The organism is Synechococcus sp. CCAP 1479/9 (assembly GCF_019038535.1).
Classification (GTDB): domain Bacteria; phylum Cyanobacteriota; class Cyanobacteriia; order PCC-6307; family Cyanobiaceae; genus Cyanobium.
Genome location: NZ_JAFKRK010000031.1, coordinates 1 through 54169, shown reverse-complemented (window position 1 = coordinate 54169; position 54169 = coordinate 1). Strand labels below are relative to the sequence as shown.

Annotated in this window: 58 protein-coding genes (1 of these 58 cut by a window edge); 27 read left to right on the top strand and 31 right to left on the bottom strand. The window is 71.2% G+C overall.

The features are described 5' to 3' along the window. From KUG38_RS17165 to KUG38_RS13265, 5 genes are all read left to right on the top strand, one after another. Window positions 1–239, top strand: partial view of a DUF8679 domain-containing protein gene (locus KUG38_RS17165; protein WP_216922439.1) — the end only. Its footprint begins 286 nt before the window's first position; only the last 239 of its 525 coding nucleotides appear in the window; its start codon lies beyond the left edge, outside the window; it ends in the stop codon at window positions 237–239. Window positions 240–342: 103 nt separating this feature from the next. Further along, entirely contained in the window at window positions 343–1635 is a 1293-nt protein-coding gene (locus KUG38_RS13280) for a ferredoxin:protochlorophyllide reductase (ATP-dependent) subunit N (protein WP_286196020.1), read from the top strand. Window positions 1636–1642: 7 nt separating this feature from the next. Further along, window positions 1643–3328 carry a ferredoxin:protochlorophyllide reductase (ATP-dependent) subunit B gene (locus tag KUG38_RS13275; RefSeq protein ID WP_216922437.1) on the top strand — a complete coding sequence of 562 codons (1686 nt, stop codon included), beginning with the start codon at window positions 1643–1645 and terminating at the stop codon, window positions 3326–3328. Between the two features lie 116 nt (window positions 3329–3444). Next, entirely contained in the window at window positions 3445–4350 is a 906-nt protein-coding gene (bchL, locus tag KUG38_RS13270; RefSeq protein ID WP_094586890.1) for a ferredoxin:protochlorophyllide reductase (ATP-dependent) iron-sulfur ATP-binding protein, read from the top strand. 69 nt (window positions 4351–4419) lie between these two features. Further along, window positions 4420–4971, top strand: coding sequence for a manganese efflux pump MntP (locus KUG38_RS13265; protein ID WP_216922435.1), 552 nt, complete (start codon window positions 4420–4422; stop codon window positions 4969–4971). A gap of 68 nt (window positions 4972–5039) precedes the next feature. Here KUG38_RS13265 and KUG38_RS13260 read toward each other — a convergent pair whose 3' ends face one another. From KUG38_RS13260 to psaM, 5 genes are all read right to left on the bottom strand, one after another. Further along, window positions 5040–5924, bottom strand: coding sequence for a hypothetical protein (locus tag KUG38_RS13260; protein ID WP_216922433.1), 885 nt, complete (start codon window positions 5922–5924; stop codon window positions 5040–5042). Beyond that, window positions 5921–6418 carry a hypothetical protein gene (locus tag KUG38_RS13255; protein WP_216922431.1) on the bottom strand — a complete coding sequence of 166 codons (498 nt, stop codon included), beginning with the start codon at window positions 6416–6418 and terminating at the stop codon, window positions 5921–5923. Before KUG38_RS13255 ends, KUG38_RS13260 begins: the two co-directional genes overlap by 4 nt. A 100-nt stretch (window positions 6419–6518) precedes the next feature. Continuing rightward, window positions 6519–7523 carry a protochlorophyllide reductase gene (locus KUG38_RS13250; RefSeq protein ID WP_216922429.1) on the bottom strand — a complete coding sequence of 335 codons (1005 nt, stop codon included), beginning with the start codon at window positions 7521–7523 and terminating at the stop codon, window positions 6519–6521. A gap of 35 nt (window positions 7524–7558) precedes the next feature. Next, on the bottom strand, window positions 7559–8053 hold the full coding sequence (locus KUG38_RS13245; protein ID WP_216922428.1) for a hypothetical protein: 495 nt from the start codon (window positions 8051–8053) through the stop codon (window positions 7559–7561). Between the two features lie 162 nt (window positions 8054–8215). Continuing rightward, complete coding sequence (gene psaM / locus KUG38_RS13240; RefSeq protein ID WP_043325215.1) at window positions 8216–8320, bottom strand: photosystem I reaction center subunit XII; 105 nt, start codon at window positions 8318–8320, stop codon at window positions 8216–8218. Between the two features lie 91 nt (window positions 8321–8411). On the opposite strand from psaM, the gene KUG38_RS13235 reads away from it, so the two are divergent. After that, on the top strand, window positions 8412–8897 hold the full coding sequence (locus tag KUG38_RS13235) for a CRR6 family NdhI maturation factor (RefSeq protein ID WP_216922427.1): 486 nt from the start codon (window positions 8412–8414) through the stop codon (window positions 8895–8897). Window positions 8898–9051: 154 nt separating this feature from the next. Beyond that, window positions 9052–9885, top strand: a complete 834-nt coding sequence (locus tag KUG38_RS13230; protein ID WP_216922421.1) for a lipoyl protein ligase domain-containing protein — start codon at window positions 9052–9054, stop codon at window positions 9883–9885. Here KUG38_RS13230 and KUG38_RS13225 read toward each other — a convergent pair. Continuing rightward, a complete protein-coding gene (locus tag KUG38_RS13225) occupies window positions 9839–11146 on the bottom strand; it encodes a site-2 protease family protein (protein ID WP_216922464.1) in 1308 nt (435 codons plus the stop codon). The two genes, KUG38_RS13230 and KUG38_RS13225, sit on opposite strands and share 47 nt — an antisense overlap. Before the next feature lie 76 nt (window positions 11147–11222). Between KUG38_RS13225 and KUG38_RS13220 the strand changes: the two genes are divergently transcribed. Next, window positions 11223–11882 carry a phosphoribosylanthranilate isomerase gene (locus tag KUG38_RS13220; protein WP_216922462.1) on the top strand — a complete coding sequence of 220 codons (660 nt, stop codon included), beginning with the start codon at window positions 11223–11225 and terminating at the stop codon, window positions 11880–11882. A gap of 56 nt (window positions 11883–11938) precedes the next feature. Then, on the top strand, window positions 11939–12472 hold the full coding sequence (locus tag KUG38_RS13215) for a hypothetical protein (protein WP_216922419.1): 534 nt from the start codon (window positions 11939–11941) through the stop codon (window positions 12470–12472). Between the two features lie 6 nt (window positions 12473–12478). Here the strand turns inward: KUG38_RS13215 and folE are convergent, their stop codons facing one another. From folE to KUG38_RS13185, 6 genes are all read right to left on the bottom strand, one after another. Further along, window positions 12479–13222, bottom strand: coding sequence for a GTP cyclohydrolase I (folE, locus tag KUG38_RS13210; protein ID WP_216922418.1), 744 nt, complete (start codon window positions 13220–13222; stop codon window positions 12479–12481). A gap of 8 nt (window positions 13223–13230) precedes the next feature. Then, window positions 13231–13941 carry an SDR family oxidoreductase gene (locus KUG38_RS13205; protein WP_216922416.1) on the bottom strand — a complete coding sequence of 237 codons (711 nt, stop codon included), beginning with the start codon at window positions 13939–13941 and terminating at the stop codon, window positions 13231–13233. Between the two features lie 26 nt (window positions 13942–13967). Then, entirely contained in the window at window positions 13968–14957 is a 990-nt protein-coding gene (locus KUG38_RS13200) for an acetyl-CoA carboxylase carboxyltransferase subunit alpha (protein WP_216922413.1), read from the bottom strand. Window positions 14958–14976: 19 nt separating this feature from the next. After that, complete coding sequence (locus KUG38_RS13195; protein ID WP_216922412.1) at window positions 14977–16026, bottom strand: long-chain acyl-[acyl-carrier-protein] reductase; 1050 nt, start codon at window positions 16024–16026, stop codon at window positions 14977–14979. Between the two features lie 82 nt (window positions 16027–16108). Continuing rightward, window positions 16109–16849, bottom strand: a complete 741-nt coding sequence (locus KUG38_RS13190) for an aldehyde oxygenase (deformylating) (RefSeq protein WP_216922410.1) — start codon at window positions 16847–16849, stop codon at window positions 16109–16111. Window positions 16850–16884: 35 nt separating this feature from the next. Beyond that, complete coding sequence (locus KUG38_RS13185) at window positions 16885–17691, bottom strand: creatininase family protein (RefSeq protein ID WP_216922408.1); 807 nt, start codon at window positions 17689–17691, stop codon at window positions 16885–16887. Window positions 17692–17763: 72 nt separating this feature from the next. Here KUG38_RS13185 and KUG38_RS13180 point away from each other — a divergent pair, with 72 nt between their 5' ends. From KUG38_RS13180 to KUG38_RS13170, 3 genes are read left to right on the top strand one after another with little or no spacing between them, the layout of a single operon-like run. Further along, window positions 17764–19086 carry a S1 RNA-binding domain-containing protein gene (locus tag KUG38_RS13180; RefSeq protein WP_216922406.1) on the top strand — a complete coding sequence of 441 codons (1323 nt, stop codon included), beginning with the start codon at window positions 17764–17766 and terminating at the stop codon, window positions 19084–19086. After that, a complete protein-coding gene (locus KUG38_RS13175; protein ID WP_216922404.1) occupies window positions 19083–19967 on the top strand; it encodes a Tab2/Atab2 family RNA-binding protein in 885 nt (294 codons plus the stop codon). The genes KUG38_RS13180 and KUG38_RS13175 overlap by 4 nt, the downstream gene beginning before the upstream one ends. A gap of 5 nt (window positions 19968–19972) precedes the next feature. After that, window positions 19973–20791 carry a purine nucleoside phosphorylase YfiH/LACC1 family protein gene (locus KUG38_RS13170; RefSeq protein WP_216922402.1) on the top strand — a complete coding sequence of 273 codons (819 nt, stop codon included), beginning with the start codon at window positions 19973–19975 and terminating at the stop codon, window positions 20789–20791. On the opposite strand, the gene KUG38_RS13165 is transcribed toward KUG38_RS13170, so the two are convergent. Next, complete coding sequence (locus tag KUG38_RS13165; protein ID WP_216922400.1) at window positions 20751–22433, bottom strand: NAD(P)/FAD-dependent oxidoreductase; 1683 nt, start codon at window positions 22431–22433, stop codon at window positions 20751–20753. The two genes, KUG38_RS13170 and KUG38_RS13165, sit on opposite strands and share 41 nt — an antisense overlap. A gap of 152 nt (window positions 22434–22585) precedes the next feature. Between KUG38_RS13165 and KUG38_RS13160 the strand changes: the two genes are divergently transcribed. Further along, window positions 22586–22741 carry a hypothetical protein gene (locus KUG38_RS13160; protein ID WP_216922398.1) on the top strand — a complete coding sequence of 52 codons (156 nt, stop codon included), beginning with the start codon at window positions 22586–22588 and terminating at the stop codon, window positions 22739–22741. A 22-nt stretch (window positions 22742–22763) separates the two neighbouring features. On the opposite strand, the gene ppsA is transcribed toward KUG38_RS13160, so the two are convergent. From ppsA to hemH, 6 genes are all read right to left on the bottom strand, one after another. Beyond that, window positions 22764–25214, bottom strand: a complete 2451-nt coding sequence (gene ppsA, locus KUG38_RS13155; protein WP_216922396.1) for a phosphoenolpyruvate synthase — start codon at window positions 25212–25214, stop codon at window positions 22764–22766. Between the two features lie 75 nt (window positions 25215–25289). After that, window positions 25290–25529: a GIVxVP protein gene (locus KUG38_RS13150; protein WP_216922394.1), complete on the bottom strand. Its 240-nt coding sequence runs from the start codon at window positions 25527–25529 to the stop codon at window positions 25290–25292. Next, the gene (locus KUG38_RS13145; RefSeq protein ID WP_216922393.1) at window positions 25526–25882 is read right to left on the bottom strand and encodes a hypothetical protein; all 357 of its coding nucleotides are present in this window, start codon (window positions 25880–25882) and stop codon (window positions 25526–25528) included. Before KUG38_RS13145 ends, KUG38_RS13150 begins: the two co-directional genes overlap by 4 nt. Further along, complete coding sequence (gene ilvB, locus KUG38_RS13140) at window positions 25864–27663, bottom strand: biosynthetic-type acetolactate synthase large subunit (RefSeq protein ID WP_216922460.1); 1800 nt, start codon at window positions 27661–27663, stop codon at window positions 25864–25866. The genes KUG38_RS13145 and ilvB overlap by 19 nt, the downstream gene beginning before the upstream one ends. Before the next feature lie 191 nt (window positions 27664–27854). Continuing rightward, complete coding sequence (locus KUG38_RS13135; protein WP_216922391.1) at window positions 27855–28469, bottom strand: M23 family metallopeptidase; 615 nt, start codon at window positions 28467–28469, stop codon at window positions 27855–27857. Continuing rightward, window positions 28450–29625: a ferrochelatase gene (hemH, locus tag KUG38_RS13130; protein ID WP_216922388.1), complete on the bottom strand. Its 1176-nt coding sequence runs from the start codon at window positions 29623–29625 to the stop codon at window positions 28450–28452. The genes KUG38_RS13135 and hemH overlap by 20 nt, the downstream gene beginning before the upstream one ends. Window positions 29626–29837: 212 nt before the next feature. Between hemH and KUG38_RS13125 the strand changes: the two genes are divergently transcribed. Then, a complete protein-coding gene (locus KUG38_RS13125) occupies window positions 29838–31079 on the top strand; it encodes a site-specific integrase (RefSeq protein WP_216922386.1) in 1242 nt (413 codons plus the stop codon). Next, on the top strand, window positions 31076–31780 hold the full coding sequence (gene cobO, locus KUG38_RS13120; RefSeq protein ID WP_216922384.1) for a cob(I)yrinic acid a,c-diamide adenosyltransferase: 705 nt from the start codon (window positions 31076–31078) through the stop codon (window positions 31778–31780). The genes KUG38_RS13125 and cobO overlap by 4 nt, the downstream gene beginning before the upstream one ends. 24 nt (window positions 31781–31804) lie before the next feature. Here the strand turns inward: cobO and KUG38_RS13115 are convergent, their stop codons facing one another. Next, a complete protein-coding gene (locus tag KUG38_RS13115; protein WP_216922469.1) occupies window positions 31805–32017 on the bottom strand; it encodes a hypothetical protein in 213 nt (70 codons plus the stop codon). A gap of 100 nt (window positions 32018–32117) precedes the next feature. Here KUG38_RS13115 and pyrH point away from each other — a divergent pair, with 100 nt between their 5' ends. Genes pyrH through KUG38_RS13100 form a run of 3 tightly spaced genes read left to right on the top strand, consistent with a single transcriptional unit; the run spans window position 32118 to window position 34541 of the window. Beyond that, a complete protein-coding gene (gene pyrH, locus KUG38_RS13110) occupies window positions 32118–32837 on the top strand; it encodes a UMP kinase (protein WP_015107734.1) in 720 nt (239 codons plus the stop codon). 28 nt (window positions 32838–32865) lie between these two features. Continuing rightward, a complete protein-coding gene (frr, locus tag KUG38_RS13105) occupies window positions 32866–33405 on the top strand; it encodes a ribosome recycling factor (protein ID WP_094587378.1) in 540 nt (179 codons plus the stop codon). Then, window positions 33402–34541: an NAD(P)/FAD-dependent oxidoreductase gene (locus KUG38_RS13100; protein ID WP_216922382.1), complete on the top strand. Its 1140-nt coding sequence runs from the start codon at window positions 33402–33404 to the stop codon at window positions 34539–34541. The genes frr and KUG38_RS13100 overlap by 4 nt, the downstream gene beginning before the upstream one ends. A 49-nt stretch (window positions 34542–34590) precedes the next feature. On the opposite strand, the gene KUG38_RS13095 is transcribed toward KUG38_RS13100, so the two are convergent. The 5 genes from KUG38_RS13095 to KUG38_RS13075 all read right to left on the bottom strand — a co-directional run bounded on the left by KUG38_RS13095 (window position 34591) and on the right by KUG38_RS13075 (window position 40112). Next, a complete protein-coding gene (locus KUG38_RS13095) occupies window positions 34591–34980 on the bottom strand; it encodes a Crp/Fnr family transcriptional regulator (protein WP_015107737.1) in 390 nt (129 codons plus the stop codon). 83 nt (window positions 34981–35063) lie between these two features. Beyond that, complete coding sequence (locus KUG38_RS13090; protein WP_216922380.1) at window positions 35064–36233, bottom strand: transaldolase; 1170 nt, start codon at window positions 36231–36233, stop codon at window positions 35064–35066. A gap of 97 nt (window positions 36234–36330) precedes the next feature. Further along, window positions 36331–38184 carry a peptidoglycan D,D-transpeptidase FtsI family protein gene (locus tag KUG38_RS13085; protein ID WP_216922378.1) on the bottom strand — a complete coding sequence of 618 codons (1854 nt, stop codon included), beginning with the start codon at window positions 38182–38184 and terminating at the stop codon, window positions 36331–36333. Beyond that, window positions 38184–38582 carry a hypothetical protein gene (locus tag KUG38_RS13080; RefSeq protein ID WP_286196019.1) on the bottom strand — a complete coding sequence of 133 codons (399 nt, stop codon included), beginning with the start codon at window positions 38580–38582 and terminating at the stop codon, window positions 38184–38186. The genes KUG38_RS13085 and KUG38_RS13080 overlap by 1 nt, the downstream gene beginning before the upstream one ends. 111 nt (window positions 38583–38693) lie before the next feature. Then, window positions 38694–40112: a CPBP family intramembrane glutamic endopeptidase gene (locus KUG38_RS13075; RefSeq protein ID WP_353617817.1), complete on the bottom strand. Its 1419-nt coding sequence runs from the start codon at window positions 40110–40112 to the stop codon at window positions 38694–38696. Window positions 40113–40195: 83 nt separating this feature from the next. Between KUG38_RS13075 and KUG38_RS13070 the strand changes: the two genes are divergently transcribed. Beyond that, on the top strand, window positions 40196–41521 hold the full coding sequence (locus KUG38_RS13070) for a histidine phosphatase family protein (protein ID WP_216922375.1): 1326 nt from the start codon (window positions 40196–40198) through the stop codon (window positions 41519–41521). 27 nt (window positions 41522–41548) lie between these two features. Next, on the top strand, window positions 41549–42820 hold the full coding sequence (locus KUG38_RS13065; RefSeq protein ID WP_216922373.1) for an amidohydrolase family protein: 1272 nt from the start codon (window positions 41549–41551) through the stop codon (window positions 42818–42820). On the opposite strand, the gene lepB is transcribed toward KUG38_RS13065, so the two are convergent. Then, window positions 42774–43520 carry a signal peptidase I gene (lepB, locus tag KUG38_RS13060; RefSeq protein WP_216922371.1) on the bottom strand — a complete coding sequence of 249 codons (747 nt, stop codon included), beginning with the start codon at window positions 43518–43520 and terminating at the stop codon, window positions 42774–42776. The genes KUG38_RS13065 and lepB overlap by 47 nt on opposite strands. Window positions 43521–43587: 67 nt before the next feature. Here lepB and KUG38_RS13055 point away from each other — a divergent pair, with 67 nt between their 5' ends. Continuing rightward, window positions 43588–45105, top strand: coding sequence for a hypothetical protein (locus tag KUG38_RS13055; protein WP_216922369.1), 1518 nt, complete (start codon window positions 43588–43590; stop codon window positions 45103–45105). On the opposite strand, the gene KUG38_RS13050 is transcribed toward KUG38_RS13055, so the two are convergent. Both KUG38_RS13050 and KUG38_RS13045 read right to left on the bottom strand, forming a co-directional pair. Beyond that, window positions 45102–45470, bottom strand: coding sequence for a Spx/MgsR family RNA polymerase-binding regulatory protein (locus KUG38_RS13050; protein ID WP_216922367.1), 369 nt, complete (start codon window positions 45468–45470; stop codon window positions 45102–45104). The genes KUG38_RS13055 and KUG38_RS13050 overlap by 4 nt on opposite strands. 5 nt (window positions 45471–45475) lie before the next feature. Beyond that, window positions 45476–45838 (bottom strand): 2Fe-2S iron-sulfur cluster-binding protein, encoded by a 363-nt coding sequence (locus tag KUG38_RS13045; RefSeq protein WP_094587390.1) that lies wholly within the window; start codon window positions 45836–45838, stop codon window positions 45476–45478. 132 nt (window positions 45839–45970) lie between these two features. Between KUG38_RS13045 and KUG38_RS13040 the strand changes: the two genes are divergently transcribed. Next, window positions 45971–46657 (top strand): class I SAM-dependent methyltransferase, encoded by a 687-nt coding sequence (locus KUG38_RS13040; RefSeq protein ID WP_216922365.1) that lies wholly within the window; start codon window positions 45971–45973, stop codon window positions 46655–46657. Window positions 46658–47213: 556 nt separating this feature from the next. Here KUG38_RS13040 and KUG38_RS13035 read toward each other — a convergent pair. Continuing rightward, window positions 47214–47687, bottom strand: coding sequence for a DUF8631 domain-containing protein (locus KUG38_RS13035; RefSeq protein WP_286196017.1), 474 nt, complete (start codon window positions 47685–47687; stop codon window positions 47214–47216). A gap of 168 nt (window positions 47688–47855) precedes the next feature. Between KUG38_RS13035 and KUG38_RS13030 the strand changes: the two genes are divergently transcribed. The 4 genes from KUG38_RS13030 to KUG38_RS13015 all read left to right on the top strand — a co-directional run bounded on the left by KUG38_RS13030 (window position 47856) and on the right by KUG38_RS13015 (window position 52568). After that, window positions 47856–49655, top strand: coding sequence for a proline--tRNA ligase (locus KUG38_RS13030; protein WP_216922363.1), 1800 nt, complete (start codon window positions 47856–47858; stop codon window positions 49653–49655). A gap of 25 nt (window positions 49656–49680) precedes the next feature. After that, window positions 49681–50094, top strand: coding sequence for a photosystem II protein Psb27 (psb27, locus tag KUG38_RS13025; RefSeq protein WP_094587393.1), 414 nt, complete (start codon window positions 49681–49683; stop codon window positions 50092–50094). Window positions 50095–50168: 74 nt separating this feature from the next. Next, on the top strand, window positions 50169–51482 hold the full coding sequence (locus KUG38_RS13020) for an adenylosuccinate synthase (protein ID WP_094587394.1): 1314 nt from the start codon (window positions 50169–50171) through the stop codon (window positions 51480–51482). 87 nt (window positions 51483–51569) lie between these two features. After that, a complete protein-coding gene (locus tag KUG38_RS13015) occupies window positions 51570–52568 on the top strand; it encodes an adenosine kinase (protein ID WP_216922362.1) in 999 nt (332 codons plus the stop codon). Here KUG38_RS13015 and cutA read toward each other — a convergent pair. Together cutA and KUG38_RS13005 are read right to left on the bottom strand one after the other, a co-directional pair. Next, on the bottom strand, window positions 52504–52881 hold the full coding sequence (gene cutA / locus KUG38_RS13010; RefSeq protein ID WP_216922360.1) for a divalent-cation tolerance protein CutA: 378 nt from the start codon (window positions 52879–52881) through the stop codon (window positions 52504–52506). The genes KUG38_RS13015 and cutA overlap by 65 nt on opposite strands. Window positions 52882–52902: 21 nt before the next feature. Beyond that, window positions 52903–53772, bottom strand: coding sequence for a precorrin-6A/cobalt-precorrin-6A reductase (locus KUG38_RS13005; protein ID WP_216922357.1), 870 nt, complete (start codon window positions 53770–53772; stop codon window positions 52903–52905). A gap of 32 nt (window positions 53773–53804) precedes the next feature. On the opposite strand from KUG38_RS13005, the gene KUG38_RS13000 reads away from it, so the two are divergent. After that, the coding region (locus KUG38_RS13000) for a single-stranded DNA-binding protein (protein ID WP_216922355.1) at window positions 53805–54169 on the top strand (365 nt) is incomplete at its 3' end.

Genomic DNA, 54169 nt, shown 5'->3' with positions numbered 1-54169 from the left:
TGGCGGCCCTGCGCCAGCGGCTCGAGATCACCGACCTGGCCATCCGCACCGGCGCTCCCCTCAGCACCGCCGAGGTGACCCAGCTGATGGGGGCCCGCCCGGGGGCCGCGCTGGTGGAGCGGGGCGGACTCACGGCCCGCCGCCTGGGGCGCAACGTGTGGAAACTGAGCCGCAGCGCCGATGGCGAGCGGGAGGAGCGCAGCATCGGGTTCGGTGAGGGATTCCGTCGTCGCCTGTGAGCGCGGGAATCCGCACACGATCCCGAAAAGATGTAACGCAGTCGGGCGCGGACCCCACCGTCCCCGCTAACCCATGGAGGCTCCATACCTGGCGATCCCCTCCATGGGTGTATCCGCTCCACCGGTTCAGCCTCCCACCGGCGACATCCCCGGGACCCACCCCAACGACATCCTCAAGGAGAGCGGCCAGCGGGAAGTGTTCTGCGGCCTCACCTCCATCGTCTGGCTGCACCGCCGCATGCCCGACGCCTTCTTCCTGGTGGTGGGCTCCCGTACCTGCGCCCACCTGATCCAGTCGGCGGCCGGCGTGATGATCTTCGCCGAACCCCGCTTCGGTACGGCGATCCTGGGCGAACGGGACCTGGCGGGTCTGGCGGATGCCAACGAGGAACTGGACCGGCTGGTGAAGGATCTGCTGGAGCGCCGGCCCGAGATCCGCACCCTGTTTCTGGTCGGCTCCTGCCCCAGCGAGGTGATCAAGCTCGACCTGGCCAAGGCGGCCGAACGCCTCAACACCCAGCTCCTCGGACGGGTGCGGGTGCTGAACTACTCCGGCAGCGGCATCGAGACCACCTTCACCCAGGGGGAGGACAACGCCCTGCTGGCCATGCTGCCCCTGCTGCCCAGCTCCGATGAGGAGCAGCTGCTGATCGTGGGCACCCTGGCCGATGCGGTGGAGGATCGTTTCCGGCTGATCTTCGAGCGGCTGGGCATCACCTCGGTCCGCAGCCTGCCGCCGCGGCGCTCCACCGAACTGCCCCCCGTGGGCAAGGGGACGCGGGTGCTGCTCGCCCAGCCCTTCCTGAGTGCCACCGCCCGGGCCCTTCAGCACCGGGGCGCCACCCTGCTGAGCGCCCCCTATCCCTTCGGCGTGGAGGGCAGCCGCGACTGGATGGCCGCCGCCGCCAACGCCTTCGGCGTGCCCGCCGAGCGCTTCAACGCGGTGCTCGACCCCCTGGTGGAGCGGGGGCGTCGTGCCCTGGAGCCCCACCGCCAGGTGCTGGCCGGCAAGCGGCTGTTCCTGCTGCCGGACTCCCAGATGGAGATCCCCCTGGCCCGGTTCCTGTCCCGCGAATGCGGCATGGAGCTGGTGGAGGTGGGCACCCCCTACCTCGACCGCCAGCTGATGGCCGCCGACCTGGCCCTGCTCCCCCCCGCCACCCAGCTCAGCGAGGGCCAGGACGTGGACCTGCAGCTGGAGCGGGTGCGGGCCGCCCGCCCCGACCTGGTGCTCTGCGGCCTGGGGCTGGCCAATCCCCTCGAGGCCGAGGGCATCGCCACCAAGTGGTCGATCGAGCTGGTGTTCAGCCCGATCCACGGCTGCGACCAGGCCGGTGAACTGGCCGAACTGTTTGCCCGTCCCCTGCGGCGCCGGGCCGTGCTGCAGCTCTCCTGAGACCCCCATGGAACTGACCCTCTGGACCTACGAAGGCCCCCCCCACGTGGGCGCCATGCGCATCGCCACCTCCATGGAGGGGGTGCACTACGTGCTGCATGCCCCCCAGGGCGACACCTACGCCGACCTGCTGTTCACGATGATCGAGCGGCGGGGCCTGCGGCCCCCCGTCACCTACACCACCTTCCAGGCCAGGGATCTGGGCGGTGACACCGCCGAACTGGTCCAGCGCTCGATCCGCCAGGCCGTTGAGCGCTTCCAGCCCGAAGCGCTGCTGGTGGGCGAGAGCTGCACCGCCGAGCTGATCCAGGACCAGCCCGGCGCCCTGGCCGCCGGCATGAACCTGGGGGTGCCGATGGTGAACCTGGAGCTGCCCGCCTACTCCAAGAAGGAGAACTGGGGCGCGGCCGAGACCTTCTACCAGCTGGTGCGCACCCTGCTCAAGCCCCAGCTGCCGGCTCCGGGCACCCCCAAGCCCTCCCCGTCCCGCTGGCGGGACGAAGGCCGCCGGCCCCGGGTCAACCTGCTGGGCCCCAGCCTGCTGGGCTTCCGCTGCCGCGACGACGTGCTGGAGATCACCCGGCTGCTGGCGGAGCACGGCATCGATGTGGCGGTGGTGGCGCCCCTGGGCGCCCGGCCCGCCGACCTGGAGCGCATCCCCACGGCCGATGCCAACGTCTGCCTCTACCCGGAGGTGGCAGGCCCGGTGTGCAGCTGGCTGGAGCGCAGCTTCGGCACCCCGGTGGTGCGCACCGTGCCGATCGGCATCGGCGCCACCGCCGCCTTCCTGCGGGAACTGCACAGCGTGCTTGATCTGGCGCTGCCGGCCGCGCTGCAGGAGGTGGAGGGTCAGCCGAGCGAGGCCGAGCGCCGCTCCCGGCTGCCCTGGTACTCCAAGTCGGTGGATTCCACGTACCTCACCGGCAAGCGGGTGTTCATCTTCGCTGACGCCACCCACGCCATCGCCGCCGCCCGGATCGCCTCCAAGGAGCTGGGCTTCCAGGTGGTGGGCCTGGGCAGCTACAGCCGGGAGCAGGCCCGGGAGGTGCGGGCCGCCGCCGCCGAGCTGGGCCTGGAGGCCCTGATCACCGACGACTACCTGGTGGTGGAGAAAGCCATGGCCGAAGCGGCGGCGGAGCTGGTGCTCGGTACCCAGATGGAGCGCCACAGCGCCAAGAGGCTGGGGCTGCCCTGTGCCGTGATCAGCGCCCCCTTGCATGTCCAGGACGTGCCGGCCCGCTACTCCCCCCAGATGGGATGGGAGGGGGCCAACGTGATCTTCGACTCCTGGGTGCACCCGCTGATGATGGGCCTGGAGGAGCACCTGATCGGGATGTTCCGCCACGACTTCGAGTTTGTCGACGGCCACCGCAGCCACCTCGGCGACGGCGCACCGGCGGCGGCGTCGGGCGCCGACCAGGAGGGCTCCACGGCCACGGCCACGGTCCCGACGCCAGCCCCGGCCACCACAGCCACCACAGGGCCGGCACCCGGCACCACCACCGCCGGTGCCGCCGTCCGGGAGGCCCTCGAAAGTCTCTGGACCGCCGACGGTGAAGCCGAACTCGCCAAGATTCCCTTCTTCGTGCGGGGCAAGGTGCGCAAGAACACCGAAGCCTTCGCCCGCGAACGGGGCCTGGAGAGGATCGATGCCGAAGCCCTCTACGACGCCAAGGCCCACTTCAGCCGTTGAGGGCCTCTCTGGCGATGTTTCGGTTTGCGTGATCCCCTGACAGCCGGGATCTGTTCTGAGCAGGCTGTTTCCTGACGCGTGATCCGCCGGTTCTCCGGCTTCCCCTTGTTTTTCCTATGACAACCACACTCACGTCTCCCCCGAGCACCAACCCCCGCGAAGATGGCGAGGGCAGCCTGCAGGTGCATCAGGACGCGTCGATGAACATTGAGGAGGGGGCCCTGGTGATCGCCGTCTACGGCAAGGGCGGCATCGGCAAATCCACCACCTCGTCGAATCTCTCCGCCGCCTTCTCCAAGCTGGGCAAGCGGGTGCTGCAGATCGGTTGTGACCCGAAGCACGACTCCACCTTCACCCTCACCAAGAAGATGGTGCCGACGGTGATCGATATCCTCGAGACCGTCGATTTCCACACCGAGGAACTGCGGCCCGAGGACTTCGTCTTCGAGGGCTACAACGGCGTGATGTGCGTGGAATCGGGGGGCCCCCCGGCCGGCACCGGCTGCGGTGGCTACGTGACCGGCCAGACGGTCAAGCTGCTCAAGGAGCACCACCTGCTTGAGGACACCGACGTGGTGATCTTCGATGTGCTCGGTGACGTGGTCTGCGGCGGCTTCGCGGCCCCCCTCCAGCACGCCCACTACTGCCTGATCGTCACCGCCAACGATTTCGATTCAATCTTCGCCATGAATCGGATCATGCAGGCGATCAATGCCAAGGCCAAGAACTACAAGGTGCGACTGGGTGGGGTGATTGCCAACCGGTCCGAGCAGACCGACGAGATCGACAAGTTCAACGAGCGCACCGGCCTGCGCACCATGGCCCACTTCAAGACCGTTGACGCCATCCGCAAGTCACGGCTCAAGAAGTGCACCATCTTCGAGATGGAAAGCACGCCTGAAGTGGAAGCCGTGCAGGAGGAGTACCTGAGCCTGGCCCGCAAGATGCTCACCGACGTCGAACCCCTGGAGGCCGAATCGCTCAAGGATCGGGAGATCTTCGACCTGCTCGGCTTTGATTGAGGTCGGCGCTACGGCGCCTGGGGCCCCTTTCGGATTGGGGCCTAGGGTCAGAACTGACGGGCCAGCCGCATGATCCTGGAGCTGCTGCTGTTCACGGCGGTGCTGAGTGTGGACTCCTTCTCGGCGGCCATCGCCCTGGGATTCCGCCATTTCTCCTGGCGAAGGGCCCTGTTCTTCGCCCTCAGCTCGGGCCTCTCGGAAGGCCTGGCCACGGCTATCGGCTTTCTGCTGGGCCGCATCGCCCGCAAGCTGATCATGGACTACGACCACTGGGTGGCCTTCGCGCTGCTGGTGGCGGTGGGCGGCCACATGTGCTGGTCGGCCTACCTGGAGCACCGTGATGGCAAGGGGCCGGAGGAGGAGCTCAGGGTTCATGGACCCCTCCGCATCCTGTTCGTTTCGGCCATCACCAGCATCGATTCTCTGGGGGTTGGCGTCTCCCTCGGCATCCTGAACAAGCCGATCGGGCTCTACTCCACCGCCATCGGTGCGGGTGCCTTCGTTTCCACCTACCTCGGCCTGTTTCTGGCCCGCCGGCTCTCCGGGGCGCTGGGCAGCAAGGTGGAGATGCTCGCCGGTGCGGTGCTGATCGCGCTGGGCATCAAGATGCTGTCGATCTAGGTCGATCTGGGGGCGTGGGGGTCATCCAGGGGGCGTGGGAGTCAGGCACTGCCCGACATCAGCCACCCTCAGATCTCCGCGGCGGCCCGCTCCACGAGCCGGCGCGCCACGGCCTGAACGCCCGTGTGCTGGTAGGTGTCCGTGAAGGCGTCGAGGAAGGTGGCCATCTGCTTGAAGCTCCCCTGCCAGGGGCCCAGGGTTCCCTCCAGGGCCTGAACCGCCTTCTGGCCGGTGAGACCCAGTTGGCTGCTGAAGCCTTCGGCCCAGCCCAGCCACGGCGCGATGCCCCGGCGCAGGAAGGTCAGATGGGCCCCATCACCCCGACCCGGCAGCAGTCGGGCCATGCCGGCGTAGGCGGGCAGCTGGTGCAGATCCCGCTTGTCGAGGCCTCCCAGCAGGCCATCCAGCCGCTGCAGGGCCTGGTCGCCCAGGGGCAGCAGGGCATCGAAGCAGATCAGGGCGGCCATCCTCACCCGGGCCTCGCCGGCGTAGTCGCCCAGGGCGGCGGCGAAGTCGCCGAAGCTGTCACCGGGCAGGCCATTCACCTGGGTGAAGGCCAGCATTTCGGCGGCCACCTTCAGGCTCAGATCCGCCGCCTGAAGGGAGTCGCTCGTGGGGGTGAGATCGGCGACCCGTTTCACCAGCGGCAGGGCGCCGCCGATGTTGGCCAGCAGCCTGAGGCCACCGGCGGCTTTCTGGGAGCGGTTGACGGCGTCATACAGGCTCAGGGCACGGCCATAGCCTTCGTGGCGCGCCTGGCTCAGCACGTCGGCCCGGGCCCGCACCTGGCGGATCAGCTCCGGATCGCTGCTGCCCAGCACGTCGGCGATCAGCGCGTCGGCCCGGGTGATGTTCTGCCAGCCGCCGGGCACCAGGGTGCTGAGGCCCTTGATGGCCAGCACCGTGAGGTTGCGGCGGGGCAGACGCTCGAGCCGCTCGAGAACGGAGCTCATGCGGCCCCCTGCAGAGCCGCCAGACCCTTGAGGTTGAACCGCCCGAGCAGGTCCTGACGCTGCTCCGGATCCAGTCCATCCCCCTGGCCGATCACCTTGACCTGGAAGCGGTCGGCCACCAGCAGGGCGCTGGCCTGGGCACCCTGCTCCACCAGCGGCCAGCCCTGGAGGCGGCTCTGGCTGGCTTCAAACTTGCTGCGGGCCTCCGGAGCGGTGGTGACATCGGAGATGGCGAGCAGGGCCTTCACCTCGCTGCCATGCTTGAGCCGGGCCTCGCTGAAGCCCCGCTTCTCCTGGGTGAACACCAGCTGGTCCCCGTCCTGGGGCTCGGGAAACAGTCGGTTGAAGGCCGCACCGTTCACCACCTGACTCAGGGGCACATCGGCCACCGTTCCGCCCGGCAGCCAGGAGCGGAAGGGCAGGAGCACGAAGGCACCGATGGACAGGCTGACGACCAGCAGCAGTCCCAATCCCCAGCGCAGCGTGCGGGCCATGGACTCCAGAGGGTGGTACTGGATGACTCCTAGCGGCTTCTTGCGGCCCCGTGCCCGAATCGGCAGATTCCGACGCAATGGCGCCGGCCCGGCGCTTGCCTCAGGCCAGCCCCACAAGCTGCAGGGAGAGGTCCCACATCCGCTGGGCGGTGACGGGGTTGCTCGCCTTCTCCGACAGCTCCTGGCTGAACTGCTTGCCCCCCTTCGTCTGCCGGTTTCCCCAGCTCCAGTGAACACCGGAGGTGGCGAAGTCCGGGTCGGCCACCACCTGGGCCACCCGCTCGCCCGCCAGGGCCTGGCTCACATAGCCGCCGGTGATGTTCTTCTGGAACCAGGGGAAGATCGTCTGGAAGGCCCGCGGGGTGTGGCGGAACAGGGGGGTGTCGGCCACGCAGCCCGGATAGAGGGAGGTGAACACGATGCCGGTGCTGCCGTGCAGCCGGCGGTGCAGCTCCTGGGTGGTGATCATGTTGCAGAGCTTGCTGTCCTTGTAGGCCTTGCCCGGCTTGAAGCTCTTGCCGCTGGCCATGGCGATCGGGGCCTTGAAGCCGGCGGCGAAGCCCGACAGGTCGCCGAGATCGGCGGGCGCCGGGATGGGGATCTTGCCCCCCAGCTCCTTGGAGTTGGCGGTGACGGTGCCCAGGATGACGAGGCGTCGCGAGGGATGGCTGGAGCGCTTGAGGTCGTCGAGCAGCAGGTGGATCAGCAGGAAATGGCCGAAGTGGTTGGTGGCCATCGAGATCTCGTAGCCCTGGGGCGAGCGCTCCGGATGCTTCAGCCGCGGCAGGTAGACCGCCGCGTTGCAGACGAGGGCATCGAGGGGGCGGCCGGTGGCATGGAAGGCGTCGACCAGGGCGCGCACGCTGTCGAGATCCGCCAGATCCACCTTCAGATGGGTCACCGCGGTATCGGGGATGCCCAGGGCCGCCTGGGCCCGCCGGGCCTTGTCGGTGTCCCGGCAGGCCATCACCACATGCCAGCCCCGATCCACCAAGGCCTTGGCGGCGAACAGACCGACACCGGAGGAGGCGCCGGTGATCAGGGCCGTTCCGGGAACGCTGCTGCGGGCGGGGGTGAAGGCGGTGTCACCGGAGGAGGTCACCATGGCGGGGATGGTCCGGGGGCGAAGGGGGCCCCAACCTACGGACGGGCGCCCTGGTTTCCGGATCCGGACGCGGCGGATTCAACAGTTGGAAACGGACGGTTGGACTGCCAGATCACCCGCAGGCGATTCGGGGCGATCCACTGGCTCTGCTCCCGGATCAGGCGCTGCTCCCCCTCCACCATGAACAGGGCGTCGAAGCGTTCCCTGGCCTTGACCAGCTTGGCGTTCTCCAGCTCCAGGACGGCGGCGATCTCACCCTGGCTCTCCATGCGCTGCTGGTAGGCGCCGGCGAGGCGGAACAGGCTGACGCCGGTGAGGGCGACCAGCCCCAGCTTGACGGCCAGACCGATCAGGCTGCAGACCAGCTCCTGCCGCTCGGCAGACAGGGAAAGCAGCTGGCTTTCCCGGCTGTATCCACCGGCTTCGCCGCCGGCACGGACGGGTTCGATGCCGGAGACGGCCGCCGGCGGGCCCTGGAGGCTGGGAATCGGGTGCAGTGAAAACGGGCCGACCGGGCCATCCCCGGCCACCTGCAGGGACCGGGAACGCCGTGGACGGCCCGTGGAGCTTCGTGCAGCGGGGGGCTGACGCCGGGAAGGCTGGGGCTGGGTCTGGCGCACCTGAGGGAAGGCTGCGAGCCCTCCGCTTGTAGCAGCCTGCCAGGGCCTTGCCAAGGGAGCGGCGCTGCAGCTTCAGGCTTTGTAGAGGCTGAAGCAGAGACGGACAGCCAGCACCCCGGCATGGGCCGCCACGATGAGGGCGATCAGCACTTCGGCCTGATTGATCGGAGTGACCATATCCTTGACGGTGAATGGAGTTTGACCGACCCATTCTTCGGCCATCGCGGGCTACGGTCCAGCCTCCGGCCCTGCCCTGTCACAGCTCTTGATGGCGTCCCAACCCTGCCCCGAGCCCCTGAAGGTGTCCGCCGCCCAGGTGCGCGGCCTCGACCTCTCCCCCCTGGCGGGCCTGGCGTCGCTGGCGCCGGCCGCCCTGCTGACCGAAGCCAGCGGACTGACCCTCGACTTCGACTGGCCCCGGGAGGCGGAGGACCCTCGCGAGCTTTCTGAGATCCCGGAACTGCGGCTGTGGAGCCTGCGGGCCGATGCGCTCCATCCCTGGCTGCCCCTGGTGCTCGAGCGCAGCGGCGGCCAGCTCACCCGCCATGTGGCCATGCTGCTTCCCCATGGCTTCAGCCCCACCGAGGGGATCCGCTTCGCGCCCGAGAGCCTGGAGCTCTGGATCACCCAGCGCCTGTTCCTGCTCGACCACTGGGCCGCCACCGGGGGGATCGAATGCCGCGCCAACCTCGGCCAGATGGCCGCCGTGCTCGGCTATGAGCTCGATCCCGGCTTCTGGAGTGTGATCCCCTGAGCCTCGAACCAGGGACCCAGGGCGCGGCGGCCGCTGTCCACCGCCAGCACCACGGTGATGGCGCGCAGCATCCAGGCCGGCCACCACTCCCAGGGGCAGCAGGGGCAGCAGACTCAGATCAGGGTCGGGTCCTGCGGCTGACCGGGAATCCAGCATGACAGCGCCGCCTGCCCCACCCCTGCCGCCGGAGGCGCCGATGCGCTGGATCGGCTCCACGTGCCTGGAAGGGGACTGGCAGATGGCCATCGACGCCTGGCTGCTGGACGGCCCTGCGCCGGCCTTCCGGCTTTACCGCTGGTCGAGGCCCACCCTTTCGCTGGGCTGGCACCAGCAGCGTCTGGAGCCCCACTGGTGGGACCTGCGGCGCCAGGGGCGGATCGACCTGGTGCGCCGCCCCAGCGGCGGCCGGGCCGTGCTCCATGGCGCCGACCTCACCTACGCCCTGGTGTGGCCCCGGCCGCAGGGAACCCGATCCGAGGTCTATGGCCGTGCCCTCACCTGGCTGGTGGAGGCCTTCGCCGCCATGGACCTGCCCCTGCACGGCGGCCGCCAGGCGGCCAGCCTGCAGCGCAGCAGCTGCTTCGCCACCAGCACCGTCGCCGACCTGGTCCATGGCAACGGTGCCAAGCGGGTGGGCAGCGCCCAGCTCTGGCGCGGCGGCCACCTTCTGCAGCACGGTTCGATCCAGCTGGACCCCTGCCCGGCCCTCTGGCGGGAGGTCTTCGGCGGCGATCCCCCCGAGCTCGATCCCCTGCCGCTGGCGGGGGTCGCCCTGGAGGAGCACCTGCTCCGTTCGGCGGCGCGCTGGCTGCCGTGGCCTGCCGGCCACGATCCCGGCATGGAGCAGCGGGCGTCTCCCCTGCCGCCCCTGGCCCCCCTGGGTGGGGAGGAGCTGGGCTCGATCGCGTCGCTGCTGGCCCGTTATCGGCTGAGCGAGGCCGCTAGCGGCTCACCGAGTCCGTCAGCGGCGAGACGTCCCCGGAGCTGACCATGCCGCGGGCCACCTGACCGAGGGCCATGCCGAGGGGGTAGCCGTTCTCCCGGCGGGCGACGGTGAGCAGATTGGCGGGGAGCCGCAGTCCCAGTTTCTTGAGCACCGCGTCCCCCAGTTCGGGGCGCTCGACGGTGCCGCAGGGCAGCCCCGCCGGACTGAGCACCAGCAGCCGCTGGTGGTTGCCGTCGTCCAGCTGGAGGGCGGCCTGCCAGAGCGGGGCGGATTCGGGGATCGCGGGCAGGCTGGAGAGGGGTTGGAGGTGGTCGCCCACCCGCTCCCGGTCCCAGCACTGGACCGGCAGGGATTGCAGGGGCCCGTCATTGATGACGCCCTGCCAGCGACCCCGGTCGCAGACCAGCAGCCACTCCGCCGGGCCGTTGGCCGCCTGATCGGCGGGGGGGGCAGTGCCTTCGCCGGCTTCGGCGATCGGCGGCGCCGTGCCGAGGCGCATCCGGCTCAGCTCCCGCAGGGTGGTGTCGGCCTCCAGCACCCGGAAGCGGCGCTGGGCCACATCGCGGACCTTGAGATCCTTGAGGGCCTGCTGGACGACCAGCATCTGCTTCTGGTTGCGGGCCGCCCCGAGGCCGAACCAGCCGAGCAGGATCAGCCAGGCGCCGGCGATGCCGCCCCCCCGCAGCAGCAGCACCGTCCCCATGCCGACGGCGAACAGGGACAGGAAGCGGCCGCAGGCATTGGCCACCTCCACACCGCGCCGCTGGCTGCCGGAGAACTGCCAGACCAGGGCCTTGACGATCAGTCCCCCATCCAGGGGCAGGCCGGGCAGCAGGTTGAACAGGCCCAGGATCAGGTTGAGGGCACCGAGCCGTTCCACCATCTGACCCAGCACCGGGGCCGCATGGCTGGCGGCATGGGTGGAGGCCAGCAGGCCGAACCCGAGCACCAGACTCACCGCCGGTCCCGCCGCCGCCACCATCAGGGCGCCGCGGGCGGTGGAGCATTCCCGCTCCACGCTGGCCACGCCGCCCAGCAGGAAGAGGGTGATGCTCTTCACCTTGACCCCCTGGCGCAGGGCCACCAGCGAATGGCCCAGCTCATGCAGCAACACGGAGACGAACAGGGCCAGGGCCGTGACCAGGGCCACGGCCCAGAGCGCCGCCGGGGCGAGCTGGCTGCCCAGGCTGAGGGCGTACTGCTGCTGGAAGGCGAGGGTGGCGAGCAGCAGGATGACGAACCAGCTCGGGTGGATGCGCAGGGGGATGCCGCGGATCGTCAGCAGTTGCCAGCCTTCACCCACGGGCACCGTCCGCTCGGAGATCCGGCCGTGGCCGGAGTTGTTCGTCCCATCCTAGAAAGACAGGCCAGCCGCCCCGATTCCGGTCACCACTCCGCTGCTCAAGATCTGCGGGCTCCGGGAGCCGGCCCAGGCCACCGCCATCGCGGCCCTGGGGGCCGATGCCATCGGCGTCATCGCCGTTCCCGGCTCGCCCCGCTACGTGCCGCCGGAGCAGCGGCCCGGCTTGTTCGCCGCCATGGCCGCCGGCCACCCAGCCTGCTTCGGCGTGCTGGTGGTGGCCGATCCCGCTGACGACCAGCTGGAGGAGCTGGCGGCGGGACGGGGCCATGCGGTGGTGCAGCTGCATGGTGAGGAGAGCGTCGAACGCTGCCGTGAGCTGGGCGGGAGGCTGCGGGTGCGCCTCTGGAAGGCCCTGAGGGTGCGGACGCCCGAGGACCTGGAGCGGGCGGCTGGCTATGCGGGCGTGGTGGAGGCCCTGCTGCTCGACGCCTGGTGCCCCGGCCAGCTGGGGGGGACCGGGCACAGGATCCCGATCGAATGGCTGGAGGACTTCCGCCCGCCCATGCCCTGGTGGCTGGCCGGTGGTGTGGGCCCCGGGACGGTGGCCGAGCTGCTGGACCGGCTGCAGCCCGATGGCCTCGATGCCTCCAGTGCCCTGGAGGAGCGCCCCGGCCTCAAGGACCTGGGGCGGGTCGCGGCCCTGGTGGCGGCGGTGCGTGGATCCGGCGGCGGTTGATTGGCGTTTGGCGCTGCCGGGTGCAGGATCGGTGCAGTCCGATTCCTACCCCCCACTTGGCCTTCCTCCGCCTCCCTTCCCGAGCCCGTGCCGTCCTCCCCCTGGCCCTGCTGCTGGCCGCACTGCCGGGGGCTCCCGGACTCCGGGCCCAGGACCTGGTGGGTTGCCAGCTGGTGGACGGCACGCTCCAGTGCGTCCCTGGGGTGACGGCCGATCCCCAGCAGCAGATCCAGCTGCTGCGCCAGCAGATCGCCGGCGACCAGCGGATCGAGGGGGCGGTGGAGCAGCGGATCACCGGCCTCGACCAGCTCCTGCTCCAGGGCCAGGCCATGCAGGGGGCCTTGCTCCAGGCCACGGCGGCCGCCGAAGGGCTGGCCGCCCTGCCCCCGAGCGCCTTCCACTGGTACCGGCTGTCCCCCGGACAGGTCCAGTGGCAGCTGATCCAGGGGGCCAGCGGCCCCACCTATGCCCTCACCCCCGCCGATGTGGCCTCCCAGGTGATGGTGGTGGTGGCGGTGCCGACCCCGGGGGGCAGCCAGCGCAGCGTCTCCCAGGTGGTGGGCCCGGTGGCGCCCCGTCCGGGCAACTGAGCCGGCTCAGGTGCTGAGCAGGGCCTCCTGCTGGCGCACGAGCTCGAAGAACTCCTGCTTGAGGCTCGGGTCGTGGCGGAAATCACCGCGCACGACCGAGTTGACCATGCTGGTCTGGGGCTCCTTCACCCCGCGCCATTTCATGCAGTAGTGCTGGGCCTTGACCAGGATCGCCAGTCCGAGGGGCTCGCAAAGCCGCTCGATCTCGTTGGCGAGGATGATCACCGCCTCCTCTTGGATGTGGGGCCGGGAGAAGACCCAGTCGGCGACGCGGGAGAACTTCGACAGGCCGATCACCCGCTCACCGGGCTTGATGCCGATCCAGCAGTTGCCGAGGATCGGCACCAGGTGGTGGGAACAGGCGGAACGGATGGAAATGGGCCCGACGGTGTAGATCTCATCGAGCTGCTTCACGTTGGGGAAGCTGGCGATCTTCGGCTGCTCGTGGTAACGGCCCTTGAACACCTCGTGGAGGTACATCTTGGCGACCCGCTCGGCCGTCTCCTCGGTGTTGTGGTCGTTCTCGATATCGATCACCAGGCTGCGCAGCAGGTCGCGCACCTTGCCGGCCACCTCGATCTCCAGCTGGTCGAGCTCACCCTCGCGCAGGTGGTCGGAGATGTTGTCGTTGGCCAGAAACGGGACCCCTTCCTTCTGCAGCCGTTCGCGGATCCGCAGGCTGACGGGGATGGGGGTCGTGACGGGAGCGGCCTGACGGGCGCTTAGGCCAGTGGGGAGGGTGGATGTCATAAGGGGGTTTAGAAGGCTCCGGCGGCCGGCATCAGGGTGAGGTCCTCAACCGTCTGGCTGTGGGGTTGCCGCGCAAGGTAGAGCAGGGATTCGGCGACCTGCTCGGCTGAAAGCATGGCACGTCGGTCGAAGGAACTGTGGACGGTTTCACTGTCCCAGAGGGGTGTATTCACCGCCCCCAGGGTGAGGGTGCTCACGGCGATGCCGGCGGAGCGCTCCTCCGCCTCGAGGCAGCGGCTGAAGGAGGCCAGGGCGGCCTTGCTGACGCAGTAGGCCCCCCACTCGGGAAAGGCGTTGCGGGCGGCATGGCTGCTGACGTTGATGATCCGCCCGCCACCCGCCTGGCGCAGGGCCGGCAGCACCGCCTGGGAGACCTGGAAGACGCTGGTGAGGTTGAGCTGCAGCAGCCACTGCCAGCGCTCGATCGGCATTTCCGCCAGGGGGCCGGTCCAGGCGGCACCGGCGTTGTTGATCACCACCGAAGGCACCAGACCGCGCCCGAGCAGCTCGGCCAGGGCGGGCGCCATCGCCTCCGGCCGGGTCAGGTCCAGGGCCAGGGTCTCGACGCGGCGGCCCAGCCCGCGCAGCTCGGTGGCGAGCCCGTCAAGGTCGGCCAGCGTGCGGGCCACCAGCAGCAGGTCGTAGCCCTCGGCGGCGAAACGTCGTGCGGTGGCAGCGCCGATGCCGCGGGAGGCACCGGTGATCAGGGCGACGGGCAAAGGGCGGTGGGGCAGGGAGGCAAACCCTACGGTGCGTGGGCGGGATCCGGCGCCGCCCCCTCGAGGACCTGGCCCATGCGCCGGAACTTGGCGTAGCGGGCCTCCAGCAGGGCGGATTCGCTGCAGCTCTGCAGCTCCGCGAGGTGGCTGAGCAGCGCCTGGCGGAGCGTTTCGGCGGCCTGGATCGGCGCCCAGTGGTTGCCCCCGGAGGGTTCCTTGAGCAGGGCATCGACCAGCCCGAGCTGCAGAAGATCGGCGCCGGTGATGCGCAGGGCCTCGGCGGCGGCGGGGGCCTTACCCGCATCGCGCCAGAGGATCGAGGCGCAGGCCTCGGGGCTGGCCACCGTGTAGACGCTGTGCTCGAACATCAGCAGGCGGTCGGCGACGCCGATGCCGAGGGCGCCGCCGGAGCCCCCTTCCCCGATCACCACGGCGATGATCGGCACCCGCAGCCGGAACATCTCGCGCAGGTTCACGGCGATCGCCTCCCCCTGGCCCTCCTCCTCGGCCTTGACGCCGGCGTAGGCCCCGGGGGTGTCGATGAAGCTGAGGATCGGCAGGCGGAAGCGATCGGCGTGCTCCATCAGCCGCAGCGCCTTGCGGTAGCCGCCCGGGGAGGCCATGCCGAAGTTGCGCGCCACGTTCTCCTTCATGTCGCGGCCCTTCTGGTGGCCGAGCAGCACCACGGGCTGGTCGCCGATGCGACCCACACCGCCCACGAGGGCGCGATCGTCGTTGCCGCGGCGGTCGCCGTGCAGCTCAATCCACTCGTCGGTGATGACCTGGATGTAATCGAGGGTGCTGGGCCGCTGGGGGTGGCGGGCCACCTGGATCTTCTGGGCCGGGGAGAGGGAGCTGAAGATCTCCTCCCGGCGGCGGGTGGCGAGGGTTTCCAGCTGCAGCAGCTGCTGGCTCACGTCCACCTCGGAATCACGGGCCAGCTGGCGGATCTGCTCGATCTGCTCCTCGAGCTCCACCAGCGGTTTCTCGAAGTCCAGCAGGACGCGGCGGGCCATGGGCTCTCAGGCGGGGGGATCAGGTGATGGAGAGACTGGGGATCGCCGCCGGGACGTCCAGACCCAGGGCCTGGAAACCGTGGCGAAGGGAGGCGGCGCCGATCAGGTCCATCTTCTCGAGGGAGATGTTGTTGCGGCCCCAGCTGAAGTTGGTGTGCAGGCCTTCGAACTCCAGCAGCATCGCTTCGGCGAAGCAGGCGAACATCTGGCGCTGCGGCTTGGCCATGTCAGCGGCCTCCATCATCTGCCAGCCGATGTCGGAGCCGAATTCGACGATGCCGCCCTTCAGCACGTGGATGCCGTCGCCGGCGGCCCTGGTGTCCAGGTTCTTGGGGTAGCCGCCGTCGACCATCAGGCAGGGACGGGGCAGCTGGCTGGGGTCGATGTTGCTGGCCTGGGCCAGGCTGGCGACCCAGACCACCACGTCGGCTTCGGCCAGGGCGTCCTCCAGGGGCAGGATGCGACCGCCACCGAGCTCCTGCTGGAGATCAGCGAGAGGCTGGGGCCGGCGGGCCACCAGCAGCAGCTCCTGCACGCCGGTGCGCTGGGCGAGCCAGCGGCAGACGGCGCTGCCGATGTCCCCGGTGGCGCCCACCACCGCCACCTTCGCCCGGCGCAGGTCGATGCCCAGCTTGGGGGCATTGTCCTCCACCTGACGGCAGAGGACCCAGGCGGTGTGGGTGTTGCCCGTGGTGAAGCGCGTCCAGTCGAGGGTGGTGGCCCGCACCTGCTGCTCCCTCAGCAGCTTGAAGTCCTCGAAGATGATCGAGGTGAAGCCCCCCAGGGCGGTGATGTCGATGCCGGTCTTCTGGGCCAGCTCCATGGCGTTGAGCACCTTGCGCTTGGCCGTCTTGAAGCGGCTCAGCATCTCGGGTACGAACACCGAATCGATGTAGGCCCCTTCGATGCGCTTGCCCGTGGGGCTGGTGACACTGATCCGCTCCACCAACTGGGGCGGAGCGCTGCACCACATGTCCAGATCCCCCTCCGCGTATTCCTCGAAACCGAGGCTTCGCGCCAGGTTCCGGGCCGACTCAAAGCTGGTGGAATGACCGATCAGGCCGAACATGCAGGAAGGAGAAAGCGGCGGCAGGGGCGGGGCCGGATGTCGCCGACGCTACATCCTCCCCAGGGATGGGGAAGGGGGCAGCTCAGCCCACCAGGGCCGCGGCGGCCATCCGGGCGATCTCCCTGGGGGTGAAGCCGATGTCGGTGAGGGCGTCCTGGTAGGCGATCAGGAAATCCTCGATCAGGTCTTCCTTCTCCATGTGGAGCACGGCGGCGTCGGCGGCCACCCGCTCAAGCATGCGGCGCACGTGGGGGAGGTTGTCGCGGTTGGCCTGTTCCAGTTCGGCCCGGGACTCCTCGAGATGGGCCTTGAGCCACTCCTGGCCGTAGTTGAGGTGGGTGTACTCGTCCTTGACGACCCCTTCGGTGATCTTGCGGGCGAACGGATCGGCGACAGGGATATAGATGTGGTAGGCCGAGATGGCGAAGGCTTCGATCAGCAGGGCCTGGATCAGCAGGCAGGTGACCACCTTGCCCTCCTGGAGGGCCGCCTGGAAGTTGTTGCGCAGGGGGGAGAAGAACTCCTGGGCGAAGGGCATGTCGGCGGTGACGCCGAGGTTGTTGCCGCAGGCGGTGAAGCCCTTCATGTGCTTCAGCTCCATCCGGGCCAGGCGGGCCAGTTCCTCGGCCTGGTCGGGCAGCAGGGTGCCGAGGGACATGTAGTTGTCGTGAGCTTCCTGCTCACCTTCGATGACGATCGCGTTGATGCGGCTGTAGGCGTCCTTGTAGGCGTCGGTGCTGAAGTCGGGCAGGTCGCTCCCCTCGATCGGGCCCACCGGATCCAGGGAGGAATCGACGGACGTGGTGGTTGCGAGGGTGGGCATGGGAACCACGGGGATAAGCAATCCCACGACTTTAGTCACGCTCCGCCGGATGTCGGCGGCCAGTTGCTGTGCAGCAGGGCCTCCAGCCGTCGCTCCCAGCTCTCCACCAGCCGGCCGAACAGCTCCCGGCCCAGGGCCTCGCTGGCGCCGGACGGATCCCCGATCACGCCGCTGGCACTGATCTCCTGCGTGCGCCAGGCGCTGGGGCAGGCCCCTTCCAGGCTCCAGCCGGCGGGCGGGGCCTGGCCTTCGCCGGGGCCGTCGGCGGCGGGGAGGGGCCCGGCGGTGCCCGGTTCGAGAAACAGCATCAGGCTGGTCTCGGCCAGACCGGCGTGGAGGCCGTTGCTGCGCTCCGGTTCGGGGATCAGCGCCCCGAGCCCATCGACGCCGCGCCACAGGAAGCAGGGCAGCACCGCCAGGGCGGGTTCCTGCACCCGCAGCTCCCGGGCCGCCGCCTCCAGCAGGCCGATCTGGCCGCCATGGGCGTTGAAGAGCACCAGTCGCCGGAAGCCCGCCGCCGCGACCCCCTGGCCGACGGCGCGCACCAGGTCGATCAGCAGCCCGGCCGGCAGGCTGAGGGTTCCCGGGAAGCCCAGGTGCTCCGGCGAGAAGCCGAGGCTCTGCAGCGGCAGACGCCAGATCGGCAGGTCGGGATCGAGCCGGTCCAACACCGCTGCGGCCACCCGTTCGGCGAACAGGGCATCGGTGCCGAGGGGCAGCAGCGGACCGTGCTGCTCGACGGCGCCCAGGGGCCAGAGCACCGTGCTGCCCGGACGGGCCGCCTGCTCACGCACCGTCGGCCAGCTGAGGCTGGCGAGGCGTCGCTCGGTGCGGGGGGGCATCGGCGGGGGGAGGAGCGGCCTCAGAAGGGTGATTCGTACAGTGTGGAGCCCCGTGCTTCGCTGAGGACCTCCATGGCAGGAACCGGCAACCCCGCGCCGCGTCAGCCCCGGAACCCCGCCCAGCGCCCCACGCCGCCGGCGAGGCCAGCCGGGTCGGCCCCGGCGCCGCTGCGCAAGCCTCCCCAGGTGTTGATGATCAAGAAGGAGGACGAGGCGGCGCCCGACACCCCCCTCGTCCCCACCGGCTCCGGCCCGGCCGGCGCCCCTGCGGCGGCCTCCGGTCCGGCCGCTCCCGCTCCGGTCGCCGCACCGGTGCGGCCCCCCTCGCCAGCCGCGGACGATGACGACCGCTTCGATCTGGCGGGCATTGAGGGCCTGACGATGGCCGACCTGCTCGGTCCGGCCACGGATCGGCGCGGCGGCGGTTCGGCCCGCTCGGCCGGCCGGGCCCCCGCCGCCGCCGAGGCTGCCCCTGGGGAGTCCTCCCGCCAGGCCCGCACCGTCGACGATTTCGACTTCGACGAGGAGGCCTTCCTCGCCGCCCTCGATGAGAACGCCCCGGTGGGTACCACCGGCGAGGTGGTCCAGGGGGTGGTGATCGGCATGGAGAGCGACGGCGTCTATGTGGACATCGGCGGCAAGGCCCCCGGTTTCATGCCCAAGAGCGAGTGCGGCCTGGGGGTGATCACCAACCTCAAGGAGCGCTTCCCGAAAGGGCTGCCGATCGAGGTGCTCGTCACCCGCGAGCAGAACGCCGACGGCATGGTGACGATCAGCGCCCGCGCCCTGGCCCTGCGCCAGAGCTGGGAGAAGGTCCGCCAGCTGGAGAAGGAGGGCAAGGTGGTGCAGGTCAAGGTGAACGGCTTCAACCGCGGCGGAGTCACCTGCGACCTTGAGGGTCTGCGGGGCTTCATCCCCCGCTCCCAGCTCAACGAGGGCGAGAACCACGAGGCCCTCGTCGGCCAGACCTTGGGCGTCGCCTTCCTGGAGGTCAACGCCGAGACCCGCAAGCTGGTGCTCTCGGAGAAGCGGGCTGCCACCGCCGCCCGTTTCGCCACCCTGGAAGTGGGCCAGCTCGTGGAAGGGCAGGTGGTGTCGATCAAGCCCTACGGCTTCTTCGTCGACCTGGGCGGCGTCAGCGGCCTGCTGCACCATTCCTCGATCACCGGCGGTGCCCTGAGGGATCTGCGCGAGGCGTTCCAGCAGGGGGAGCACCTCAAGGCCCTGATCACCGCCGTCGACCCCGCCCGGGGCCGCATCGCCCTCAACACCGCCCTGCTCGAAGGTCCCCCCGGCGAGCTGCTCATCGCCAAGGACACCGTGATGGCTGAGGCCGAGGACCGGGCCCACCGGGCCCGCTCGCTGCTGCGCCAGCAGGAACAGGACGCAGGATGAGCCCAGCCGTGCAGGCACCCAGCCCTGACTGGGAGCTCGACTATTACTCCAGGCCGATCCTGGAGGCCGATGGCAAGAAGCGCTGGGAGCTGCTGATCTGCTCGACGCAGGGTCTGCAGCCGGCGCCGGACCCCTTCCGCTGGTCGATGGCCTGTCCGGCCGCCAGCGTCAACTCCCAGTGGCTGCGCGGGGCGATCGAGGCGGCCCTGGCGGCGGCCGCCGAGCAGGGCTACGGCCCGCCGCGGCGGCTGCGCTGCTGGCGCGGTTCGATGCGGGCCATGGTGCAGCGGGCGGCCGAAGGGCTCGGCCTGGAGCTGGTGCCGAGCCGGCGTTGCTACGGCCTGGTCGAGTGGCTGCGGGAGCGGCAGGCCAGCGTCTACCCCCTGGAGCCCGGCTACATGGCCGGCCCCCTCGCCCCGCCACCGCAGCCGATTCCCCCCGTGGCCCTGCCCCTGCCCGAGGCGGCCCGGGGCGACAGCTGGGGCTGGGCCACCCTGCCGGCCGCCACGCTGGCCGAGGCCGGCGGCTGGGAGATCGCCTTCCCCGGCCTGGTGGCCCTGCCGTCCGACATCGATCCCGCCACCCCGGTCCCCGGGATCCGGCTGTTCAGCCGCCGGCGGGCCCTGGCGATCGCCGGCTGGCTGTCCGGCCTGGAGCCGACCCGGCTGGAGGTCAGCGCCGGCCAGCTGGTGCTGGAGGCCGGCCTCGAGGATCGCTGGATCCTGGCGCGACTGCCGGAGGAGGAGGCACGGCTGGCCCAGCAGGCCCTGGCGGAGGCCAGGGAGCGGGCCGGCGGCCTGCAGTTCATCGCCATCCAGGCCAGCGAGGAGGCCTCCAGCCTCGAGGGCTTCTGGCTGCTGCGCGACCTGCCCGAGGGCTGAAGCGCATGGCTGAGGCGCTCGAGCCCCCCTTCGATCGGCCCGATGCCGGCTTCAACGACCTCCCCGGCTGGACCTGGGTGGGCACCTATGGCGGCCACTATCTCCAGTGCGACCTGCTGGCGGCGTTCGAGCACGGCTTCTTCACCCGCCAGTGGCAGGGGCGGCCGCCGGAGGAGCTGGCTGGCGCCCTCAGTGCCGGCGTCAGCGTGCACCGCACCCGCCAGGTGCATGGCGGCACGGTGCTGGCCGCCTCCGCCGCCGACCGGGACCCCTGGCCGGAGGCCGACGGACTGCGCAGCGACCGGGGCGGCCAGAGCCTCTGGGTGTGCGGGGCCGACTGCACCCCCGTGCTGATCGCCGACCCCGCCAGCGGCCGGGTGGCGGCCTGCCATGCGGGCTGGCGCGGGGTCGCGGCCAGGATCGTGCCGGCGGCGATCGGGGCGCTGGTGGCGGACGGCGCCAGCCGGGACCGGCTTGTGGTGGCGCTCGGTCCGGCCGTGGCCGGCTTCCGCTATCAGGTGGAACGCTCCGTGACCCTGCAGGTAGCCGCCGCCATGGCGGCCGAGGGCAGCGGGCCGCCGCCGGAGGAGCGGGCCCTGGCCGATCTGGAGCGCTGCGGCGCCCTGCTGCCGGATCCCGCCCCCGGCCGGGACCGGCTGGACATCCGACGGGCCACGGCGCTGCAGCTGGAACGGCAGGGGATCGCCCCGGAGCGGATCGGCCTCTGCCCGCTCTGCACCATGGCCGAAGCGGCCCTGTTCCATTCCTGGCGCCGCGACGGGGTCAGGGCGGTGCAGTGGAGCGGTGTGGTGTCGCAAGGCTGAGGGCCACCGCTTCCGCCACCTTGATGCCGTCGATCGCCGCCGACAGGATGCCGCCGGCATGGCCGGCCCCTTCTCCGGCCGGGAAGAGCCCCGGGGTGTTGAGGCTCTCGAGCCCGGTGGGGTGGCGCTGCAGCCGCAGGGGTGAGGAGGTGCGGGTCTCGACGCCCGTCAGCAGGGCCCCGGCCATGGCATAGCCCGGAATGCGGCGGGCGAAGACCGGCAGGGCCTCCCGGATCGCGTCGAGCACATAGGCCGGCAGGCAGCCGTCCAGGCTGCCGAAGCGCAGGCCGGGCTGGTACGACCCCACCACCGCCTCCGGGGGGGACTCCCGGCTGGGTCTGTGCTCCAGGAAATCCTCCAGCCACTGGGCCGGCGCCCGGTAGTCGCCGCCGCCGGCATGGAAGGCCTGCCGCTCCCAGTGGCGCTGGAAGGCGATCCCGGCCAGGGCCTCCTCCCCCTCCTGGGCGTAGGGCGCCAGATCCTCCGGGGTGATCGGCACCACCAGGCCGCTGTTGGCATTGCGCTCCCGGCGGGAGTGCTGGCTCATGCCGTTGGTGACGACGCAGCCCTCCTCCGAGGTGGCCCCCACCACCAGGCCGCCGGGACACATGCAGAAGCTGTAGACGCTGCGGCCGGTGTTGGCTTCGGCGTTGCAGTGGTGCACCAGCTTGTACTCGGCGGGGCCCAGCCGCGGATGGCCGGCCGCCTCCCCCCAGCGGGCCCGGTCGACCAGGGCCTGGGGATGCTCGATCCGCACCCCGACCGCAAAGGGCTTCGGCTCCATGGCCACACCGAGGCGGTGCAGCATCGCGAAGGTGTCCCGGGCGCTGTGGCCCGGCGCCAGCGCCAGATGGTCGCAGGCGATGGCGGTGCCGTCGGCCAGCCGCACGCCCGCCAGGCGCCGCTCGGGTGCGTCCCCCAGCAGCAGTTCGACCACGTGCTGACCAAAACGCACCTCGCCCCCAAGGGCCTCGATCCGGGCCCGCAGCCCGCGGACCACCGTGGCCAGCTTGAAGGTGCCGATGTGGGGGTGGTGCAGGGTGAGGATCTCCGGATCGGCCCCGGCCGCCACCAGCTCCTCCAGCACCTTGCGGATGTAGGCGGGGTTCTCGCTCACCTGGCTGTAGAGCTTGCCGTCGGAGAAGGTGCCGGCTCCCCCTTCGCCGAACTGGGCATTGGAGCCCGGATCGAAGCGGCGGCGGCCCTGCCAGAAGCCGAAGGTGTCCGCGGTGCGCTCCTTCACCGCCTTGCCGCGCTCCAGCAGCAGCGGCCGCCAGCCCATCTGGGCCAGCAGCAGGGCGGCGAAGTAGCCGCAGGGTCCGGCGCCCACCACGATCGGACGCAGCTCCGCGCCGTCTCCCTGGGCCAGGGCCACGGGGCGGTAGCGGCTGTCCGGTGTCGGACGCAGGTGGGGGTCGCCGGTGAAGCGGCGCAGCAGGCGGCGTTTGGCGCCGCCTTCGAGCTCCAGGTCGAGGCAGTACACCAGGGCGATGGCACCGCGCCGCCGGGCATCGACGCTGCGCTTCACCAGGTGATGGCCGCGCAGCTCACCGGGGGCGAGCCGCAGCCGCTGGGTGATGGCCGCCTCCAGGTCGGCGGCGCTGTGATCGAGCGGCAGTTTCAGCTCGCTGAGGCGCAGCACGGCCGTGGCGGTTGGAGGGCTGCTGGCGTTCTAGGGCACGGCGGGGCGGGCGCCAACGCGCCGGATGGGCGCCAACGCTTGTGGCGTCCCCTGCCGATCCGCGGCGGAAGGTGCCATGGTGGAGCCTGATCGCGCCTGGGGCCGGATTTCGGATGGGTCTGGCTCATTGCCCCCTCTGCATGGGTCTGGCGGCGCTCTGCGCGGTGCGCTGCGGTGCCCATGCCCTGCTGCTCTGGCGTCTCTGGTTCGAGGGGGGCGGGACGCCGGCGGGATCAGCGCCGGTGCGGCTCCGCCAGGCCGCTTGCTGAGGGGAACCGGAGACCGGCCCCGTCAGGCCCTGCCCGCCGGGCCGGCGGCGTCCAGCTCGGCCTCCATGGCGGCGATGGCGATGCGGGTGGGCACCACGGCATCGGGGTTGAGGCTGATCGAGTCGATCCCCTCCTCCACCAGGAAACGGGCGAAGTCGGGGTAGTCGCTGGGGGCCTGGCCGCAGATGCCGATCTTGCGGCCGCAGCGGCGGGCCGTGCGGATCGCCAGCCGGATCATGTCCTTGACGGTGGCATGCCGCTCGTCGAACAGGTCCGCCACCAGGGCCGAGTCCCGGTCGAGCCCCAGGGTGAGCTGGGTGAGGTCGTTGGAGCCGATCGAGAAGCCGTCGAAGCGCTCGGCGAAGGCCTCGGCGCCGATCACGTTGCTCGGCAGTTCGCACATCACGTACACCTCCAGGCCGTCCTTGCCCCGCACCAGCCCCTCGCCGGCCATGACCTCCAGCACCCGGTCCCCCTCCTCGGGGGTGCGGCAGAAGGGGACCATCGGGATCACGTTGGCCAGCCCCATCGACTCCCGCACCCGGCGCAGGGCCCGGCACTCCAGCGCGAAGGCGGCGCGGAAGGCGGGGGCGTAGTAGCGGGAGGCCCCGCGCCAGCCGATCATCGGGTTCTCCTCCGCCGGCTCGAAGGCCGCTCCGCCCAGCAGGCGGGCGTACTCGTTGCTCTTGAAGTCGGAGAAGCGCAGGATCACCGGCCGGGGATGGAAGGCGGCGGCGATCCGGGCCATGCCCTGGCTGAGCAGGTCCACGTAGTAGTCGGCCGGCGCGGCATACCCCGCCACCAGCTCAGCGATGGCCGCCCGGTCGGCCGCCGCCGTCACCCGCTCGGGCTCAAGCAGGGCCATGGGGTGCACCCGGATGTGGTTGGCGATGATGAACTCCAGCCGGGCCAGGCCCACGCCGTCGCAGGGGATCGAGGCCAGGTGGAAGGCCTCCTCGGGGTTGCCCACGTTCATCAGGATCCGGGTGCGGGTGGCCGGCAGGTCACCGATGGCCTGCTCCTCCACCCGGAACGGCACCGCCCCCCGGTAGACGTGGCCCACGTCCCCTTCGCAGCAGCTCAGGGTGATGCTGTCACCGTCGGCGATCCGGCCGGTGCCGTCGCCCGTGCCGACGATCGCCGTCAGGCCCATCTCCCGGGCGATGATCGCCGCGTGGCAGGTGCGGCCCCCCTGGTCGGTGACCACGCCGCTGGCCTTGCGCAGGATCGGCTCCCAGTCGGGGTCCGTGCGGCGGGTCACCAGCAGGTCGCCGTCCATGAACCGGGCGATCTCGCCCGGATCGCTGATCACCCGGGCCCGGCCGCTGCTCACCGAGGCGCCGATGGCCCGTCCGCTGGTGATCTCTTCGGCCGTGTGCGGCTCCAGGTGCCAGCTGCGCAGCACCGCCCCCCCCCGGCGGGATTCCACCGTTTCCGGCCGGGCCTGGAGGATGAACAGCTCGCCGCTGAGGCCGTCCTTGGCCCACTCGATGTCCATCGGCGTGGGCACCCCGCGGCGTTCGCCGTAGTGGCGTTCGATCACGCAGGCCCAGCGCGCCAGGGTCAGGGCCTCCGCGTCGCTGAGGGCGAAGCGCCGGCTGTCCTCCGGGGAGACGGCCTCGTTGCGCACGGCCCGGCCATCGCCGCCGGTGGGGTCGGCATAGACCATGCGAAGGGCCTTGCTGCCCAGCCGCCGGCTCAGGATCGGGGCGAACCCCTGCTCCAGGGTGGGCTTGAAGATCAGCCATTCATCGGGGTTCACGGCGCCCTGCACCACGTTCTCCCCCAGCCCGTAGGCGGCGGTCAGCAGCACGGCGTCGCGGAAGCCGGTTTCGGTGTCGATGCTGAACATCACCCCGGAGCTGGCCAGATCGGAGCGCACCATGCGCTGCACCCCGATCGAGAGGGCCACCTCCAGGTGATCGAAGCCGTGCTGCTGCCGGTAGACGATGGCCCGATCGGTGAACAGCGACGCGTAGCAGCGCCGGCAGGCCTCCAGCAGCGCCGCCTCCCCCTCGACATGCAGAAAGGTCTCCTGCTGCCCGGCGAAGCTGGCTTCCGGCAGATCCTCGGCCGTGGCGCTGGAGCGCACCGCCACCACGGCCTGGCCACCGCCGGAGGCCAGCTCCCCGCTGAGCTCCCGGTAGGCGGCCACGATCGCCTGGGCCAGCGGCGGTGGCAGTTCCGCCCGGCCCAGCCGCTCCCGGGCCCCCTGGCCGGCGGCCTGCAGGGCCGCCAGATCGTCGGCATCCAGCCCGTCGAGCAGCTCAGCCAGGACCGGCCTGAGCCCGTTGGCGGCGATGAACAGCCGGTAGGCGGCGGCCGTGGTGGCGAAGCCCCCCGGCACCCGGACGCCGGCGGGTTCCAGCCGCTGGATCATCTCGCCCAGGGAGGCGTTCTTGCCGCCCACCTCAGCGATGGCGTCGAGGCCGACCTTGGCCAGGGGCACGACGAGCCGATCGAAGTCCCGCATCCCCTTCGCCCTGACTGAGCCAACTCTGGGCCCGCCCTCCCCTGCCGGCGCCAGGCTGTGATCTTTGGTCGTCCCTCAGGGTTCGGGGTTGGCGTCCGGGTTGGAGTCGGCGTTGGAGTCAGTGGCGGGCGGGCCGGATTCGGGCAGCAGCTGGGCCAGCAGACCGGCTGCCATCAGGACGGCGCCGAGGGTGAGGGCCAGGCCCCGGTTGGCGGCGGCGGGACCGTCGACCCAGGTGCCGGCGGCCAGGAAGGCGCCGCCCAGCAGCAGGGTGGGAACCAGCACGATGCCCTTGGCGGTGCGGTTGAGGCTCATGGGCAGGCCTCCGGACGGGCCAGGCCGGCAGCGATCAGGCCGTCGGCGATGTCGTTACCGCCGGCCAGCAGGCTCACCCGGGCCAGCAGGGTGCCGTCCCGCTGGCCCATGGGGCGCAGATTCACCCTGGTGCGGCGGGGCAGGGCCTGCCGCAGCCAGCTGATCGCCTCGGTTTCCTGGCCTGGGGCCAGTTCCATGCAGGCCAGTTCCACGGGGTAGCTGCGGTTGCCATCACCCACCTGGAGCAGGGTGCCGCTGCGCACCTGGAACACCTCCGCCGCCGCCGCAGCACCCGGAAAGGCGATCACCAGGGCCAGCAGGAGCGCGAGCAGGGTCAGAGTTTGGCGCCGCAACTGGGACAGAACAGGTGGGCACTGGCGGTGGTGCTGCCGCAGGCGTTGCATTGGCGGATGGTGTCGATGGCCAGCTCGGGATGGCTGGGCAGGCCCACCATCTGGGCGTTGCTGGCGCCGGGGGGCACCATCGGGTAGCAGTTCTCGTTGCGGCGCACGCGCACATCGACGAACACCGGACCGGGGTGGGCCAGGGCCTCGGCAAGGCCGGAGCGCAGCTGGGCCCGGTCGGTGATGCCGATGCCCTTGACGCCGAAGGCTTCGGCGAGGGCGGGGAAATCGGGCATGCCGCCGGTCATCTCGGAACTGGAGTAGCGCTCCTCGTAGAAGCTCTCCTGCCACTGGCGCACCATCCCCTGCCAGCCGTTGTTGAGCACCACCACCTTCACCGGCAGCTGGTACTGGCTGAGGGTGCCCAGCTCCTGGATGTTCATCAGGATGCTGGCATCACCGGCCACGCAGATCACCGTCTCGTCGGGGAAGGCCGTCTGGACGCCCATGGCGGCGGGCATGCCGAAGCCCATGGTGCCCAGGCCGGCACTGCTGATCCAGCGCCGGGGTCCGTTGCGCAGGAACTGGGCCGCCCACATCTGGTGCTGGCCCACGTCGGTGGTGAAGAAGGCCTCGGAGGCCAGCTCCCGCAGGGCGATCACCACCTCCTGCGGCGCGATTTCGCCGGTGGGCTGGGGGATCACAAGGGGGTAGTGGTGCTTCCAGGTGTCGATGCGCTCCAGCCAAGCGTCGGTGCGGCGGTTGGAGCCCTCGCCGACCGAGGCCTGCAGCAGGGCCTCCAGGGCCTGCTTGACATCGGAGACGACCGGCACCTCGGGCACCCGGTTCTTGCCCACCTCGGCCGCATCGATGTCGATGTGGATCACCTGGGCCCGGGGGGCGAAGCTGTCGAGCCGGCCGGTGACCCGGTCATCGAAGCGGGCCCCGACGGCGATCAGCAGGTCGCACTCGGTGACGGCGAAGTTGGCGTAGGCGGTGCCGTGCATGCCGAGCATGCCGACGGCCAGCGGATGGTTCTCGTCGAAGGCCCCCTTCCCCATCAGGGTGGTGGTGACCGGCAGCCGGAAGCGTTCGGCCAGCTGGTGCACCTCGGCGTGGGCGTCGGAGGCGATGGCGCCGCCACCGACGTAGAGCAGGGGGCGGCGGGCCTGGCGGATCAGGGCCAGGGCGCCCTCGATGGCCTCCGGTCTGGGGGCGGGGGAACGCTTGAAGCCCGAGGGGATCGCCGATCCCGGAGCCACGGGGGTGTAGTCGAACTCCTCGGCACCCACATCCTTGGGCACGTCGATCAGCACCGGGCCCGGGCGGCCGCTGGCGGCGATCAGGAAGGCCTCCGCCACGATGCGGCCGATGTCGGCGGGGTCGCGCACCACCCAGGAGTGCTTCACGATCGGCAGGGTGATGCCGAAGATGTCGGTTTCCTGGAAGGCGTCGGTGCCGATGGCGGCCCGGGGCACCTGGCCGGTGATGACCACCATCGGCACCGAATCCATCTGGGCCGTGGCGATGCCGGTGACCAGGTTGGTGGCGCCGGGGCCGGAGGTGCCGAAGCAGACGCCCACCTGGCCGGTGGCGCGGGCGTAGGCATCGGCGGCGTGGGTGCCGCCCTGCTCATGGCGCACCAGGATGTGCTTCAGCCAGCCCCGGGCCTCCGCCTTGTGGAGCTCGTCGTAGATGGGCAGGATCGCTCCACCCGGATAGCCGAAGATGTGGCGGACGCCGTGGCGGTGCAGGGCATCCATCAGGGCGTAGGCCCCGCTCACCCGCATCGGCGCCGACGACGGCTGCGACGCCTCAGGGGTGGGAGCACTGGGGCTGCTGGTCCCGGCGGCGGCGATGGCGGAGGGAAGGGGCGTGAGCGTCACGGCGGCGGCTGGGGTCGGGCGAAGGGGAGGAAATCGTCAGGATGGGAGAGCGGTCGGCCCGGGAGCCAGGCATCCGGGCAGGGGTCTCGGAACCATCAGCGGAAGACACCAAGGTTAGGTCGCTGGAGGGGGTTTGGGTTGCGCTGACGGCGGCTCTCCGCCATGGCCCGCAACACTCGGGCCGGATCCATCCAGGCGCCTCGATAACGCATGCCCCAGTGGAGGTGGGGGCCGGTGGTGCTGCCCGTGAGGCCGACATGGCCGATCACCTGGCCGGTGGCCACCCGCTGCCCCTCCCGGAGAAGGACGCCGCCGCTGCGGTAGACACCGTTGCCGGCCTGGCCGCCGAGGTGGCAATAGATGTGTTCGTAGCTGCCCGAGCGGATCACCAGTCCGTTGCCGCAGCCACCGTCGACGATCACCTCGCTCACCGTTCCGGCCCACCAGCTGCGGATCGGCGATCCCAGGGGCGCGGCGATGTCGATGCCGTAGTGGGGACGGACGTCGCCGCTGAGGGGATGGGAGCGCATGCCGAAACCGCTCGTGTAGCCGGCGAAGCTCGCCACCGGAAACACCCCCCTGACCCAGAGGCTGGCGTTGCGGGCCTCGGCGGGCAGGGCCTGGCTGCTCAGCCCCAGGGTGGCGGCGATCACCAGCGAACGGCTCCGCAGGCCGGTGCGCCTTGGGCGGTCAGAGCAGTCCAAGGGCATGCAGCGGGCCGTGACCGGTGAGCAATTCCAGCAGAAAAGCGGAAAATCCGACCATCGCCAGGCGACCATTCCAGACCTCGGAACTGTTGTTCCAGCCCCAGGCCCACTTGTCCTGGGGGTAGAGCTTCACCTTCTTGGGCAGCTGGGCCGCCATGTCGAGGTTCACCTCCGGGCCTGCCATGGCTTCGTGCACCAGGTCGGCGAGGCCCTGGATGAAGGTGGGGTCGGTGTCGAGGGCCGGCACCCGGCGGAAATGGCTGATGCCGGCTTCGGTGGCAATCTCCCGGTACTCGATGTCGATCTCCTCGAGGGTCTCGATGTGTTCGCTGACGAAGCTGATCGGCACCACCACCAGCTCCTGGACGCCCTGCTCCCCGAGCTCCCGCAGGGCATCCTCGGTGTAGGGCTTGAGCCATTCCACCGGCCCCACCCGGCTCTGGTAGGCGAGGGTGGAGGGGTTGGGGTGGCCCAGCAGCTGTTCGAGGCGCTCCATCACCAGCGCGGCGCAGGCCTCGATCTCCTTCTGATAGGGGTCGCCGGCCTCCTCCACGTAGCTCTTGGGCACCCCGTGGGCACTGAAAAAGATGTGGGCCGACGCCGGTGCCTCGCAGTTGCCGATCTCCCGGGCGATCAGCCCCGCCATGGCATTGATGTAGCCGGGATGGTCGTACCAGCTGCGGATGCAGCGGATCGGCAGGCGGCGGAAGGCCGGGTCGGCCTGGCGGAGGCGCTGCAGCTCCCGGAAGCTGGAGCCGCTGGTGCTGATCGAGAAGTGGGGATAGAGCGGCAGCACCACCACCTCCTCCACGCCGTCGGCCTTGATGTCGCCCACCGCCGATTCGGTGAAGGGGTGCCAGTAGCGCATCGCCACGTAGCTGGTGGCATCGACACCCTCCTGGCGCAGGCGGCTCTGCAGCTCCCTGGCCTGCTGCTCGGTGATGCGGCGCAGGGGAGAGCCGCCGCCGATGGAGCGGTAGGCCTCCTTCGACTTGCCGCTGCGCAGGGTGCTGATCAGCCAGGCCAGGGGTTTCTGCAGCGCCGGCGTGGGCAGACGGATGATCTCCGGATCGGAGAACAGGTTGTAGAGGAATGGCCCGACGTCCTCGATCCGCTCCGGACCGCCGAGGTTCAGCAGCAGCACGCCGACCCTGGCCATGCCTTCGATCAGAAAGGCAGAGCGTAACCCCGCCTCCCCACCGGCGGCTGCCCGGCGGATCACCGCCCCCTGCCCTGGCGGCCCCGGGACGGCAGGGGTAGCTTCCGGCTCAGCTCCCCGACCGCCCCACCATCCCCCCGGCCGCCCCGCCACCCCCCGCCGCGCCGGCAGCAGCCACGCCTGATCCGGCGGCAGCTGATCTGACAGAACTGGTGCGGCAGCAGAACCTCCAACTGGCGGCCTCGGGCACCGGCCTGCGGCTGGAGATCCGCCAGCAGCGGCTCGGACTGCGGGGGCCCCTGCCCTGTCCAAAGGGCACGGCGGCGCGGCCGGTGCAGCGGATCAGCCTGGGGCTGCCGGCCACGGCAGAGGGCGTGGCCGCCGCCCTCGACCAGCTGGCCCGGGTGCGGGAGGCCGTCGAGCGGGGCCGCTTCTCCTGGGAGCACTGGCGCCGTCGGCCGGCCGCGTCAGCGCCCTCCCTAGCCGCCGTGGCCGCTGGGGAGCCGTCCTCCGCTCCGGCGCCCCTGGCGACGGGCTCCCCCGCCGAGGCCGCGGGGTTCACGCCGCTGCTGGCGGGCTTTGAGGCCGCCTTCTTCGCCGATCCCCGCCGCCGCCGCCGGCCCGCCGGCAGCCGCAGCACCTGGAGCGGCGCCTACCGGCCCTATCTGCGGCGGCTGGCGGCGGTGGCCGCCGCGTCAGGCGCCACGCCGGCGACCGTCGAGGTGCCTCTGCTGGAGAAGGTGCTGGAGACCTACCCCCTGGCCAGCCGCAGCCGCCAGCAGTGCGGCCTCGCCCTGGGGGCCCTGGCCCGCCACCTGCAGCTGCCCCTGCCGGCCGACTGGAGCGAGCGCAGCGGCGGCTACGGCCTGCATGTGGCCCGCTTCCGGGGCCTGCCCAGCGATGCGCGCATCCTGGAGCTGGTGGCGGCCATCCCCAACCCCCGCTGGCGACTGGCCTACGGGCTGATGGCCACCTACGGCCTGCGCAACCACGAGGTGTTCTTCTGCGACCTCTCCGCCCTGGCGCCGGGGGGCGACCGGGTGCTGCGGGTGCTGCCCACCAGCAAGACCGGGGAGCACCAGGTGTGGCCGTTCCAGCCCGACTGGGTGGAGCACTTCGGCCTGGAGGGCCTGGGGGAGGGCGGCGCCGAGCTGCCCCGGGTCTGCACCGACCTGCGCCGCACCACCCTGCAGCAGGTGGGCCGGCGGGTGGCGGAGCAGTTCCGCCGCTACGGGCTGCCGATCACCCCCTACGACCTGCGCCACGCCTGGGCCGTGCGCACGATCCACATCGGCCTGCCGGACACGGTGGCGGCCCGGATGATGGGCCACTCGGTGGCGATCCACACCCGCACCTACCACCACTGGATCACCCGGCGGGACCAGCAGCAGGCGGTCGACACGGCCCTGGCAAGGCTCCGCCAGAGTGCCGCAAACGGACACCGCTTCCCATGACGGCGAACGCCTCCCCGACCCCTGCCCCCGTGGCGGACGACACCCTGGCCCTGGATCGCCAGGCCGAGGAGCTGGGCCCGGGAGGCGACCTGGCCCCCGAGGTGGACCAGGAGGCCTACCGCCGTCGCATGCAGCGCCGCCGTGAGGTGCAGCAGCAGCGGGTGGGGGAGCGGAATCTGGAGAAGGGGCTGGTGCTCGTGTTCACCGGCGAGGGCAAGGGCAAGACCACGGCGGCCCTGGGCCTGGTGCTGCGCACCCTGGGCCATGGCGGCAAGGTGGCGGTGGTGCAGTTCATCAAGGGCGGCTGGCAGCCGGGGGAGGCCCGGGCCCTGGAGCGCTTCGGCGACGACCTCCACTGGCATGCCCTGGGTGAGGGCTTCACCTGGGAGACCCAGGACCGGGAGCGCGACCGCCAGCTGGTGCAGAGCGCCTGGGAGCGCTCCTGCGCCTACCTCGCCGACGGCGAGCGCAAGCTGGTGGTGCTCGACGAGATCAACGTGGCCCTCAAGCTGGGCTACCTCGAGCCCGAGCGGGTGCTGGAGGGTCTGGCCCTGCGCCCGCCCCTGACCCATGTGGCCCTCACCGGCCGCGGCGCCCCGGCGGCCCTGCTGGAGCGGGCCGATCTGGTCACGGAGATGAAGGTGGTGCGTCACCCCTTCCGGGAGCAGGGGGTGAAGGCCCAGGCGGGCATCGAATACTGAGACCGCCCCCGGACCTTGCGGGGATCAGCCCAGGTCGTTCTGCAGCCGGGCCAGGCTGCAGATCAGCACCGACAGGCCGCTGACCAGCAGGGCCCGGTGCACTTCCGGCTCGCCCCAGAACCCCGGGCTGTCGCTGGCCCGGTCCAGGGCCGAGAGCGTCAGCCGGGCCATCACATCGCTGCCGCGGGGGCCGCGGGGGCCGCGGGGGACAGGACAACCGGGCGGGTCGAAGGCCATGGCGGTGCTCCTTTGGGGCAGTGAAGCGGGTGTCGCCGCTGCCCGCAACCTGGTGGCGCTGCGGGAGGGGTTGCTACTGTTCGGCCGATCGCACGAGTCGATGGCCTACAGGCGCGTTCTCCTCAAACTCAGCGGTGAAGCGCTGATGGGTGACCAGGGCTATGGGATCGATCCCGCCATCGTTCAATCGATCGCCAAGGATGTGGTCGAGGTGGTCTCCGGTGGCACCCAGCTGGCGATCGTCGTCGGCGGCGGCAACATCTTCCGGGGCCTGAAGGGCTCGGCCGCCGGCATGGACCGGGCCACCGCCGACTACGTCGGCATGCTGGCGACGGTGATGAATGCCATCACCCTGCAGGACGGCCTCGAGCGGGTTGGGGTGCCCACCCGCGTCCAGAGCGCCATCTCCATGCAGGAGGTGGCCGAGCCCTACATCCGCCGCCGGGCCATCCGCCATCTCGAAAAGGGTCGGGTGGTGATCTTCGGTGCCGGCTGCGGCAACCCCTTCTTCACCACCGACACCACGGCCGCCCTGCGGGCGGCGGAGATCAACGCCGACGTGATCTTCAAGGCCACCAAGGTGGACGGGGTGTACGACAAGGATCCCGCCAAGCACAGCGACGCGGTCCGCTACGAGACCCTCACCTTCCTCGACGTGCTGAGCGGCGAGCTGGAGGTGATGGACAGCACCGCCATCGCGCTGTGCAAGGACAACGCGATTCCGATCGTGGTCTTCGACCTGTTCGGCTCGGGCAACATCGGTCGGGCGGTCGCCGGTGAGCCCATCGGCACCAGCATCGTGCCGGCCCCCCCCCGCTGACGTCCCCTCCCCACCCCCTTCCCCTGCCATGGATCTCGAAGCCAGCATGCGCAAGTCGGTGGAAGCCACCCAGCGCACCTTCAACACCATCCGCACCGGTCGGGCCAACCCCTCCCTGCTCGACAAGCTGACCGTCGAGTACTACGGCTCCGACACGCCGCTCAAGTCCCTGGCGACGATCTCCACCCCCGACGCCCAGACGATCCAGATTCAGCCCTTCGACAAGGGCTCGATGGCGCTGATCGAGAAGGCCATCGCCATGAGTGATCTGGGCCTCACCCCCAACAACGACGGCCGGGTGATCCGCATCAACATCCCGCCCCTCACCGAGGACCGCCGCAAGGAGCTCTGCAAGCTCGCGGCCAGGTACGCCGAGGAGGGCAAGGTGGGTCTGCGCAACCTCCGCCGTGAGGGCGTCGACAGGATCAAGAAGCAGGAGAAGGACGGTGAGCTCTCCGAGGACCAGAGCCACGACGAGCAGGAGAAGGTCCAGAAGCTGACCGATCGCTACATCGCCGAGCTGGAGAAGCACCTGGCGGAGAAGGAAGCCGACATCCTCAAGGTGTGAGCAGCCCTGCCGATGCCGACGTGATCGTCGTCGGGGCTGGCCCCGCCGGCGGCGCGGCGGCGTTCCACCTGGCCCACCGGGGCCGGCGGGTGATCCTGCTGGAGGCCCAGCCCCCGGGACGGTCCAAGCCCTGCGGCGGCGGCATGGCCGCCTCGGTGCAGCGCTGGTTCCCCTTCGATCTGGCCCCCGCCGTCGACCAGGTGATCCGCCGGGTGCGGTTCACCTGGTGCCTGGAGGATCCGGTCACGGCCGAGCTGCCCGGGGAGGCTCCGTTCTGGATCGTGCGCCGCAGCGTCCTCGACGCCTTCCTGGCGGAGCAGGCCGTCCAGGCGGGCTGCGACCTGCGCCATGGCTGCCGGGCCGAGCGGATCGAGCGCCGTGACGATGGCCTCTGGGATGTCGCCGGTCCGGGGGATCTCCAGCTGCGGGCCAGGGCCGTGGTGATCGCCGATGGGTCGGGCTCCCGCTTTGCGGCGCCCCTGGGCCTGGGGCCGGCCCGGCCCCGCTTCGCCGCCACCGTCTCGGTGGAGGTGGCGGCGGATCCCGATCCCGCCGACATGGCCCGCTTCGAGTTCGGCCTGGTGCACCACGGCTTCTGCTGGGTGTTTCCCCGCCGGGGCGGCTACAGCATCGGGGTGGGCACCTTCGTCGGCCAGCAGGAGGCGGACAGCGGGGCGGTGCTCTCCGCCCTGCTGCCCAGCCTGGGGCTGCCGGAATCGGCGGGGGAGCGGCGCCACGGCCAGCTGCGCCTCTGGAACGGCCACCACCCCCTCCATGGCCCGGGCCTGGTGGCGGTCGGAGATGCCGCCTCGCTCTGCGATCCCTTCCTGGCCGAGGGCCTGCGCCCGTCCCTGCTGAGCGGCTGCGAAGCGGCCGCGGCCCTCGACCGCTGGCTCGAGGGCGACGGCCCGGCCCTGGAGCATTACAGCCTGCGGATGCGCGAGGCCTGGGGTGATTCGATGGCCTGGGGCAAACGCATCGCCCAGGTCTTCTACCGGGTGCCGCGGGTGGGGTACCAGCTCGGCATCAAGCGGCCCACCGCGCCCCAGCGCATCGCCCAGATCCTGTCCGGGGAGATGGGCTACGGCGAGATCGCCCAGCGGGTCATCCGCCGGCTGCTGTTCCAGCGGGGCTGAGGGAGCGGCTCGGGTCGCCGTGCCAGGGCGCCGGAGGCTCCGGCGGCCCTCAGGACCGGCTGGCGCCCTTGAGGTCCCGCAGGCGCTGGTCGATGGAGCCCAGCAGCTCGATGGCGAACATGGGCGCCTCCTGGACGGCGAACAGGAACTTCTCGCGGTTCATGACCAGCAGCCGGCAGGGGGTGAGGGCCGTGGCATGGCCGTAGCGGCGGTGGTCCTGGGTGACCAGGGCCCCGGCCCCGAAGACGTCGCCGGCCTGGATGTCCTCGTGGCCGGCATCGGCGTTCCAGCTGAGCCGCACCGTCCCCTCCAGCAGGCCGAACATGCAGTCGCCGGGCTCCCCCGCCCGAAAGATGACGGAACCGGCCTCCACGTCCCTCACCTCACCCTTGTCGGCGAGGGCGCGCATGGTGTCAAGGGCGTGGACGGTGTGGGCCATGCGTGAGCTGAACGGGGATCCATCCTTGCCCATCAAGGTGAACATCCGATCAAGGACGGGGCCGCTGCCGGGCGGCCCGACCTTCAGCGGCTGATCGCCAGCGGAGCACCCAGGCCGCCGCGCACATCCTCGGGGGCGAGGCGGCCGTCATTGTCGGTGTCGAGGGCATCGAAGACGGCATCGCTGCCGAGCCATTCCTCCCGGGTGATGCAGCCGTCCCCGTCGAGATCGTTGAGCAGGAAGATCTCGTGCACCGCGTGGGTGAAGGCGGCACCGCCCTCGATCACGGCCAGGCGATGGGCCAGCTGGCCTTCCAGGGTCTCGATCGCTTTTGAGAAGCCGCGGATGCCCTCATCGAGCTTCTCGCTGGCCATGGCATCGTCCGCCATCATCGTGCGGAAGGTGGCCTCATCGACGTGGATTCTGGCTTCGCTGGCGCCCGGATGGGCGGCATCGAGGCGGCGTTCCAGCAGGCCGTCGCTCTGGCGCAGCTGGTCCATCAGGGTCGGGGAGATGGTCAGCAGGTCGCAGCCCGCCAGTTCGACGATCTCGTCGATGTTGCGGAAGCTGGCCCCCATCACCTCGGTGCCGTAGCCGTGGGTCTTGAAGTAGTTGAAGATCCGCGTCACCGAGAGCACGCCGGGATCCTCCGCCCCGGGATAGCTGTCGCGACCAGTGGATTTCTTGTACCAGTCGAGGATGCGCCCCACGAACGGCGAGATCAGGGTGATGCCCGCCTCGGCGCAGGCCACGGCCTGGGCGAAGCCGAACAGCAGGGTGAGGTTGCAGTGGATCCCCTCGCGCTCAAGCACCTCCGCCGCCTTGATCCCCTCCCAGGTGGAGGCGATCTTGATCAGCACCCGGTCGGTGCCGATGCCCGCCTGGGCGTAGAGGCCGATCAGTTTGCGGGCTTTGGTGATGGTGGCCTCGGTGTCGTAGCTGAGGCGCGCATCCACCTCGGTGGAGACCCGCCCCGGGACGATCCTGAGGATCTCCTTGCCGAAGGTGACGCTGATCTCATCGATGGCCTCGCGCACCACGTCCTCGGCGGGGGCCTCGGCACCGATCACCTCCCGGGATTCACGCAGGGAGCGGTCGATCAGGTCCTGGTAGGTGGGGATCTGGGCGGCGGCCAGGATCAGGGACGGGTTGGTGGTGGCATCCCGCGGCGTGAACTGACGGATCGCGTCGATGTCGCCGGTGTCGGCCACGACCACGGTCATGGCGGCCAGTTGTTCGAGAAGGTTGGCCATCGTGGAACGGTGTCGGGCGCGATGTCTGCTGGCTCCGACGCTAGCCATGGCCTCCTTCGGGGATGCAAGGAGGTTGTGGGAATGAGGACAGGCTGGCTCAGGAGCGGGTGGCCTTGGCGGTGACCCGGGCGGTGGGCTGGCTGGGGGGCACCTTCTCGATCACCAGCAGGGCCTCGGCGATCTGACGGGCCACCGGCAGGGCCACGGTGGAGCCATAGGCATTCCCCCCCTGGGGCTCGTCGACCACCACCAGCACCACGTAGCTGGGATCATTCGCCGGCAGGATCGCCACGAAGCTGCAGATCCGGGCCCCGGGGATGTAAACCCCGTTGCGGGCCTTCTGGGCCGTGCCCGTCTTGCCGGCGATCCGGTAGCCGGGGATCTTCATCCCCTTGCCCGAGCCGTTGTCCACCACGGTCTCCATCCAGTCGACGACGGTGCGGGTGACGGCCGGATCCAGCAGCTGGACGCCCGTGGCGGCGGTGGCGCTGGCCAGGGCATCGCCGGAGCGGAGACCGCGGGTGATGTGGGGGCTCACCAGCCGGCCGCCGTTGGCGAGCATCCCGTGCAACTGCAGCAGCTTGAGGGGGGTCAGGGAGAAGCCCTGGCCGAAGGCGGCGACCGCGGGCTCGATCGGTGCCGAGGTGAACTCGCTGCGGCTCTTCAGCTGGCCGGCCACGGCCCCGGGCAGGTCCGTGTCCGGCATCTCGTCGATGCCGAAGGCCCGCAGCCAGTGCCAGAAGCGATCGCGTTTCACATGGGACATGGCTTTCACCATGCCCACGTTGCTGGACACCTGGAGCACCGTGGGGAAGTCGATCAGGCCGTTGGCGCGGCGGTCATGGTTGAAGATCGGCCAGCCACCGATCGTCAGCTGGCCGACGTCGTTCACCTTCTCGTCGGGGCGGATGGCTTTCTCCTGCAGGGCCAGGGCCAGGTTGATGGGCTTGAAGGTGGAGCCGGGTTCGTAGAGATCCTGCACCGACCACTCGCGGAACAGGGCGGGGCTGTAGCTCCAGAACCGGTTGGGGTCGTAGGTGGGGGTGGAGGCCAGGGCCAGGATTTCGCCGTTGCGGGCATTCATCACCAGAGCCGCGCCCTGCTTGGCTCGCCACTGCTTCACCTGCTTGGTCAGCGCCTGCTGGGCCACCTGCTGCAGGCGGGCATCGAGGGTGAGCTGGAGCCGCAGGTCGTCGCCGTAGAGCGCCCCGGCCTGGAGGCCGTCGGGGAGGGGGGTGCCGTCGGCGCCGCGGCGCATGCTCAGGGTCACCTCCTGGCGGCGCAGGTCCCGGTCCCGGCTCTGCTCCAGGCCCGCCTGGGCGACCCTTTCCAGGTTGAGGAAACCCACCACATTGGCGAACAGGGACCCCTGGGGGTAGACCCGCTGGGGGTAGGCCTCCAGATCGAGGCCGCTGATGCCGAGCTCCTTGACCCGGTGGGCCGTTTCCGGATCCAGGCCGGTGGCGAGCTTGACGCCGCTGCGGCGGCTGCCGATGGTCTGCAGCAGGTCGGAGGGCGGCCTGGCCAGCACCTTGGACAGCTCCCGGACCACATCGGCGGGGGGACGGATCTGCTGGGGCTCGTCGCCGGGAAGGTTGAAGTAGCGCGGGTGGGCCCAGAGGGTGTAGCGCTCTTCGTCGAGGGCCACCAGCCGGCCCATCCGGTCGACGATGGTGCGCCGTTTGCCGATGGGGGTGACCGCATGGGTCTGGATGGCCCGGGCCCGGGCCTGGAGCTCGGAGGTCTGGACCACCTGCAGCCAGGCCAGCCGTCCCGCCAGCCCGACCAGGGCCGCGCAGAGCAGGAGATAGACCGCGAGCATGCGGCCGGCGGGGATCGGCTGGATCTCCACCACCCGACGGGTTGCGCCCCCTCTGGGGCGGCGTCCGCCCCCGGCGGCGGTCGCCGGGGGGCGGAAGCCGCCAGGCCCGGAACGGGAAGCGGGGGGCATCAGTAGCCGGCCGGCATGGCCCGCAGCTGGAAGCCGGCCAGCAGCGGCAGGGGCGCGCGGGGGCGGCTGCTGCGGGGCTCAGGCAGATGGATGAGCTTGGCGCTGCTGGTGGGCTCCAGCAGGCCGGGGCGCCGCACCAGGCTGAGGTGATGCTGCTCGAGCAGGGCGGACGATTCCTGCATGCGGTGCTCGAGGGTCTTGGAGGCTTCCAGCTTGGCGAAGCTGTAGGCCCACTGGTTCTGCCAGTGCAGGGTGAGGGCGCTCAGGCCGAGCATCGAGAATCCCAGCCCCACCAGGGCTCCGCTGCTGATCCGATGCAGTCCGGCCAGCCAAGGGGCCTGGCGTTCGATCCTGCGCGCCGAGAGGGACCCCTCGATCAGCTGCAGGGGCCTCTGCAAGGGCCTCGGTTTCGGCAGCGGATTCTGGCTGCGGGGGGCGGGAGAGGCGGCCAAGGGACCTGGAAGGCACTGCGCAAGTGAACCACCCATCAGGGACCGCAGCAAGCGCTGTCAGTCGGCGAGAAAGAGGAGATTCATGAAGGTCATCCCGTTCCAGAGGGCGTGCATCAGCACGGCGCTTCCCAGTCGGCCGCTGCGCCAGCGCAGCCAGCCCAGGCCCAGGCCGAGCACGAACAGCGGGGCCAGTTCCGAGAGGCTCAGATGGGCGATCGCGAACACGGCCGCGCTCAGCACCACCGCGCCGGCTCCACCCAGTCGCTGACCCGCCACCGGCAGCAGCACCCCCCGGAAGAGGACCTCCTCGAACAGGGGGGCCACCACCAGGGCGGTGAGGGCGAAACAGGCCAGCGCCAGGGGGTCGGCACTGGTCAGGACGAGGTCGAGCAGGGGATTGCTGCCGCCCGGGTCGACCCAGATCCTGTCGATCGCCCAGCTGGAGGCCGTCACCACCGGCAGCACCATCAACAGGCTGGCCAGGGCACCGCCGAGGGCGGACCCGGCCGGCCGCCATCTCCACTGCAGCCAGCCCCCCGCCGGAGGAGCCCCGCGCCGCGGCAGCATCAGGGCCAGCAGCAGCAGCGGGGCGGCCATCAGGGCGGCGTAGAGCACGAGCACCTCGATGCCCTGGCTGAGGGCCCTCGGGGCGGCCAGGCGCTGCAGGACGATCTGCAGTGGCGGCTGCACCACCATCGGCACCAAGACTTCGCCGAGCACCACGAAACCGCCGGCGATCAGCAGGGTCACATCGACGGGGCTCAGGGGCGGCCCCACCAGCGGGGGTGCCGCCGGAAGCCGCTGACGCCAGGCCAGCCAGCCCTGACGGAGCAGCAGGGCGGCCCCCACCAGCAGGAACAGGGCCGGCAGGGTGGTCACCGCCAGGAGCATCAGCAGCAGCCGGAGGGACCGCTCCTCGGCCGGACAGGCGCCCGGGTCCCCCGGCAGCTGTTCACAGACCAGCTGCTGCACCATCAGGGGAGCCGCCCAGGGGGCGAGGAGCTGCTGCCGCTGCTCCGCCGCCACGGGCCGTCCGTCGAGCAGCGCCTGGATCAGGGGACGGCGCACGGCGTCCACCTGGGTCGCCAGCTGCCGCAGTTCGATGGCGTCGTCCAGGGATGCCGCGGTCCCGGCGTCGCGCTCCAGCAGGGCCCGTTCGAGGCGGCGCACCGCCAGCGGCGGCTCCTCGGCGGCCTCCATCTGGCGCCGGAGTTCATCGGCCAGCTCCCGGCGCGGGTCCTCGCCGCTGAGCAGCGGCCGCAGCCCCTCTGGAACCGCTTCGGCCGCCAGGGCCGCCAGCTCCAGCTGCCGCAGGCTGAGGGAATCGACCACCGAGGGCCGCTCAAGGCTGTCGATCAGTCCGCCCACCCAGAGCAGGGCGCAGAGCGCCAGGCTGAGCAGGGCAAGGAGGCTCTTCCAGCCCGGGGGGGAGGCGGGCGGTCCGGATCGGGAAGGGGTTCCGTTCAACCGGACCACCTCGGCGGCGATGGGTGCTGATTCTCCCCTGCGCCCGGCCACGGCCCGTCCCATACGATGGCCTCGCCTGCGCCACAAGCACCTTGCCCCTTCGCATCGTGCTGGTCCGCCATGGGCTGAGCAGCTTCAACCTGGAGCACCGCATCCAGGGCCGTGACGACCTCTCCAACCTCACCGAGGAGGGGCAGCTCCAGGCCCGTCGCACGGGGGAGGCCCTGGCGGAGCTCGGCTTCACCGCCGTCTACAGCTCGCCGCTGCAGCGGGCCAGCGCCACCACGGCCGCCCTGCTGGCCAGCCACGGCTCGCCGCTGGCCCCCGTTTTCGACGACGATCTGCTGGAGATCGATCTGGCGCCCTGGAGCGGCTTGCTGCGCAGCGAGGTGCGGGCCGTGGATCCGGAGCAGGAGCGCCGCTGGCGCGAGGCCCCCGAGACCATGGAGCTGCAGCGTGCCGATGGCAGCCGTTTTCTGCCGGTGCCCGAGCTGCTGGAGCAGGCGGGCCGTTTCGCCGATCAGCTGCTGGCCCGCCACGGTGACGACGACACCGTGCTGGTGGTGGCCCACAACGCCATCCTGCGCTGCCTGGTGCTGCACCTGCTCGGCCTTCCGGCGAGCGGCTTCCTGCGGCTCAGGCTCGACAACGCCTCCATCTCGGTGCTCAACCTGGTCCGCGGCGAGGGTGGGCCGCCCTCGGTGCAGCTGGAGTCCCTCAACGGCACCGCCCACCTGGGCACGGCGCTGCCGCCGGCCGGGCCGGGGTGTCGCCTGCTGCTGGTGCGCCATGGCGAGACCGACTGGAACCGGGAGGGACGGTTCCAGGGCCAGATCGACATCCCCCTCAATGGCCACGGCCTGGCCCAGGCGGAGGCGGCGCGGGCCTTCCTGGCCCCGATCCCGCTGCAGCGCGCCTACAGCAGCGACATGGCCCGCCCCCTGCGCACCGCCGAGGTGATCCTGGGCTCCCATCCCGGCGTGCCCCTCACCACCACCCGGGGGCTGCGGGAGATCGGCCACGGCCTCTGGGAGGGCCGGCTGGAAAGCGAGATCGCCGCCGGCTGGCCCGACCTCCTCGCTGCCTGGAAGCGCACCCCCGAGACCGTGCAGATGCCCGAAGGGGAGACCATCGGTGAGGTCTGGGACCGGTCGCTGGCCGCCTGGAACCGGATCGTCGCCGGACTGGATCCCCAGGAAACGGCCCTGGTGGTGGCCCATGATGCGGTCAACAAGACCATCCTCTGCGCCCTGCTCGGCCTCTCCCCCGCCGACATCTGGGCCATCAAGCAGGGGAACGGGGGGGTGACCGTGATCGACTATCCCCGGGGGGCGACGGCGCCGCCGGTGGTCAGCGCCCTGAACCTCACGGCCCACCTGGGGGGCGTGATTGACCGCACGGCAGCCGGCGCCCTCTAGCCCGCCCACCCCTTCGAGGCCCCTGCCATGGTCCGTCAGCTGCTGATCCGCGGGGTGACTCTGCTGGAGGCCCCGGGGCGGCCGCCCCGGCGGGCCGACGTGCTCCTGGAGGACCGGGTGCTGCGGGCGATCGATCCGGAGCCGGACGTGGCTGGCGTCGCCACGTTCGACGCCGAGGGCTGCTGGCTGGGGCCGGCGCTGGTGGATCCCCACAGCGTGCTGGAGGACCCGCTGCAGGGGCGGGCCGAAACCCTGGCCAGCCTCGGGGAGGCTGCCGCCTCGGGCGGGTATGGCACCGTGGCCCTGCTGCCCTGGGCCTCCAGCTGGCGCGACCGGCCGGAACGGCTGGCCTGGAGCTGGCCGGAACCGATGCGGCTGCTCCGCTGGGGCAGCTTCAGCGTCGATGGCCTCGACCGGGACCTGGCTCCCCACGGCGACCAGCTGGCCGCCGGCGCCTGCGGCCTGGCGGCCGGGTCGGCCCTGCCGCCGCTCGATCTGCTGGAGCGCGGCCTGCGGCTCGGGGAGATGGGCGACCGGCCGGTGCTGCTGCCGCCACGGGACGGGTCCCTGGCCCGGCGGGGGTTCGTGCGGGAGCGGGTGGAGGCCCTGCGGGCGGGCTGGCCCCTCGACCCCCCCGGCAGCGAAACCCTCCCCCTCGAAACCCTGCTCACCCTGGCCGACGACCTGCCCGCCGCCGGCCTGCGGCTGATGAATGTCTCCACCGCCGAGGCGGTGGCCCGGCTGCGGCGCCATGGCCGCCCGCCGCTGGCCTCGGTGGGCTGGTGGCATCTGGTCGCCGACAGCGGCGGCCTCGATCCCGCCGATGAGGGGTGGCTGGTGGAGCCGTCCCTGGGGGGACCGGCCGACAGGAGGGCCCTGATCGATGCCCTGGCGGACGGGGTCATCAGCGCCGTCGCGGTGCACCACATCGCCCTGGATGCGGAGGAGGAGCTGCTGCCCCTCGACCAGCGCCGCCCCGGCGTAGCGGGTCACGGCCTGGTGCTGCCGCTGCTGTGGGAGGAACTGGTGGGATGCCGGGGCTGGCGGCCGGAGCAGCTCTGGCAGGCGCTCTGCTGGGGCCCCGCCCGCTTCCTGGGCCTGCCGGAGCCGGCCCTGGCCGCCGGCACGGGCCAGTGGCTGCTGTTCGATCCCCGCCGCTCCTGGCGCTGGGAGGACGCCCCCGATGGTTCCCTGGCGGCCAACCGCCCCTGCCGGGGGCGGCCGTTGCAGGGACGGGTGCTGGCCTCTGGGCTCAGCGATCCTGGGCGTTGGGTTCTGGCAGCGGACCGGCCGAGCTGAACGGGAAGAAGCGCCAGAAGGCCCGGCCGATCAGTTCGCTTTCCGGCAGCAGCGGCCCGCCCGGCCAGAAACGGGCATCCCAGCTGTTGGCCCGGTTGTCGCCCATCACCACGAGATGGCCGGGGGGCACCACCACGTCGATGGTGCGGCAGGGGCCGACCCCCTGGCGATCGACCGGGCAGTAGTTCTTGACGTAGGGCTCGTCGAGGGGACGGCCGTTGATGCTGACCCGGCCGCGGGGGTCGGCCACCACCCGCTCGCCGGGCAGGCCGATCACCCGCTTGATGTAGGCATCGCAGGCCGGCTGCTGGATCCCGGGCAGGGAGCCGATCAGGGGGAGGTTGACCAGCAGGCAGCGCAGCGCCCCCGGCTTGGTCGGCCCGGTGAGGATCGGATCGAAGTGGTACGGCGAACGGAACACCACCACCTCGCCGCGCCGGGGGGGGCGCTGGCGGAAGGACAGCTTCTCCACCAGCAGCCGGTCCTGGAGCTGCAGCCCCGGCAGCATGGAGCCGGAGGGGATGTAGCGGGCCTCCAGCAGGAACTGGCGGATGCCCAGGGCCACCGCCAGGGTGATCAGGACGCTGCGCCAGAAGGCCCAGGGGCTCTCCTCCCGCTCCTCCTGGCGACGCTGCGGCTCCGGGGGGGGCGTCGGCTCGTCGTGGGCGCCGTGGTCGGCCGGTGGATCCGAGGGGCTCAAGGGGTTCGTGCGGCAGGTTCCATGGTCGGGAGGCAGATTAGGCACGCACCCGCCCGCCGCGTCCCCGATGGCACGCCCACGCTGGCACCAGAGCCTGGCCGCGCCTTCGAGCCGGCTGGGCCGGCGCTGGGATCGCTTTGTGGCGCTCTGGGCCGCCCTGAACCTGCTCTGGGTGGCCTTCGACATCAGCTACATCCCCCTGCGCACCTTCTGGCTGCAGCGCAACCTCTACCCACTGCCGTCGGTGCCCCTGGCGGTGCCGCTCACCTTCATCCCCGACATCACCCCCTGGGTGGATCCGATCAAGGGGATCGAGCCGCACCGGGAGACCCAGGCCTACCTGCGCCAGTTCGACCGGATGGATGCGGCCCTGAGCCAGGGCCCCCCGGGGACGACCACGCCGATCCAGCGCCAGCTGCTGGCGGAGCAGGTGCGGCTCACCGTCGAGATGATCGATTCCAATCCGATGCAGGCCTCGGGTGCCTCCGGCACCCTGGAGAAGATCAAGAACCGCCTGCGCCAGCGGGCCGACCGGGACTCGGCCAAGCAGGCGGCGGCGCTGCTGCTGAGCCCCGCCTGGATCGACGCCCATCCCTGGCCCCAGGAGCGGCTGTTCTGGCGCCATCAGGTGCTGCCCCTGGTGGCCACCACCTACTGGCGTTCGATCGATGAGAACGGCCGGCCCACCGACCATTTCTGGCGCTACGACCTGCTGCTCTTCCAGAGCGTCTTCGCTCTCGACATCCTGCTGCGGGCCTACCGGCTGCGCCGCCGCCTGCCCGGTCTGAGCTGGAACCGGGCCCTGTTGCGGCGCTGGATCGACCTGCCCCTGCTGCTGCCCTTCTGGCGGCTGCTGCGGGTGGTGCCGGTGCTGGAGCGGCTCCACACCAGTGGCCTGATCAGCATCGAACCGCTGCGGGCGGTGATCAGCCGGGCGGTGGTGGCCCTGCTGGCGGTGGAGCTGTTCGAGGTGCTGGCCCTGCAGCTGATCGACGGCCTTCAGCAGCTGATCCGCTCGCGCCGCTGGCCGATGCGGATCCGGGCCCTGCGCAGCCATCAGACGGTCGTCAGCAACGACGAGCGGGAGCTGGTGGAACTGGTGCGGATCTGGGGCCCCCTGCTGCTGGTGCGGGTGGCCCCGCGCCTGGCCCCCGAGCTCCAGGGGGTGCTCGGCCATGCCCTGCAGCAGAGCCTGCAGAACGCCATCGTGCCGCCGGGCCTGCGCCAGCTCCAGCCCGTGCTGCAGGTGGAGAAGGGCCTCAGCCGCCAGCTGGCCGGCGGGATGGTGGAGAGCCTGCTCGACCTCACCCGTACCACCGGCGAGCGGCTCAGCCGCCGCGACGACCAGCAGCTGGAGCTGCTGCAGCGCTTCATCGACCGCTTCTGGGAGGAACTGGCCGATGCCCTGGAGAGCGGTCCTGCCCTGGAGCGCTCCCAGCAGCTGCTGTGCACCTTCCTCGAGGAGTTCAAGGGCAACTACCTGAGCCAGATCAGCCGGTCCGGGATCGAGGGGCTGATCGAGGAGCTCGATCAGCTGATGGTGAAGGGGGCCCAGGGGCCCCAGGAGCAGAACGACGCGACCTAGCCCAGCAGCTCCTGCCATTCCTCGGGACGGAACCCGGTGAGGATGCGGCCGGAGGTGGTGACCAGGAAGGGACGCTTGATCAGGCGCCCGTCGGCCGCCAGGGCGGCCAGGGCCGTGTCCCTGTCCATCGCCTTGACGGTGGCGGCCCCCAGGGCCCGGTAGCTCTGGCCACTGGTGTTGAACAGCCGGCCGAAACCGCCCAGCTGCTCGTGGGCCGCGGCCAGCAGGTCCAGGGACGGGGGGCAGGTGGTGATGTCGATGGCGTCGAAGGGAATCTGCCGTTCCCTCAGCCAGGCCAGGGCCTTGCGGCAGGTGCCGCAGCCGGCGTACTGATAGAGGACGGGCCCGACCTGGTCGTCGGCCATGGTGCCTACTTGCGGCCGACCAGCGCCTTGAGGGCCCCGACCAGGCTGTTGGAGCCCTTGCCCACCCCGGAGTCCGGCTTGGTGCGGATGGTCACGTCGCCGTTGACGGTGGTGCGGCAGCTGAGGCGGTAGCTCGCGGGCCGATCCGCCAGGTAGACCTCCTCCACGTCGCTGCGGGGGGAGAGGTTGCGGGCCCCCTCCACCACCTCGACGACGCAGGTGCCGCACTGGCCGAGGCCACCGCAGTTGTTGAGGTTGTTGAGGCCGGTGTAGGGATTCACGCCGGCATCAAGGGCCGCCTTGCGGAGATTGGCCCCTTCAATGCAACCAACCTGCTGGCCTTCCTTTTCGAAACGGATGGTGGGCACGGTCGATCGGGGGTGAGGGGCGCCGCCCAACTTAGGTCACACCGCGTCCGTTCGATCCCGGTTTCGTTGCCATGAGAAAGGATCGGGAGGGTCGGAAGGGGCTGCCTACGATGGACGGGTTGCCAGCAGACCTTGCTCTCCTCCGACCCCTCCCCGGCCCGGCAAGGCACCTACGACCTGGTGGTGCAGCAGCTGATCCCCGGCTACGCCAGCCTTGCCCGCCTTTCGGTGGCCCTGCTCGCCTCTTCCCCCCTGGCCTCGCGCCAGGACGCCGCCGTGCTGGTGGCGGGATGCGGCACGGGGGCCGAGCTGCTGGAGGCCGACGCCCAGCGGCCGGACTGGCAGCTCACGGCCATCGATCCCTCGGCGGAGATGCTGGCGGTGGCACGGCAGCGGCTGCAGAACCGGGGCCGGATCGAGTGGCATCACGCCACGGTGGAGCAGCTGGGGGCCGAGGCCCGCTTCGACGGTGCCCTGTCGGTGCTGGTGCTGCAGTCCCTCCCCGACGACGGCACCAAGCTGGCCTTCCTCTCCGCCCTGGCCCGCAGCCTCCGGCCCCAGGGGCAGCTGGTGCTGGTCGACCTGATGCGCCCGGAGCGCTCCCCCCTCTCGGCCCAGGTGGCGCAGGCCTGGCGCTGCTTCCAGCGGGCCAGCGGGGTGGATGGCGAGGCGGTGGATCTCACCGCCCAGATCCAGGGGTTCCATCCCATCGGCATCGCCCGGCTCACGGCCCTGGCGGAGGCCGCCGGCCTCAGCGATCCGGCGCCGTTCTTCCAGGCCCTCGACTTCCAGGGCTTTCTGCTACAGCGACGGGCCTGAAGCCACTATCCCCAGTCTCCTGCTGGCCGGGGAGAAACGGCCGGTCCGTGACCACACCGGCCAAGGGCACCAGCAGGGTCAGCAGACCCAGCAGGACGCCGCCGAGGGCACCGAAGGGTTGATCGAAGAAGAGTGCAGCCGCGGCATCGGCCCCGGTTCCGGGGGTTCTGCCGCTGCGGGTGGATCCTCCGGAAGCGGAGGGACGGGGGAGGGGCGTTCGGGGGCCCGGACTGTCCGGGTCTCCACTGGAGTCAGCGTCGCCACCATCAAGGAAGGAGCTGAGACCGGCGGGGATGGCCCCTGTCGTGGTGAGGCCCGGGAGGCTGGCCGCGGAGGCGAGGGCGGCGCTGGTTCCGCGATGGGAACGGGAACGGGACGGGGAACGGTCGGGTCGGGCGTGATCCATGCGTTCGTGCAGCGGCGTGGCCCGGTGCACTGGACGGAGAACAAAGGTGATTTGGAACGATTGTGCCACCGATCGGCACGATTGGCCCCCGGCGACGACAGAACGACAGGGTGACGTGACGCGGGAGGCCCCTACGCGGGCGGGCGGTTCTCAGGCGGCCGGCCGGGACTGGGAGTGCCTGTGCAGCTGCAGGTCGGCGGGAGGAACCTCGGCCCCGTCGAGCCGGGCGCGGATCGCCCGCAGCTCCTCCAGGATCGACGCCAGCAGCTGCTGGGTGGCGGTGGAGGGCGAGTTGAGCACCTCCACCGTCACCTCCTTGATGCGCAGCACGTCCCGGGCGAAGCGGGCCACTTCGTGGGGGTGGAAGACCAGGGGCTCCTTCTGGTCGCTGCGGTATTCGGGATTGAGCTTGCGGGGATTGAAGGGGGGGTTGAGATTGCGGGGATCGGTGTTGGTGTAGCGGTACACCGAGGCGCGGGATCGGTTCAGGGAGCGCTGAACCTCATCGATGCCGATCAGGGTTTCGGTCTCGGTGCGGGATTCACCCTGCAGGGCCAGCGGCGCGGCCGGCGAAGCGGTGGAACCGCCTGCTGGTGAGCCGACCTGTGCAGGGTGAGCAAGCATGAGACTGTCGTTGGACGCACTGGACTAACGGCCGACCTTAGCAGAGTTTTCCGTCGCGGGCCCACCGCCGTCAGGGGCAGTGTCGTTGCGGCAACTTGCTCCCGGGGCCAGCCATCCGTTTGACCGGACCGGCGGTGATAGCGTCCAGCGCCGAACCGGACTTTCTCCATGCGCGTCTCCCGCCTGATGCTGGTGACGCTTCGCGACGACCCGGCCGAAGCCGAGATCACCTCCCACAAGCTGCTGCTCCGAGCCGGCTACATGCGCCGGCTGGCGCCCGGGATCTTCGCCTACCTGCCCCTGCTCTGGCGGGTGCTCCAGAAGGTCTCCGCCATCGTCCGCGAGGAGATGGCCGCCGTGGACGCGCTCGAAACCCTGCTGCCCCAGCTGCAGCCCGCCGATCTCTGGCGCCGCAGTGGCCGCTGGGACGGCTACACCGCCGGGGAGGGGATCATGTTCCACCTGATCGATCGCCAGGAGCGGTCCCTCGGGCTCGGCCCCACCCATGAGGAGGTGGTCACCGAACTGGCGGCCGACCTGCTGCGCTCCTACCGCCAGCTGCCGGTCTGTCTGTACCAGATCCAGACCAAGTTCCGCGATGAGATCCGGCCCCGCTTCGGCCTGATGCGGGGGCGGGAATTCATCATGAAGGACGCCTATTCCTTCCATGCCGATGAGGCCTGCCTGCGGCGCACCTACGCCGCCATGGACGGGGCCTACCGACGCATCTTCGAGCGCTGCGGCCTGCGGGCCGTGGCGGTCGAGGCCGACAGCGGCGCCATCGGCGGTTCCGCCAGCCAGGAGTTCATGGTCACCGCCGAGGCCGGCGAGGACCTGATCCTGGCCAGCCCCGACGGCCGCTACGCCGCCAATCAGGAGAGGGCGGTCTCCCTGCCGGCGCCCGCCGTTCCCCTGCCGGCCGGCCCCTGCCGGACCCTGGCCACCCCGGACCAGACGAGCATCGAGGACCTCTGCACGGCCCATGGCTTCGATCCCACCCAGACGGTGAAGGTGCTGCTGCTGCTGGCCCGCTTCGCCGCCGCGCCCGCCCGCGGGGTGCAGGTGTGCCTGCGGGGCGACCAGCTGCTCAACGAGGTCAAGCTGGCCAATGCGGTGACGGCCCGTTGCCCGGACGCCGGCGCCCTGCTGGAGATCGTGCCGCTGGTCGCCGATCACCTCGACGCGCCCGTGCCCTTCGGCTTCCTGGGCCCCCACCTGCCGGACCCCCTGCTGCGCCAGGCGGACCCCCGGACCGCGTCCGCCCCCCTGCTGCGTCTTGTCGACCCCTCCGCCGCCGAGCTGGAGGCGTTCGTCTGCGGCGCCAACCGCGTTGACGAGCACCTGGTGGGGGCCCGCTGGGGCGAGCTCTGCCCGCTCCCGGAGGTGGTGGACCTGCGCGCGGCCCAGCCGGGCGAGCGCTGCCTGCACGACCCCTCCCAGCGGCTGGAGGCGGCCCGCGGCATCGAGGTCGGCCACATCTTCCAGCTGGGGCGGAAGTACTCCGAGGCCCTGGAGGCCCGCTTCACCAATGAGGCCGGCGAGGACGAAGCCCTGTGGATGGGTTGCTACGGCATCGGCGTCTCGCGCCTGGCCCAGGCCGCCGTGGAGCAGAACCACGATGCCGAGGGCATCCGCTGGCCCGTGGCGATCGCCCCCTACACGGTGATCATCGTCATCGCCAGCAGTCAGGATCCGGTCCAGGTGGCCCTGGCCGAGGAGCTCTACGGCCGCCTGCAGGGCGCCCGGATCGATGTCCTGCTGGACGACCGCCCCGAGCGGGCCGGGGTGAAGTTCAAGGACGCCGATCTGATCGGCATCCCCTGGCGGCTGGTGGTGGGCCGGGGCGCCGGTGAGCGCACGGTGGAACTGGTGGACCGCAGCGGCGGCACCGGCAAGCGGGACCTGACGGCGGACGCCGCCCTCGAGGAGCTCGTGCAGCTCCTCGGGCTCCAGGGTGCATCCCCGTAGGATTTCGCCAGACGCCGTTCCTCCCTTGGTCGCCTTCCTGCGCCGCAGCCTGCTCCGTCCCCTTCTGGCCCTCGGCCTGTGTCTCTGCCTCGGACTGAGCGGCTGCAGCCAGGCCCCCGGCGGCCTCAGCGGCAACTACGTCGATGACACCGTCAGCGTGGCCCAGACCCTGCTGACCACCATCGCCCTGCCCCAGGACGACCCCGCCCGCCAGGAGGCGGAGGTGCAGGCCCGCCAGTTGATCAACGGCTACACCGCCCTCTACCGGCCCCGCCAGGACATCCACGGCCTGGCCTCCTTCACCACCATGCAGACCGCCGTCAACGCGCTGGCGGCCCACTACGCCGGTTACGCCAACCGCCCCCTGCCCGATCCCCTGCGCAGCCGCCTGGAGAAGGAGCTCAAGAAAGCTGAAGCAACGGCGGTGCGCGGGGCCTGATTCTTTGACGTAGGGGGCCTCGATCTGAGAAGCTCTCCCCTTGTGCTTAGAAGCGGCTCCGGGCCGCTGTTTCCTTGGCCAATGTTGTCGTCATCGGTGCGCAATGGGGTGACGAAGGGAAAGGCAAGATCACCGATCTGCTGAGTCGCTCCGCCGATGTCGTGGTCCGCTATCAGGGCGGGGTCAACGCCGGGCACACCATCGTCGTCGAGGACCGGGTCCTCAAGCTGCACCTGATCCCGTCGGGGATCCTCTACCCGGACACCATCTGCCTGATCGGGTCGGGCACGGTGGTGGATCCCAAGGTCATGCTCGGCGAGATCGACACCCTGCTGGAGCTGGAGATCGATGTCTCCGGGCTGAAGCTGGCCTCCACGGCCCACGTGACGATGCCCTACCACCGCCTGCTCGACCTGGCGATGGAGCAGCGTCGCGGCGACCGCCGCATCGGCACCACCGGCCGTGGCATCGGGCCCACCTACGCCGACAAGTCCGAGCGCAACGGCATCCGGGTGATCGACCTGCTCGATGCCGACTGCCTGCGCGATCGCCTGCTGGGGCCCCTGGCCGAGAAGAACGACCTGCTCGAGAAGGTCTATGGGATCCCCGCCCTGGATCCGGAGGCGGTGATCGAGGAGTACGCCGCCTACGGCCGCCGGCTGGCCCCCCACGTGGTGGACTGCACCCGCACCATCCACGAGGCGGCCCGGGCCCGCAAGAACATCCTCTTCGAGGGTGCCCAGGGCACCCTGCTCGACCTCGACCACGGCACTTACCCCTACGTCACCTCCTCCAACCCGGTGTCGGGTGGTGCCTGCATCGGCGCCGGCGTCGGGCCCACCCTGATCGACCGGGTGATCGGCGTGGCCAAGGCCTACACCACCCGGGTGGGCGAAGGTCCGTTCCCCACCGAGCTGGAGGGCAGCCTCAACGACCACCTCTGCGACCGGGGCGGTGAGTTCGGCACCACCACCGGCCGTCGGCGCCGTTGCGGCTGGTTCGACGGGGTGATCGGCCGCTACGCGGTGCAGGTGAACGGCCTCGACTGCCTGGCGATCACCAAGCTCGATGTCCTGGATGAGCTGGACGAGATCCAGGTCTGCGTCGCCTACGAGCTCGACGGCCGCCGCATCGACTACTTCCCCAGCAGCTCCGACGAATTCGCCCGCTGCCGGCCCGTCTTCCGCAGCCTGCCCGGCTGGCAGTGCTCCACCGCCGACTGCCGCAGCCTGGAGGATCTGCCCCCCACCGCCATGGCCTACCTGCGCTTCCTGGCCGAGCTGATGGAAGTGCCGATCGCCATCGTCTCCCTCGGCGCCCAGCGCGACCAGACGATCGTCGTCGAGGATCCGATCCACGGCCCCAAGCGCGCCCTGCTCAGCGTCTGATCCGGCGGCCCCCTCCCGCGCCTCAGTCCCTCGCCTCAGTCCCTCGCCTCCCTTCCCCGGCTCTCCTCACCCCCCTCCCGGATCCCCTTGACCAGCACCGCCAAGCGCTTCGACGTGGTCGGCATCGGCAATGCCATCGTCGACGTCCTCGTCCAGGCCGACGACGCCTTCCTCGAGGCCCACGGCCTCACCAAGGGCACCATGGCCCTGGTGGATGAGGCGCAAGCCGAACGGCTCTACGCCAGCGTCGGCGCCGGCCTGGAGACCTCCGGTGGCTCGGCCGCCAACACCCTGGCGGGCATCGCCCAGCTGGGCGGCCAGGCGGGCTTCATCGGCCGGGTCCGGGACGACCAGCTCGGGGCGATCTTCGCCCACGACATCCGGGCCGTGGGGGCCAGCTTCGAGACCCCCCCGGCCGCCAGCGGTCCCTCCACCGCCCGCTGCCTGATCCTGGTCACCCCCGATGCCCAGCGCACCATGTGCACCTACCTGGGGGCGTCGGTGGGGCTGGACCCCGCCGACCTCGACCTGGAGATGGTGCGCCAGGCGAAGGTGCTGTATCTGGAGGGCTACCTCTGGGACAGCGAGGAGGCCAAGCGCGCCTTCATCGCCGCCGCCGAGGTGATGCGCGCCAGCGGCGGCGAGGTGGCCCTCTCCCTCTCGGATGCCTTCTGCGTCGAGCGCCACCGGGAGAGCTTCCTGGAGCTGGTCGACGGCCATGTCGACGTGCTGTTCGCCAACGAGATGGAGATCACCGCCCTCTACGGCGCCGACAGCTTCGAGGCGGCGGCCGACCAGGTCCGCGGCCGCTGCAAAGTGGCGGCCCTCACCCGCAGCGAGCAGGGCTCGGTGCTGCTGAGTGGCGAGACGACCCTGGCGATCGAGCCCTTCCACCTCGGTCCCCTGGTGGACACCACCGGCGCCGGTGACCTCTACGCCGCCGGCTTCCTCTACGGCCACACCCGCGGCGAGAGCCTGGAGCGCTGCGGACGGCTCGGTTCGCTCTGTGCCGGCCAGGTGGTCACCCAGCTGGGTCCCCGTCCCCAGGCCTCCCTGCCGGAGCTGGTGGCCCGCCACCTGGGCTGAGCGGCAGCTGCTCCAGCAGCCAGCGGCCGTAGGGACCGTCGCTGGCGGCCGTCCAGTGGATCCATTCGGGGGTGTCGTAGCTGTGCAGCTCCCCCAGGGCGCGGCGCAACCCCTCCAGATGGGCGGGGGTCGTCTTGAGCAGCAGCTGCACCTCCTCGCTGCGCTCCAGCCGGCCCTGCCAGCGGTAGAGCGACACCACCGGGTGCAGGCTGGCGCAGGCCACCAGGCCCCGCTCCAGCAGCTCCCGGGCCAGGGCCTCGGCCCGCTCCCGGTCGGCTTCGGTGGTGAGCACCAGGCTGAGGGGTGTGGGCATGGAGGTGGGTGGGGTCAGGAGTCAGCCACCAGATCCACTTTCGCCCAGCTGATCCAGCAGGTCCTCCAGGGGCAGGGCCTCCACCCGGGCGGGCTCCCCGGGCCGCTCCAGGAGCAGCAGGCGCAGACCCAGGGCGGCGCAGATGCGGTGCCAGCGCTCTTCGTTGGCACCCCCGGAGCGGCGGCAGAGCACGGTGTCGATCTGCCAGTGGCGGCAGAGGGCGCGCTCGATGCGGCCGTCGCCGCCGGGCCGCAGGGGGGCCAGCCGCTGCGGCGCCAGCCCGGCGGCCAGGGCCGTCGCCAGGGCGTCGCCCTGGGGCAGCAGACGCGCGTGATGCAGCACCCCCGGGGAGGCCGCCACGGCCTCGGCCAGGCGGCGGGCGCCGATGGCCAGCAGCAGCCGATCCCCCGGCCGGCAGAGGCGCCCGAGGCCGGCCAGATCGTCCAGGGACTCGGCGCCGGCGGCGTTCAGGTCGGGTCGCAGCAGCCGCAGCAGGGGCTGGGAGCGGGCCGCGCAGCCCTCGGCCAGGGCGGCGCTGATGCGGGTGGCGAAGGGGTGGGTCGCATCGATCACCCAGGTGTAGGGGGCACCCCGGAGTCCGGCGTCGGCCAGTTCGGCGGCGATTCCGGCCGCAGGCCCGTCGGTCCCCCCGATCGCCCCCACCGCCAGCTCCTGGCGGGGATGGGCGCCATAGGCCAGGGCGGCGGCCCGGCTCACCAGCGAGACCTTCACCCGCCAGCCCCTGGCCAGGAGCTCCCGGGCCAGGGGCGGCCCTTCCCCCGTGCCGGCCACCAGCCAGATCCGGCCGCCACCATCGCCGCCCTCGCCGCTCCCCTCGCAGCCGCCGGCACGACCGGGCGGATCGGCCTGGATCCCGTGGGGCGGATGCATCAGGATGGGTCCTCCCATCCGTTGGTCCGGGCGTGAATCACTGCTTGCTGGAGGTGGAGGTCCTGGAGGCGCCCCAGGTGCGATACACCCAGGACAACCAGACGCCGGTGGCCGAAATGGCCGTCCAGATCGAGGGTCTGCGGCCCGATGATCCCCCGGGCCAGCTGAAGGTGGTGGGCTGGGGGAACCTGGCCCAGGATCTCCAGAACAGGGTGCAGGTGGGCCAGCGCTTCGTGCTCGAGGGCCGGTTGCGCATGAACACCGTCACCCGCCAGGACGGGGTCAAGGAGAAGCGGGCCGAGTTCACCCTGGCACGTCTCCATCCCCTCAGCCCCGGCACCGGCGGCGCCCCGTCATCGGCTGCGGAGCCGGCCCGCAGCCCGGCCCCCCTGCCGCC

Excerpts from the sequence above, each read along its gene's own strand:
- hemH (WP_216922388.1), bottom strand. The coding sequence starts at position 29,625 with ATGGCCAGGGTCGGCGTGCTGCTGCTGAACCTCGGCGGTCCGGAGCGG.
- KUG38_RS13005 (WP_216922357.1), bottom strand. The coding sequence starts at position 53,772 with ATGCATCCGCCCCACGGGATCCAGGCCGATCCGCCCGGTCGTGCCGGC.
- KUG38_RS13170 (WP_216922402.1), top strand. The coding sequence starts at position 19,973 with ATGGCTGAGGCGCTCGAGCCCCCCTTCGATCGGCCCGATGCCGGCTTC.
- cobO (WP_216922384.1), top strand. The coding sequence starts at position 31,076 with ATGACGGCGAACGCCTCCCCGACCCCTGCCCCCGTGGCGGACGACACC.
- cutA (WP_216922360.1), bottom strand. The coding sequence starts at position 52,881 with ATGCCCACACCCCTCAGCCTGGTGCTCACCACCGAAGCCGACCGGGAG.
- KUG38_RS13235 (WP_216922427.1), top strand. The coding sequence starts at position 8,412 with ATGGCGTCCCAACCCTGCCCCGAGCCCCTGAAGGTGTCCGCCGCCCAG.
- KUG38_RS13135 (WP_216922391.1), bottom strand. The coding sequence starts at position 28,469 with ATGCCCTTGGACTGCTCTGACCGCCCAAGGCGCACCGGCCTGCGGAGC.
- KUG38_RS13050 (WP_216922367.1), bottom strand. The coding sequence starts at position 45,470 with ATGGCCGACGACCAGGTCGGGCCCGTCCTCTATCAGTACGCCGGCTGC.
- KUG38_RS13035 (WP_286196017.1), bottom strand. The coding sequence starts at position 47,687 with ATGCTTGCTCACCCTGCACAGGTCGGCTCACCAGCAGGCGGTTCCACC.
- KUG38_RS13230 (WP_216922421.1), top strand. The coding sequence starts at position 9,052 with ATGACAGCGCCGCCTGCCCCACCCCTGCCGCCGGAGGCGCCGATGCGC.
- KUG38_RS13265 (WP_216922435.1), top strand. The coding sequence starts at position 4,420 with ATGATCCTGGAGCTGCTGCTGTTCACGGCGGTGCTGAGTGTGGACTCC.
- KUG38_RS13195 (WP_216922412.1), bottom strand. The coding sequence starts at position 16,026 with ATGTTCGGCCTGATCGGTCATTCCACCAGCTTTGAGTCGGCCCGGAAC.
- ppsA (WP_216922396.1), bottom strand. The coding sequence starts at position 25,214 with ATGCGGGACTTCGATCGGCTCGTCGTGCCCCTGGCCAAGGTCGGCCTC.
- KUG38_RS13280 (WP_286196020.1), top strand. The coding sequence starts at position 343 with ATGGGTGTATCCGCTCCACCGGTTCAGCCTCCCACCGGCGACATCCCC.
- KUG38_RS13200 (WP_216922413.1), bottom strand. The coding sequence starts at position 14,957 with ATGGCCCGCCGCGTCCTGCTGGACTTCGAGAAACCGCTGGTGGAGCTC.
- ilvB (WP_216922460.1), bottom strand. The coding sequence starts at position 27,663 with ATGCGGGTGAGCGGGGCCTACGCCCTGATGGATGCCCTGCACCGCCAC.
- KUG38_RS13150 (WP_216922394.1), bottom strand. The coding sequence starts at position 25,529 with ATGAGCCTCAACCGCACCGCCAAGGGCATCGTGCTGGTTCCCACCCTG.
- KUG38_RS13275 (WP_216922437.1), top strand. The coding sequence starts at position 1,643 with ATGGAACTGACCCTCTGGACCTACGAAGGCCCCCCCCACGTGGGCGCC.
- KUG38_RS13090 (WP_216922380.1), bottom strand. The coding sequence starts at position 36,233 with ATGGCCAACCTTCTCGAACAACTGGCCGCCATGACCGTGGTCGTGGCC.
- KUG38_RS13065 (WP_216922373.1), top strand. The coding sequence starts at position 41,549 with ATGGTCCGTCAGCTGCTGATCCGCGGGGTGACTCTGCTGGAGGCCCCG.
- KUG38_RS13185 (WP_216922408.1), bottom strand. The coding sequence starts at position 17,691 with ATGCCCCCCCGCACCGAGCGACGCCTCGCCAGCCTCAGCTGGCCGACG.
- KUG38_RS13180 (WP_216922406.1), top strand. The coding sequence starts at position 17,764 with ATGGCAGGAACCGGCAACCCCGCGCCGCGTCAGCCCCGGAACCCCGCC.
- folE (WP_216922418.1), bottom strand. The coding sequence starts at position 13,222 with ATGACATCCACCCTCCCCACTGGCCTAAGCGCCCGTCAGGCCGCTCCC.
- KUG38_RS13095 (WP_015107737.1), bottom strand. The coding sequence starts at position 34,980 with ATGGCCCACACCGTCCACGCCCTTGACACCATGCGCGCCCTCGCCGAC.
- bchL (WP_094586890.1), top strand. The coding sequence starts at position 3,445 with ATGACAACCACACTCACGTCTCCCCCGAGCACCAACCCCCGCGAAGAT.
- frr (WP_094587378.1), top strand. The coding sequence starts at position 32,866 with ATGGATCTCGAAGCCAGCATGCGCAAGTCGGTGGAAGCCACCCAGCGC.
- KUG38_RS13260 (WP_216922433.1), bottom strand. The coding sequence starts at position 5,924 with ATGAGCTCCGTTCTCGAGCGGCTCGAGCGTCTGCCCCGCCGCAACCTC.
- KUG38_RS13190 (WP_216922410.1), bottom strand. The coding sequence starts at position 16,849 with ATGCCCACCCTCGCAACCACCACGTCCGTCGATTCCTCCCTGGATCCG.
- KUG38_RS13085 (WP_216922378.1), bottom strand. The coding sequence starts at position 38,184 with ATGCCCCCCGCTTCCCGTTCCGGGCCTGGCGGCTTCCGCCCCCCGGCG.
- KUG38_RS13160 (WP_216922398.1), top strand. The coding sequence starts at position 22,586 with ATGGGTCTGGCTCATTGCCCCCTCTGCATGGGTCTGGCGGCGCTCTGC.
- KUG38_RS13030 (WP_216922363.1), top strand. The coding sequence starts at position 47,856 with ATGCGCGTCTCCCGCCTGATGCTGGTGACGCTTCGCGACGACCCGGCC.
- psaM (WP_043325215.1), bottom strand. The coding sequence starts at position 8,320 with ATGGTCACTCCGATCAATCAGGCCGAAGTGCTGATCGCCCTCATCGTG.
- pyrH (WP_015107734.1), top strand. The coding sequence starts at position 32,118 with ATGGCCTACAGGCGCGTTCTCCTCAAACTCAGCGGTGAAGCGCTGATG.
- KUG38_RS13175 (WP_216922404.1), top strand. The coding sequence starts at position 19,083 with ATGAGCCCAGCCGTGCAGGCACCCAGCCCTGACTGGGAGCTCGACTAT.
- KUG38_RS13055 (WP_216922369.1), top strand. The coding sequence starts at position 43,588 with ATGGCACGCCCACGCTGGCACCAGAGCCTGGCCGCGCCTTCGAGCCGG.
- KUG38_RS13115 (WP_216922469.1), bottom strand. The coding sequence starts at position 32,017 with ATGGCCTTCGACCCGCCCGGTTGTCCTGTCCCCCGCGGCCCCCGCGGC.
- KUG38_RS13255 (WP_216922431.1), bottom strand. The coding sequence starts at position 6,418 with ATGGCCCGCACGCTGCGCTGGGGATTGGGACTGCTGCTGGTCGTCAGC.
- KUG38_RS13250 (WP_216922429.1), bottom strand. The coding sequence starts at position 7,523 with ATGGTGACCTCCTCCGGTGACACCGCCTTCACCCCCGCCCGCAGCAGC.